The organism is Paraburkholderia sp. SECH2, from assembly GCF_030464795.1.
In the GTDB taxonomy this organism is placed as follows: domain Bacteria; phylum Pseudomonadota; class Gammaproteobacteria; order Burkholderiales; family Burkholderiaceae; genus Paraburkholderia; species Paraburkholderia aspalathi.
Map to the genome: position 1 here is coordinate 1 of NZ_JALPRH010000017.1, position 57,671 is coordinate 57,671.

Consider the following 57,671-nt stretch of genomic DNA (forward strand, 5'->3'; position numbering starts at 1 on the left):
CCCCCCGGGGCTCGCCGCGGCGGGGCGGGGGGGGGGGTTTGTTGGTTGTTTTGGGTTCTCGTCTCGCGCCCCCGCCCCCGGCGCGGGGCGCGCGCCCCCCCCCCCCCCCCCCCCCCCCCCCCACGTCTCGCATTGAGCGCTTGCCCAGCGGGCATTCAAAGCGCGTACTGCGCGATCCCATTACCGAACGACCAGTTCTCCTTCAGCACCTCGACGAGATTGATGAACACATCCTCTCGTCGCAGTCCCGGCGACTCCGCCAGTTCATCCGCCATGCGCTTGTACAGCGCCTTCTTTTGTTCGAGCGTGCGCGTATTGTTGAACGTGATCTGAATCACCACGAGATCGTCGCTGCGTTCGATGTTCAGATACTGCTTGTCGTACACAAAATTGCCGGCATCGTGCTCGGTGATCAGCATGAAGATGTCGTCTTTCGGCACATTGCACGTCTCCACCAGCGAACGCTGGATGCTTTCCGTCAGCGCCTTCCGATACTCCACCGGCTTGCCAGCGCGCAATGCGATTCGTGTGAGCGGCATGATGAAACTCCTTGGTTGCAGTGATTGGGTAAACACAGCTTAGGCGCGCTCAGTCATAATGAACAGCCATCTTTGGCTATTTCATCCATATTCAACTGAAATGAAAGTCCTCGATCTCGATGCGGTGCGCGCCTTCGTGCTGGTCGCCGATCTGCACAGCTTCACGCGGGCGGCGGACGCGCTCAATACCACGCAATCGGCCGTCAGCCTGAAGCTGAAACGGCTGGAGGCGCATCTCGGCAAGCAGTTATTGGAACGCACGCCCCGTGTCGTGCGCCTTTCCGCGGATGGCAACGCCTTCCTTGGCGCGGCCCGCGATCTGCTGGGCGCACATGAGCGGGCGCTGGGTTCGTTGTCCGTGGAGCGTCGGCGGCTCACGCTGGGGATGAGCGAGCACGTCGCGGGAACGAACTTGCCCCAGTTGCTCGCGCGGCTCAACGCGCACGATCCGGGTCTGGTGGTCGAATTGCATCTGGGCATGTCCGCGGCGCTGCTCGCGCAATTCGATGAACGGCGTCTCGACGCGGTGATCGTTCGTTACGGCGCCGATGAGCCGCCGCGTGAGGACGCACAGGTGCTGTTCAGCGAGCCGCTTGGCTGGCTCGCTACGCCGGAATGGCTGCCGCGCGTCGGCGAGCCGTTGGGGCTGGCGCTGTTGAGTCCGCCGTGCAATGTGCGCGACGTCGCGCTGCACACGCTGAATGAGGCGGGGCTTGCGTGGCAGGAAGTGTTCGTCGGTGGCGGAGTGGCTGCCGTCGGCGCCGCGGTCGCGGCTGGTCTGGCGGTATCGCCGCTGGCGCGCAGAGTGGCGCCGCGTGGATTGGTCGATGTCGGCGCACGGCTGGGCTTGCCACCGCTGCCGGAATCACGCGCGACGCTGCATTCGCGCGTGAGGGATGCGCGGTCGATGGAGACGTTGCGGTTGATGACGAATGGGTTGGCAACACAATGACAAAACGACTTCTCGCCCTGAACCATGAATAAAGTTCGCCGGCTTTCGCTTAAGCTGGAAAACTAACCATTTCATTTAAAAGTAGATCAGTGGACCTCGACCCCCGACAAACCGCCGCCGTTCGCGCGGTCATCGAAACCGGCAGCTTCGAACAGGCCGCCGTGCGCCTGAACGTCACATCGTCCGCAGTATCACAGCGTGTGCGGGCGCTCGAAACGCGCCTGGGTAATCCGCTGATCGTGCGCACGCGACCCTGTCGCGCGACGCAGATGGGCCAGCGTCTATTGCAATATATACGGCGTGCCGCCCTGCTCGAAGACGACTTCGCCAGCGATCTCGCGGGCGCCAACGAAGCGCTGCTGAACGTCGCAGCCGCCGTGAATGCGGACACGCTGTCCACGTGGTTTTTCCCCGCGCTCTCCGAGATCCTGCTGCAGGAAAACGTGCTGCTCGATCTGACCGTCGACGACCAGGATCACACTCACGCGCTGCTCGCCTCAGGCCTCGCAATCGGCTGCATCACCACCGAACCGGCGCCGATGCGCGGCTGCTTCGCGGAACGGCTCGGCGCGATGCGCTACCGGCTGGTGGCGTCGGCGGCGTTCGTCGAACGATGGTTTCCAAATGGCTTGACGCGTGAAAGCGCGCGGCGCGCGCCGGTCATCCTGTCCTCACGCAAAGACGCGTTGCAGGCGCGCTTTCTCGAGACGCGCTTCGGCCTGCCGCCGGAAGCTTATCCATGCCACTACGTGCCTGCGCCGGTGCCGCGCTACATGGCAATCCAGCGTGGGCTCGCTTATGGCATGGTGCCCGAACTGGAATTCGGCGATGCCGTCGAGCGCGGCGAACTGGTCGACCTTGCGCCGAAGCAGCCCACCGACGTCGAGTTGTATTGGCACGCCTGGAAGGTCCAGTCGCCACGCCTCGAAAAGCTCTCGGCGCGCATCGTCGAACTCGGCCGCACAGCCCTGGGCCCGCCGGGCGCCAAGGCCAAACGCAAACGCGCCGCCTGAACAGAACAGAGGGTTAGTGGAGGATCGGCGGCAACGACCCGCTGCTGGCAGTCGCCGGATTAGCGGGCGCGGCAGCCGCGGGACTCGCCGCTACGTTTGCAGCCTTGGCAGGCGCGTTCGTGTGGACCACGGCCGGTTTGGCCGCACTGGTTTTCGCCGCCACATTGACCACCTTGGCATGCGCTGCATGGCCTTGAACCAGGTCGGCGTGCATGATCCGGCCTTGAGCCGGCTTCGCTTGAGCAAGTTTTGCGTGCGGCTTCTTACCCTGCGCCACCACCGCTGCCTTTGACTTGGGCTTGCCCGCGCCCTTTACCACGCCACTGTGGCCAACATTCCCGGCCGCAACCTTCTTCACACTGCCATGCGCTGCCGGCTTGGCACCACTCTTCGACGCCGACGCGACCCGTTGCTCCCCATGTTGACCGTTCGCCGCCTGCTTGGAACCCGCCTTCGCGCTGGCGGTAGACTTGGCCTTGGCCGCACCCGTCGTTTTCTTCGCGTGCTTCGCCGTATGCCCGGCCGATTCGGGCGGATTCCACACTTCCGCATAACCCGCGGCCATTGCCGCACCCGACACACACCACACTGCAACTGCCGTTGCTACTGCTCGAACCCACATCTCCTGCTTCTCCTGATCTTCGACTTCATAACGAGCCGGGATTATATTCTCTTGCAAAAATCCATTTTTAGACTAATATCAACAACAAGTACAGATAAGGACTCACCCCATCATGGCTCACGCCGCCCGCGTCACCCAGCCCGAACCGCCCATCCGCCGGCCGGTTTCGGAACCCACGCTCACGGAAATGTCGGCGGCGGGCCTGCGCGCGTTCTTCAACATCGCGCGAGACTGGGATTTGAGCGCCGAGGAGCAGATCGTGTTGCTCGGCTCGCCGGGCCGTTCCACCTACTTCAAATGGAAATCCGCGCCGGGAACAGCGCGTCTGGGGCGCGACACGCTGGAACGCCTGTCGCTGCTGCTCGGCATCTATAAGGCGCTGCAAATCCTGCTGCCGCAGCCCAGCGCCGCCGACACCTGGATCAAGCGCCCCAACAGCGCGCCGCCGTTCGGCGGCCGCCGCGCGCTGGACCGCATGCTAGCCGGTAACATCAGCGATCTCGTGGCCGTGCGCCAGTATCTCGACGCGATGCGAGGCGGCTGGGCGTGACAGAACCGCATTGGCAGCACCGCTGGCGCAGCGCGCCGCTCGACTGGTCGCCCGCGTATCGCGTGATTCCAACGCGCTTTCCGGCCGTCAATCTGTTCGACCGGGTCGCATCGCCCGAAGATTTCGACGCCCTCTACGCGCTCGAAGCGATGACCAACGACCGCCTGCGCACCGAAGTCGGCGAACTCGATCTCGTGCCACGCGAGGAGCGCCGTTTCGGTCCGGGCTACGGGCCGATCATGGCCGCGCTGACACACCTGAATCCGCTCGGCAGCCGCTTCTCGGACGGCACGTACGGCGTGTTCTATTGCGCCCGTTCGCGTGCCACTGCGATCGCGGAGACGCGCTACCACACGGGGAAATTTCTGGAGGCGACCGCCGAGCCCCCCATGCGGCAGCAGATGCGGCTCTACACCGTCGTGGCGCAAGGCAACGTGGTCGACATCCGCGGAGATGCATCGCTCGATCTCGCGGTGCTGTCGCCCGACGACTATGTCGCCGGACAATCGCTCGGCCGTGCCGTGCGCGAGGGTGGTGCGCCAGGCATCGTGTATCCATCGGTGCGGGACGACGAAGGCGAGTGCCTCGCCGCGTTCAGAACCACGCTGCTACGCGACTGCCATCATGCGGCGTATCTGGAATACAACTGGAATGGCACGAGCATCGATATGGTGTTCGAGCTCAATCAGGTGGGCTAGGAGCCAGGAGACTCGAAACAATCAGGGCAGGGCCAACGCTGCCGCCCCACTCTCCTGCGCCGCCTCAACCGAGATCGACCAGCGCCGTAACGCCTGCGGCTCCACGATGGTCAGCTTGCCGCCGGGCCCAAATGCGCCGGTGTCGATGAAAATCTGCGAGCCGATCTGCTGGATGTCGCGCATCGGCGTATGACCGCAATAGGTCAGCGAAAGCCCATGCTGGCGCAGCGGATCGCCATTGCCCAAGGCCAGATCCCGCCCCCACAGCAATTGCTGGCGCGTTTCGGCGGAAAAATTCCCGGCGTCGAGTTCGGCGTCCGTGCCGAAGAATTCGGCATGCAAAATATTGAAGCGCTCCTTACCGCTGCCGACCACGCGTACGAGCGGCAGCGTCCGCAGACGTTCGGCGTAGTGCTGCAAACGTTCGTCGGACAAACTTGCCGCCCATATCCCGCCGATTCCGTACCACCACTGGCGCCGCAAGCGCCCATCGGCGACGCCGCACAAGGTGTCTTCATGATTGCCGAGCACCGCGTGAAACCACGGCTTGTCGAGCAGGGCCAAAGCCTCCTCGGAATGTTGACCGCGGTCTACCAGATCGCCGACCGAAAATAGCCGGTCACGCGCCGGATCGAACGCGATGTCGCGCAGCAGATAGCGCAGCGCATCGACACAGCCATGCAAATCGCCCACGACAAAGTCGCGGCCGCTCCGATTGGCCGGATGATGCTGAACGGTGTTGACGAGTACGGAATCCATTCGCTCATGATAGTGCGGCATCCGCAAGTGCGTATGCGCGTTCCCTATCTTATCCTGACGTCCCGCATCGCTCGAATGACGTAGAAACAACGCAAGAACGGTGCGTCTCCGGCAGGACTTACCGGGAAACGCGCCGTTCGCGCACTCATTATTGCTGGGTGCGCAGTTTGGCGACCTGATCCACCGTCACCGTGGACTGCGGATTGCCGAACTGTTTGGTCACGTAATTGGTGATAGCCGCCACCTGGTCGTCGGTAAGCTCGGTGCCGAACGCGGGCATCAATACGTCAGCCTGTTTCGTCGTACGACTGACGCCGTGCAGAATCACCATAGCCAGATTATTGGCATCGCTCGCGCCGACTGCCGAGTTGTGAATCAGCGACGGATACGCGCCCGGCGCGCTGGCGCCGACACCCTGACCGGTCCAGTTATGGCACGTCGCGCAATTGGCGATGAACAGTTGCGCGCCATTTACAGCATTGATCTTGGCGCCGCGCAACGCGGTAACGTCGTCGACGGCGGGATTGCCCCACTGGTCGCGCGGACGCGATTCGCCGCCGTTGATTGGCGGCACCGAGCGCAGATAGGTGACGATCGAGCGGATGTCCTCGTGTGTCAGATACTGCGTACTGTCGGTCACCACCTCGGCCATGGGGCCTGCGGCATTGGCGCGACCCGGCGCTGCGCCGGTCGACAGATACGCCGCCAGTTCGTCATCGCTCCAGTTGCCCACGCCGCTGGTCTTGTCCGACGTGATGTTGTACGCATGCCAGCCGGCCTGCACCGCGCCGGAGAGGCGCGAACTCGTCTTCAAACCCTGCGTGAAATTGCGTGGCGTGTGGCATTCCTCGCAATGCGCAAGACCCTGTACCAGATACGCACCACGATTCCATTCGGCGCTTTGCTTAGGATCGGGCACGAAGCGGCCTTCGTCGAAATTGAACAGATTCCAGAACACCATCAGCCAGCGCTGGTTGAACGGGAATTTCAGGCTGTTGCCCGGCGGCGCGTAGTGGATCGGCGCGAGCGTGTTCAGATACGCGCGAATCGCCAGCGCATCCTGATCGGTGACCTTGGTGTACTCCGCGTACGGGAAGGCCGGATAGAGCCGTTCGCCGCCCTTGCCGACGCCTTCATGCATCGCCCGCAGAAAATCGGCGTCGCTCCATTGGCCGATGCCGGTATCCGGGTCGGGCGTGATGTTCGGCGTCACGATCGTGCCGAACGGTGTATTGATCGGCAGGCCGCCCGCGAACGGGCGTGCTTTGTCAGCCGTGTGGCAGGCAACGCAATCGCCGGCGCGCGCAAGGTATTCACCGCGTTTCACGAGATCGCTGCTGGTCGCCGCCGTCGGTGTGGCCGCCGCATTGTCCGGTTGCGCGGCGTCGTCCGCGTGGGCCTGCGTGATCGGCAGCTCGTCGTTGTGTCGTGCGATCGGCCCATGCGCTTCGTGCCAGGCGACATACAGCGCAAACAGCGAAAAGACGGCCGCCAGCGTCGCCACCCGGAAGTGCCGACGACGCGCACGCTGAACAAGCGCATCGGCCGGCTGCACGCGAGAGGTGTTCTTCGTCATTGTGGCTCTCCGTTCAGGGCTCAGATTTCACGCTTGAGCTTGTCTGCCAGTTTCAGCGACAAAGCGGCGATCGTCAGCGTGCAATTCACGGAGGCGGCAGTCGGCATTACGCCGCTGCTGGCGATGAACAGATTCGAGTGATCGTGTGTGCGGCAATCGGCGTCGACAACCGAATCGCCCGGATCGCTGCCCATGATGGTGGTACCCATGATGTGATTGTTCGGCGCGAACGTATCGTCGAATGAGACTTCGGCGCCGCCGAACAGCGAGGCGATCTGCGCATACAGTTCATGCGTGTTCGCCGCGCTCTTCTTCACGTAATCGTTGATCGAGTAGTAGATCTCGGGCTGCGGAATGCCGAGCGCATCCTTGTGATCCGCCGAAGGCACCACGCGGTTCTGGGGCTCCGCCAGATGCTCGTGAAAACTGTTGATGTTCAGCGTGCGCGCGGCGCGGTCGCGAATCTGGCGGTCGAGCTCGGCGCCGGTGAGGCCTTTCTTCAGCAGATCGGCGGTCACGCTCATGGTCGGCACGCCATTCGACAGATGCAGTTTTTTCGCCGCGTAATCGGAGCGGAACGCGCCGTCGCGGAAATTGACGATCGAGGTCATCTCCATCGGCCCGCGTCCGGGCCATAGGGGTTCGTTGGCAAGGAAGGTGACGCCCGTACCCGGATGATCCATCAGGTTGCGGCCCACCTGGTCGGAGCTATTGCCAACGCCGTGCGGGAATTTGTCGGAGGTCGACATCAGCATCAGCTTGGGTGTTTCGATGCCGTTGGCGGCGAGCACGAACAGCTTGCCGGTCACGCGTGTGCTGTTGCCGTTCGCGTCCTTGTAGTGGACGGCCGTGACGAGCCCTTTGTTGTCTGCTTCGACGCGGTACACAACCGCCTCGGCAATCAGCTTCGCGCCGGCCTGCTCGGCCTTCTCCGCGTGCACTACACCGTTGTACATCGCGGCGATCGGGCAGATCGGCATGCAGTTGTTGTTGCCGCAGCAGGTAGGCCGCGCATCGTATGGACGGCTGTTACGCGCAACCGGCTCGGGCACCACCTTGAATCCCCGTGCATTGAGCACGTCGCTAAAGCGCTGATCCATGTACGAGAGCGGCAACGCACTCATCGGATAGGGCCTGGAGCGCGGCGAACCGAGATCGATCGTGCTGTCCGGACCGGAAACGCCCAATTGCACTTCAGCCGCGCCATACCACGGCTCCAGTGTTTCATACGGATAAGGCCAATCACGTCCCACGCCATACAGCTTGTGCAACTGGAAGTCCGACGGCAACAGCCGCCACGCAGCGGCCGCCCAGTGCCACGTCGTGCCGCCGACCAGCCGCACATACTGCGAGTTATACGGATAGTCGCCTTTCTGGATCAGATAATTGTTGGCGGGCGCGTACTCGGGATGCGGCGCGTAAGGCGTGGAGGGATAGGGCGTCGCGAAGTCGGACTTGGCCGGCGAATTGCGGAAGTTTTCGACGATCTGCCAGCGCGGAATACGCGGCCCGGCTTCGAGCAGAATCACCGACGCGCCGGCCAGCGCCATTTGATGCGCGACCAGCCCACCTGCCACGCCCGAACCGACTACGACGATGTCGGCGGAATTTGAGTTTGCCATTGTTGCCCTTTCCCTTCTGGCTTATCTTTGCTTGCTGACCTCGCGTGCGGCATTTCGTCGAACGGCTCAATCAGGCCATGTGACGACACAGCACGCGTGAGAGGAACATCGTTCAGGCGCTCACCGGCTTCTGCGTCCAGTAGAACGGCACGTCGCGGCAATAGGATGGGATCGTCAGCACGTCCTTGACCGGCTCGAACATCAGCGCTTTTTCATAAGCGACCACGTCCACATGCGGCATGTCGCCCACGAGACCGAGATACCACGCGCGCATGATCGCGCTCACGGATTTCGCGAGCGCCGGCTGGTCGACCTGCAAGGCCTGCGTGACGGTATCGGACGGCACGCCGCCATGGCCTTGCAGCCACGTGTTGAGCGCGGCGACGTTCTGGGAGAACTGGCCGTCTGATTTAACGAGAGCGTCGTAGACGCGTTTGCCGAGCACGGCGTCGAAGCCCGTGTGACCGGTGAGACGCTGCGAGAGCGCGAGGAAGGCATCGAGTCCGCCGCCGGCGGGTGCGGTGTCAGCGAACGCCGGTGCGATCCATGAGAGCGAGCGGCCTGCCCCGGCAAACGCGAGCGCCGCGGCCGTCGCGCATGCGCCTAGCACCCAGGCTCTGCGCGAGGCCGAAAACGATGCATGCAGTGAAGAGGATGTTGACGACGGAAACCTGGCCAGATGCGTCACGCCATGGCGCGCATCTTTATTCTCAGGAACATCTGTCATGGGGGCTCCAGATGGTGAGTTGATCGTGAGTTGTTCTCAACAGACAACGCCGCCGTGACGTGATGCCGTTGGCGCGCTGTGTCGATTTCTCTACCCCAAACCTGGTCTGGCGCCGCTTAAGCGGTCTTGTGTGGCTGCATGATGACGATGCGAGCCGCATTACGTTGTACCGATGACAGCCTTGTGAAAACAGCCTGACTGCGCGGCACGCACGGCGAAAAAACCCGCCGCCTGCCAATCGCCTTTCAACTGAAAGCGGCGCGCAAGGCTGTTGCGAAAGACTATAGCCTGTGATTCCCTCATTCGACAAATGGTGCCCGAAGCGCGAGTAGAATCCGCGGCACTAACGGCCCTTCACCCTTGATCTCATGCTCCTTAAATATTATCCGCAGGTGCTTCGCAATCGACCCCGCATGCTGATCGGCCTCGCCGTCGGCCTCGTGGCCGCGCTGGTGATTCCGGAACACACACGCCCCATGGTGCGTGTTCTGGCCGGCTGGGATGCCGCGGTGTGGATCTACCTCCTGCTCATGTGGGTACACATGGCCGCCGCCGACGAAGGCCGTGTCCGCGAATACGCGCAGCGCGACGATGAAAACGCGGGCGTAGTGCTGGTCGTGATCTGCGTCGCGACGGTCGCCAGCATTGCCGCGATCGTGCTCGAACTGGCCTCGGCGAAAGGCACGGCCGGCAGTTCGACTGCATGGCATTACCTGCTGACCGGCCTCACGATGTTCGGCGCCTGGTTCATGATCCCGACCATTTTCACGTCGCACTATGCGCGGCTGTACTACGACCCGGATGCACCGGAGACCCCCTTGCTGTTTCCCGACCGCAAGCTCCAGCCGAACTACTGGGATTTCCTGTACTTCTCGTTCACCATCGCGGTGGCCTCGCAAACCTCGGACGTGGTGCTGCGCTCGCGGTCGATTCGCCGCGCCGCGCTCGCGCAGTCGATCCTGGCGTTCTACTTCAACGTCGCCGTGCTCGGCTTGTGCGTGAACATCGCAGCGGGCTTACTCGGCTCCTGACCGGCCTTGCCTCCTTAAAAGTCCTATCCCTCAGGACGCTTACCCCGCCGGCTGCCACTTCGCCTTTTGCGGCCCCGGCGGCACCGGCAGCCCCAGCGCCCGCCTCATGCCACCCCGTGTAAAACCCGGGCGACGCCCGTCCGTTTTACACACGAGCCACCCGCCGCCGCTCTCCCACCGCGTCTGGCCGACCGTCGCGCGTCCCCTAGGGCGCGCGCTTCCCCGCCCTTCCGCTTCAATCCAGAACGCACTGGCACAACGTTTGCTGCGTCTTGCGAATAGTTCTGGCCGGCCTCGTGCTATCGACGCCTGGCGTCAAAGCACCCCTTACTGGCCAGCGGCGTGACGATCTTTGCACTACATTGACCAGTACGCGCCCTCGCTTCACGCATCGCGCGGTATCCGGCTCTGGAAGCCCAATGAGCGCTGTGATCGCATGTCAATTGCATCCACACCGCAGCAGGACGAATCTGGAAACGACCGATGGAATCCCCAAACGGGTACGCGCCGCGGATTTACTTTTTCCATTCACTTCTCGTTGGGCCGCTCGATGCATGGCCCACGCAGTTCGCTCACGCAGCCGGACTGGGCTTCGATCACGCGCTGATCGGCGGCCTTTTCGAACCGGGCCGCGCGGGTCACGCACAGGTGGTCGGCAACCACGGCCGACTGCATCCAGTGTTTGAGACTCAGCAGCCCGCCGCAGAGGCGATCCGTACGCTCGCGCAAGCCGCCCGTCAGAACGGTCTGGCCTTGTTGGTCGATCTGGTGATCGACCGGATGGCCGCCGATGGCGCGCTGTACGCCGAACATGCCGGCTGGTTCTACCCATTCGAGTCTGAAGAGGCGCGGCTCGATCCGCGCCATGTGCATCACGAGGACAATGTCGCGTATGCCAACTTCAACGACGCCGCCAGCAGCGCTGCGCTAGTCGACTGGTGGACGCAGAAACTGCTGGCGCTGGCCGACGCAGGTGTCGGCGGCTTCCGCTTCGACTCACCGCATCGCGTGCCGGCTGCGGTTTGGCGGCAGCTCGGCGACGCGGTTCGCGCGAAGCATCCTGAAGTGCGTTTCCTCGCCGCCACGCCGGGTCTCGCGCGTGGCGATCTGCTCGGCCTCGCAGGCGCGGGCTTCGACAGCGTGTTCTCGTCGGTGCGCTGGTGGGACTTCCGCGCCAGCTGGATGGTGGAAGAGCATGCCGCGCTCGCCCGCATCGCCGCCCCCATCGCGTTTCCCGAAGCGCCTTACGGCACCCGCCTCGCCGCCGATCTCAACGATGCGCACGACTCCGCCATCGTCGAGCGGGCCTACCGGCGCGCGCTGTTCGCGTCGGCCTCGACCGGCACCGGCTGGATGATGCCGATGGGCTTCGAGTACGGCATCACCGAGCCCATGTCGCAGACACGCGGCGACGCCGCGCAGTTTGCGCTGGCCTGTCGGTCGAAGCGATTCGATCTCTCGGAACAGATCAGCCATGTGAACGACGTGGTGCGCAATACGAAAACGCTGCACGCCAACGGCGAATTGCGTCCGCTAAGTGGGCCCGGCGCACCCGCGGCCGTCTTGCTGCGCGCCGACGCGCCCGATCTGCGCGACGCCGGTGAAGCGATCCTGATCGCCATCAATCCCGAACTCGGTGCGCCGGTGCGCGTCGATCCAGCCCGCTTCCTCACGGGTGTACCGGGCAACTTCACGCGCTTCGTCCCGCTTGACGCGCCCGGAAATGCCGCGTCCTCCGCATTGACGCCGTTCACGCTCGCACCCGGCGCAGTGCGCCTGTTCCGCGCGGCCGCCGATCAACCGATCCGTCTCGCGCCGCCGATCGACAAGGCGAACAGCAAGCGCAGCGGCCGCAAGACCGTGCTCGAAGCGATCAGCGCGCCGCGCGTGGCGATCGAGAGCGTCACACCCTCGGTCGATAACGGACGCTTCCCCGCCAAGCGCACGGTGGGCGAGCGCGCGGAAATCACCGCCGCGATCTTCGCGGAAGGGCACGACAAGATCGCTGCCGCCGTCGTGTGGCGCGCCGCCGACGAAACCGCCTGGCACGAAGTACCGATGAGCCCTGCACAGCCTGCCGGCCTCGATATCTGGAAAGCGCGCATTCCGCTGGAACGCATGGGCCGTCACGAGTTCACTGTGATCGCATGGCGCGACGACTTTGCCTCGCTGGTCGAGCATATTCAGAAGAAGCTAAAAGCAGGCCAAACGGTCGAGCTCGAACTCGACGAAGCCACGCATCTGTTCGCCCTGGTGCTCGCCGAAGTGGAAACCGTGGAAGGCGCGGTGACTGAGCCGCTCGAACACATCGTCAAGCTCTTCACGAAGGGGGACGCCGAAACGAAGCTCGCGCTGCTGCTCGCGCCGACCACCGCGAAGGCGATGACCGCCGCGCGCCACCGCCCGTTCCTGAGCCGCGATCCGATCGTCTACAAGATCGACGCCGAACGCACGGCGGCAGGCTTTGCAAGCTGGTACGAGATCTTCCCGCGTTCGATGAGCGACGACGAATCGCGTCACGGCACCTTCGCTGACGTCGTCACGAAACTGCCGCGCATCCGCGACATGGGTTTCGACGTGCTGTACTTCCCGCCGATCCACCCGATCGGCGTCGCCAATCGCAAGGGCCGCAACAATACGCTGACCGCTCAACCGGGCGATGTCGGCAGCCCGTACGCGATCGGCGGGGCCGAAGGCGGCCACACCGCCGTGCATCCCGAACTCGGCACGCTCGACGACTTCAAGCAAATGCTGGCCGCCGCGCACGCGCACGGCCTCGAAATCGCGCTCGACTTTGCGATCCAGTGCTCGCCGGATCACCCATGGTTGAAGGAGCATCCGACGTGGTTCGCCTGGCGCCCCGACGGCACGCTTCGTTACGCCGAAAATCCGCCGAAGAAGTACCAGGACATCGTCAATCCCGACTTCTATGCGCACGACGCCAAGCCCGATTTGTGGCTCGCGCTTCGCGACGTCTTCCTGTTCTGGATCCAGGCGGGTGTGCACATTTTCCGTGTGGACAATCCGCATACCAAGCCGCTGCCGTTCTGGGAATGGGTGATCGACGACGTGCGCTCGCGCTATCCCGACACGATCTTCCTCGCCGAAGCCTTCACGCGGCCACGCATGATGAACCGCCTCGGCAAGATCGGCTTCTCGCAGTCGTACACGTATTTCACGTGGCGCGAGTCGAAGCGCGACTTTATCGAGTACATGAGCGAACTCACGCAAACCGGCGCGCGTGATTTCTACCGGCCGAATTTCTTCGTCAATACGCCGGACATCAACCCGCGGCATTTGCAGTCGTCGGGGCGTTCGGGCTTTCTGATTCGAGCGGCTTTGGCCTCCACGCTCGCCGGTTTGTGGGGCGTGTATAGCGGTTTCGAATTGTGCGAGGCCGCCGCGCTGCCGAACAGCGAGGAATATCTCGACTCCGAGAAGTATCAACTGCGCGCGTGGGACTGGAACCGGCCCGGCAACATCGTCGGCGAGATCACTGCGTTGAACCGGATTCGCCGCGCGAACCCGGCGCTGCAAACGCATCTCGGCCTTACGTTCCTCACCGCGCACAACGACAACATCCTGTTCTTTGAAAAAGCGACCGAAGCACGCGACAACGTGATCCTGGTCGCGATCAATCTCGATCCGTTCAACGAACAGGGCGCGGATATCGAATTGTCGTGGGACACTTTCAACCACTGGAATCTGCACGACCATGGCGCACTGGAAGTGACCGATCAGATGACCGGTGCGCGGTTCGAATGGCACGGCCGCTGGCAGCACGTCCGCCTCGGTTCAGGCCAACCGTTTTCGATCTGGCGCATCGCGCCGCTCGGCGGCCTGCCCGCTGAACGCCCCGATGATGCCGACAGCGACTATCACGCAGACGACGCTGGCAACCCAACCCCTACGGAAGGTGCGACATGAAGCGTGAAGATCCAGCCCAGAGCAGCACGTCGCAGACCCATACGAGCGCTGCCACCGGCAGCGCCGCCAAAGCGCGCTCGCATCGACGCGGCAAGCCCGCGGCCTTGAGCGACGATCCGCTCTGGTACAAGGACGCGATCATTTATCAGGTGCACATCAAGTCGTTCTTCGACGCGAACAACGATGGCGTCGGCGACTTTCCGGGCCTGATCGCGAAGCTCGACTACATCGCCGAACTCGGCGTGAATGCGATCTGGCTGCTGCCGTTCTATCCGTCGCCGCGGCGCGACGACGGCTACGACATCGCCGATTACCGCAATGTGCATCCGGACTACGGCCAACTATCGGACGTGAAACGCTTCATTCAGGAAGCGCACGCGCGCGGCATCCGCGTGATTACGGAACTGGTGATCAACCATACGTCTGATCAACACCCGTGGTTTCAGCGCGCCCGTCGCGCGAAGCCGGGGTCGAATCATCGCAACTACTACGTATGGTCCGAGACCGATCAGAAGTACACGGAAACGCGGATCATCTTCATCGATTCTGAACCGTCGAACTGGACGCATGATCCGGTCGCGGGCGCTTACTATTGGCACCGTTTCTACTCGCACCAGCCCGATCTGAACTTCGACAATCCGGCCGTGCTGAAAGAAGTGCTGCAGGTGATGCGCTTCTGGCTCGATATGGGCATCGACGGGCTGCGGCTCGACGCAGTGCCGTACCTGGTCGAACGCGAAGGCACCAACAACGAGAACCTGCCGGAAACGCACGCGGTGCTGAAGAAGATCCGCGCGACGATCGACGCCGAGTATCCAAACCGGATGCTGCTCGCCGAAGCGAACCAGTGGCCGGAAGACGTGAAGGAATATTTCGGCGACGAAGACGAATGCCACATGGCGTTCCACTTCCCGCTGATGCCGCGCATCTATATGTCGATTGCAAGCGAAGACCGCTTCCCGATCACCGACATCATGCGGCAAACGCCGGACCTCGCGGAAACGAACCAGTGGGCGATTTTCCTGCGCAATCACGATGAACTGACGCTCGAAATGGTCACAGATTCCGAGCGCGATTACCTGTGGAATACCTACGCGAGCGATCGCCGGGCGCGCCTGAATCTCGGCATTCGCCGCCGACTCGCACCGCTGATGGAGCGCGACCGCCGCCGCATTGAGCTGATCAATTCGCTGCTGCTGTCGATGCCCGGCACGCCCGTGATCTATTACGGCGACGAGCTCGGCATGGGCGACAACATCCACCTCGGCGACCGCGACGGCGTGCGCACGCCGATGCAATGGTCGTCGGATCGCAACGGTGGGTTCTCGCGCGCCGATCCTGAACAACTCGTGCTGCCGCCGGTGATGGGTTCGTTGTACGGCTTCGACGCCGTCAACGTCGAAGCGCAAAGCCGCGATCCGCATTCGCTGTTGAACTGGACTCGGCGCATGCTCGCCACGCGCCGTGCGAAACAAACTTTCGGACGCGGCACGATCCGTTTCCTGAAGCCGGAAAACCGCAAGATCCTTGCGTATCTGCGCGAATTGCCAGGCGAGCCGCCAATATTATGCGTAGCCAACCTGTCGCGCGCACCGCAGGCGGTTGAACTCGATCTGTCCGAATTCAACGGCTCGGTGCCGATCGAAATGACTGCCGATTCCGTGTTCCCGGCAATCGGTCAGCTTACTTATCTGCTGACCTTCCCGCCGTACGGTTTCCTGTGGTTCATGCTTTGCTCCGGTGGCCAGCGTCCGACATGGGCGCAAGCGCATTCCGAACCGCTGCCCGAATTCGTCACGATCGTGATCCGCGAGGGTCAGGTCGGACCGACGCCGGAAAACGTCCGGCTGCTCGAGTCCGAAGTGCTGCCGTCCTGGCTGAGCCGGCGCCGCTGGTTTGCCTCGAAGGATCAGAAGATGCACGCGGTGCGCCTGGCTGCGCTGACCACGATCCCGAACGGCGGCTTCGCCTTCACCGAAATCGAAGCGGACGTGGGCGACCATACCGAACGCTACGTCGTGCCGATCGCAATCACGTGGGGCGGCGAAACCACCACGCCGCTGTTCATGCAACTGGCACTCGCGCGCGTACGCCGCGGCCGCAACGTCGGTCACCTGACGGACGCGTTCGCGCTGCCCATCTTCGCTCATGGCGTGATGCGTAAGCTGCGCGAACGCGCGGTCGTGCCAACCGTACAGAAGAGCGAGATCAAGTTCCTTCCCACCGAGCGTTTCTCCGAACTCGACGATCTCGGCGAACGGCCCGAGATCCGCTGGCTGGCGGCCGAGCAAAGCAACAGCTCGCTGATCATCGCCGATGCCGCAGTGTTGAAATTGGTGCGGCGTCTGGTGAGCGGCGTTCATCCGGAAGCGGAAATCAGCCGCTATTTGACCCAGCTCGGCTACGCGAACACCGCGCCGCTGTATGGTGAAGTGGTGCGCGTCGATCCCGAAGGCGTGCCGCATACACTGGCTATCTTGCAAGGCTATATCGACAATCAGGGCGACGCCTGGAACTGGTCGCTGGACTACCTGCGCCGCTCGGTGGACGAACTCGCGATCGCCGTCGATACGGACGGGCAATCGCCGGACCGCGACAACGAAACAATCCTCATGGAAGGCTATAGCGCGTTGGCCGGCACCATCGGCAAGCGGCTCGGTGAACTGCACATGGCGCTTGCGTCACCGTCCGACGACCCGGCATTCGCACCGGAACTCGCCAGCGCAGAACAGGTGAAGGCATGGGTCGCCGGCACGCAAGCCATGCTCGCCAGCGCGCTCGATCTGCTCGCACCGCGCATCGAGCAGATGAGCGATCCGGACACCCAGGCATTGGCGCAAAGCCTGATCGATCGCCGCGCCGCGTTGGTCGCCGCGGTCAGCAAGCTGGTGTCAGGCGATGCGGGCGCGCTGCGTACCCGCATTCACGGTGACTTCCATCTGGGTCAGGTGCTGGTCGCGCAGGGCGACGCGTATCTGATCGACTTCGAAGGCGAACCTGCGCGTACGCTCGAGGAACGACGTCAGAAGTCGAGTCCGTTACGCGACGTGGCCGGCTTGTTGCGCTCGCTGTCGTATGCAAGTGCCGCGGCGCAGTCCACGATGGAAAGCGCGCCACAGCAAACCGCCGATCGCAAGCGCGCGCTCTTCGACCGTTTCCGCGCGCATGCTACCGAAACGTTCCTGAAGGAATACCGCGCCGCCATCGCGGATTCGCCGACGCCGCTGGTGGCGCCCGAAGCCGAACAGGCGTTGCTCGATCTGTTCCTGATTGAGAAAGCCGCTTACGAAATCCGTTACGAAGCGGCTAACCGTCCAACGTGGCTCAGTTTGCCGGTACGCGGCCTCGCCTCGCTCACCAGCCGCCTGCTCGGTGACACCGGCAATCCGCACGATCCATCAACCCAGGCGCCAGACGCCGCCGCATCGCCTAATCCGGCCGAGGGCGACTATGAGTGAGCATGATCCGGCCGCAGGCCTCCAACCACTCGATATCGACGCGCTCGTTGAAGCGCGTCACCCCGATCCTTTTTCGCAGCTCGGCATGCATCAAACGGACGCGGGTCCGGTGGTGCGCGCGCTGTTGCCGAACGCAAAACACGTCACCGTGATTTCACGCGCCAACGGCGCAACGCTCGGCGAACTCGAGCAACTCAGGCCGGGGCTGTTTGCCGGCCGCATCACGTCTGCCACGCCCTATCGCCTGCGCATCGACTGGCATGGCACCGTCCAGGAAATCGAGGACACGTATTCGTTCGGCCCCGTTCTCGGCGACGAGCCGTTGGGCCGTCTCGCCGGCGGCGATCCGTACGCCGTGCTCGAATGCCTCGGCTCGCGCCCGATGGAAGTGGACGGCGTGCCGGGCGTGCGCTTCGCCGTCTGGGCGCCAAATGCGCGGCGCGTCTCGGTGGTCGGCGACTTCAACTCGTGGGACGGTCGCCGTCATCCGATGCGGCTGCGTCATCAGGCAGGCGTGTGGGAATTGTTTGTGCCGCGCGTCGGTCCGGGCACGCGCTACAAGTACGAATTGCTCGCTCGTGACGGCCATCCGTTGCCGCTCAAGGCCGACCCGTGTGCGATGCAGACGGAATTGCCGCCGGGCACTGCGTCGGTGGTCGCGCATGTCGACGAGATCGAGCAGTTTGAATGGACCGACCACGACTGGATTCAGTCGCGCGCCGCCAAACAGACTCCGCGCGCGCCGATCTCGATCTACGAAGTACACGCCGAATCGTGGCTGCGCGTCGCCGAAGAGGGCCAGCGCGGCCTCACGTGGGAAGAACTCGCTGAGCGGCTGATTCCGTACGTGAAAAGCATGGGCTTCACGCACGTGGAATTCATGCCGATTGCCGAGCATCCGTTCGGCGGTTCGTGGGGCTATCAGCCGCTCGGACAGTTTGCGCCGTCGGCACGCTTCGGCAAGCCCGAGCAGTTCGCCCTGTTCGTCGACAAGGCGCACGCGGCCGGCCTCGGCGTGCTTCTCGATTGGGTACCGGCGCACTTTCCGAACGACGCGCATGGCCTGATCGATTTCGACGGCACGCCTCTTTACGAGCACGCCGATCCGCGCGAAGGCTATCACCAGGACTGGAACACGATGATCTACAACCTCGGCCGCAACGAGGTGAGCGCGTTCCTGGTAGCTTCGGGCCTCGCATGGTTGAAGCGCTATCACGTGGACGGTCTGCGTGTGGATGCGGTCGCCTCGATGCTGTATCGCGACTATTCGCGAGCTGCCGACGAGTGGGTGCCGAACATCTACGGCGGGCGCGAAAATCTCGAATCGATCGCGTTTCTGAAGCGGCTGAATCATGAAGTCGGCTATGTGCCGGGCGTGCCGGGTGCGATCACGATCGCCGAGGAATCGACCGCGTGGCCGGGCGTGACCGCACGCCTCGAAGATGGCGGCCTCGGCTTCCTGTTCAAGTGGAACATGGGCTGGATGCACGACACGCTGCACTACATGGAAGAGGACCCGGTCTACCGCCAATACCATCACCACATGATGACCTTCGGGATGGTGTACGCGTATTCCGAGCGCTTCGTGCTGCCGCTTTCGCACGACGAGGTGGTGCACGGCAAAGGCTCGCTGCTCGGCAAGATGCCCGGCGACAGATGGCAGAAATTCGCCAACCTGCGCGCGTACTTCGGCTTCATGTGGACGCATCCGGGCAAAAAGCTGCTGTTCATGGGCGGCGAATTCGGCCAGCTGGCCGAATTCAACCACGACACGTCGCCACACTGGCATCTGCTCGACGATCCGAACCACCATGGCGTGCAGAAGCTCGTGCGCGACTTGAACCATCTTTATAGCGAGGAGCCGGCGCTGCATCGGCTCGACAGCGAGCCGGGCGGTTTCCAATGGCTGGTCGGCGACGACAACGGCAACAGCGTGTATGCCTACCGCCGCACCGATGGTGAAGGCCGCGAACTGGTGGTGGTCTGCAACATGACGCCGGTGCCGCGAGTCGGATACCGGATGGGGATGCCGCGCGGCGGCCGCTGGACAGAAGTGCTGAATACGGATGCCGGCGTGTATGGCGGCTCGAACATGGGCAATGGCGGGCTGATCCACACCGACAACGTCTCGAGCCACGGTTGGCCGCATTCCGCTGCGCTGACGCTGCCACCTTTGGCGACGATCGTTTTGCGCGCAGATTGATTGATGGAAAAGTTGTAAGACGGGCGCGCGGCGGCCAGGCCGCGCGCCCGTTGCATGAAGTCCCACGATAGCGTTCATAAAACAGAACAAGGAAGGGGAATCATGTCGCATGCAATGCCCGACCGGCTTCTGCCCGGCTCGCCCTATCCGCTCGGCGCCAGCTGGGATGGCCTCGGCGTCAACTTTGCAGTGTTCTCGGCAAATGCGCAGAAAATCGAGCTTTGCCTGTTCGATCCCACCGGTCGCAAGGAAATCAGGCGCTTCACGCTGCCCGAATGCACCGACGAAATCTGGCACGGCTATTTGCCCAATGCGCACCCCGGCACCGCGTACGGTTTTCGCGCACACGGGCCCTATCAGCCGCAGCACGGACATCGCTTCAATCCGCACAAACTGTTGCTCGATCCGTATGCGCGCAAACTGGTCGGGCAGTTTCGCTGGTCCGACGCGCTGTTCGGTTACCGCGTGCATTCGAATCGCGCCGACCTGTCCATCGACCGGCGCGATTCGGCGCCGGCCATGCCGAAGTGCGTCGTGATCGACGAAGCCTTCGACTGGTCGCACGACAAGCGCCCGAATGTGCCGTGGGGCGAAACCGTCGTCTACGAAGCGCATGTGCGCGGCGTGTCGATGCTGCGCCCCGATTTGCGTCAGCACGAGCGTGGCACGTTTGCCGCGCTGGCGTCGCCGGAATTCATCGAGCATTTGCTGAAGCTCGGCGTGACCGCCGTCGAATTGCTGCCCGTGCATGCGTTTCTGAACGATCGCTTTCTGGTGGAGCGCGGCCTGCGCAACTACTGGGGTTACAACACCGCGGCATTTTTTGCACCGGAGCCGTCGTATCTGAGTTCGCACCGGCTCGATGAAATGCGTATCGCCGTGCGTCAGTTGCACGCGGCCGGCATTGAAGTGATTCTCGACGTGGTCTACAACCACACCTGCGAAGGCAACGAGATGGGGCCGACCGTCTCATGGCGCGGCCTCGACAACGCGAGCTACTACCGCCTGATTCCAGGCGACGAACGCCACCATATCAACGACACCGGCTGCGGCAATACCCTGAACCTGCCGCATCCGCGCGTGCTGCAGATGGTGATGGATTCGCTGCGCTACTGGTCGACGAAGTTCAATATCGACGGCTTCCGTTTCGATCTCGGCGTGACGCTTGGCCGTGAGCAGCATGGTTTTGATCCCGGCTCCGGCTTCTTCGACGCATTACGCCAGGACCCGATCCTGTCGCAACGCAAGCTGATTTCCGAGCCATGGGACATCGGCCCGGGCGGTTATCAACTCGGCAACCATCCGCCGGGTTTCGCTGAATGGAACGATCGTTTCCGCGACACGGTGCGCCGCTTCTGGCGCGGTGACGCGGGCTTGCGCCCCGATCTTGCCGCGCGTCTCACTGGTTCCGCCGATCTGTTCAACCGGCGCTTCAGGAAACCGTGGGCATCGGTCAACTTTGTCACGTCGCATGACGGTTTTACGCTAGCCGATACCACCGCGTATGAGCACAAGCACAACGAGGCCAATCGCGAAGACAACAACGACGGCCACAACGAAAACTGCAGTCGCAATTGGGGCGTAGAGGGCCCGACCGACGATCCCGTCCTCCTCGAAACCCGCAAACGCGTGGCCCGCTCGCTGATCGCCACGCTGCTGATGGCGCTCGGCACACCCATGGTGCTGGCAGGCGACGAGTCGCTGCGTACGCAGAACGGCAACAACAATGCGTACTGCCAGGATAACGAACTATCATGGCTTGACTGGGAGCGTGCGGAGTCGCCCGACGGCCGTCAGATGACCGCGTTCGTCGCGCGCGTGATTGCGCTGCGCAAACAGCACCCCCTGCTGCGCGAAACGCGCTTTCTGTTCGGCGATCGCGAAGTGTTGCCGGGCCTATTCGATGTCGGCTGGTTCGATGAACACGGCGATCCGCTCACGATCGAAGCCTGGCAGGACCCCGAAGGCCGCACGTTCACACTGCGGCGCGCGGGTCCAGGCTTGAATGACGAAACGGAAGTATTGTTGATGATGCTCAATGCTGCGGACGAAACACGGCGTTTCACACCGCCCGCGCCACACCTGGAATGGCACGTGCTGCTAGATACAGCTGAGCCGGAAAGCACGCCGCATCGGTTGGCGGTGCCGGAGGTGGAAGTGGCCGCGCATAGCCTCGTGATGCTGGCAGCGCAGCCTATCGGCGAAGCGGATTGGCAGGCGGGCTGGAAGGCCGGCGCGCAGCATGGGCCGCGGCTGCTGACTGCGCTGCCACCCGATCCGGGTGCGCATCCGCCGAGCGGCGATACGTCGCCGACCACGTAGGCGAAAGCAATATCGAATGGTGATGAATCATGTCCGAAAGTCCGATTGATCCTCACGCGCATCATCACGCGCATTGCCTGCCGTTCAGCGCGCAGTTGCTGGGCGCAACGGGCGCGAAGCCGCGCACGCGATTCCGTTTCTGGGCGCCTTCGTGCAAGACGGTCCAGGTGGAGATCGAAAACGGACCGGCCCAGGGCGCGCACGACATGACACCTGCCGGCAACGGCTGGTTCGAAACGACGGTCGAGAGCGGCGCGGGCACGCTATATCGCTTCCGGCTCGATGGCGAGCACGCGGTGCCTGATCCTGCGTCACGCTTCCAGCCGCAAGACGTGCACGGCCCAAGCGAAGTGATCGACCCACGCGCGTACCACTGGGAACATACGAACTGGCACGGTCGTCCGTGGGAAGAAACGGTGTTGTACGAGTTGCACGTCGGCGCGATGGGCGGCTATGCGGGTGTACAGAAACGCCTACCCGCGCTTGTGGCGCTTGGCGTGACGGCCATCGAACTGATGCCGTTGAACGACTTTCCCGGCAAGCACAATTGGGGCTACGACGGCGTGCTACCGTATGCGCCCGATTCCGCGTACGGCCGCCCCGAAGAACTGAAAGCGCTGATCGACGCCGCGCACGGCCTCGGCCTGATGGTGTTTCTCGACGTGGTCTATAACCACTTCGGACCGGACGGCAATTATCTGCACCAATACGCCCGCTCGTTTTTCCGCGAAGGCACGCACACGCCGTGGGGTCCCGCGATCGATTTCGAACGCAGTGAAGTGAGCGACTTTTTCATCGATAACGCTGTCTACTGGATCAACGAATATCGTCTCGACGGCCTGCGTTTCGACGCGGTGCATGCGATCGACAATCACACGTGGCTGCGCGAATTGTCCGACCATATCCGCGCGAAAGTGCAGCACGGCCGGCATGTGCATCTGGTGCTGGAAAACGAGCACAACAGCGCGAGCCTGCTGGACACGCATTTCGACGCGCAGTGGAACGACGACGCGCACAACACGCTGCACGTTCTGCTGACGGGCGAAACGGAGGGCTATTACCACGCCTACGAGGATCAGCCGATCCGTCGCCTTGCGCGCGTGTTGTCGGAAGGTTTCGCATATCAAGGCGACCCGTCTCCGATTCACGACGGCGCGCCGCGTGGCGAAGCGAGCCGGCATCTGTCGCCCACCTCGTTCGTGATGTTCTTGCAGAATCACGATCAGATCGGCAATCGCGCATTCGGCGAGCGCCTGCGCAAGCTGACGTCGGACGATGCCTTGCGCGCCGCCACCGGTTTGCTGCTGCTGTCGCCGCATATCCCCATGCTGTTCATGGACGAGGAATACGGCTCGACCCAGCCGTTCCTGTTTTTCACCGACTACACCGGCGAGCTCGCCGACGCCGTGCGCGAAGGGCGGCGTCGTGAATTCGCACGCTTTTCGGCGTTCAGCGATGAAAAGCGTCGCGCGCAGATTCCCGATCCGAACGACGTGCGGACCTTTGCGGCCTCGTCACCGCCGGAGCCGGTTCAAAGCCCGGCCGCGGACGACAACACAAAAGACCGTCTCGAGTGGATGCACTTCTACAAATCCGCGCTCGCCGTGCGGGCGAAGCTGATCACGCCGCGCCTGAAACACGCCAAAGCGTGCGGCTCGACTGTGTTGACCGCTGCAAACGGTGGCGACGCCAATGCGCTGATCGCCCGCTGGAAACTCGCCGACGGCGAAACCTTGTCGATCGCGTTGAATCTCTCGAAGGAAAACGTGGCGTTCCCCGATCTGCCTAACGGCATAGTGATTTTCGAAACGCCGCCGCGCGTGCGCGAGCAGATCGACGCCAAGGTGTTGCCGTCATTCGCGTTCGTCGCGTGGGTGACCGGCGACGTCAGCGACTATGCCATCGGCCACGATGCCCGCATCGCAGGCCAACAGGAGCGCCACGCGTGAGTGCAACCCGCCGTCCAAACGATACGATCGTGACCCTTGCCACGCGCGCCGGCTTTGAAGTCGAGTGGCGCGACGCGCACCACACGACGCAACACGTACCCGAGAGCACGCTCGCCGTGCTGCTCGACCGGATGGGCTTGCCGTGCGGCAACGCCACGCAGATCCGGCACAGCGCGGCCGCGCTCGAAGCCGAACTATCCGGCCGCAAGCTGCCGCCGCTGATGACCGCGGAGGTTGAACGCGGCATTGCACTGCCGATCGCGGCGATCAAATCCGGCAGTCACTACCGGATCGAACTGGAAAGCGGCTCGATCATCGACGGCCGCTTCACGGCGCCCAAAGGCGAAGAAGCGTTGCTCGCGCCGATCGACGAGCCCGGCTATCACACGCTGGTCATCAACGAACAACGCGTGACGTTGGCCGTGGCGCCGTCACGCTGCTATACCGTCGCCGATGCCTGGCACACGCTGCACGACGGCGCCTCGACGCAAGCGCCGCCGTTGTGGGGTATCGCCGCGCAGTTATACGGCTTGCGCCGCACGGGCGATGGCGGCATCGGCGACTATACGGCCCTCGCGCAAATGGCGATTGAAAGCGCCAAGCGTGGCGCGCATGCGCTCGCCGTCAGTCCGACTCACGCGATGTTCAGCGCCGAGCCGAATCGCTTCAGTCCGTATTCGCCGTCGTCGCGTTTGTGGCTGAACGTCACGCATATCGACCCCGCCGCGGTGTTCGGCGCCGACGCCGCGCGCGCCGCGCTCGAGGCCGCGCAGGCCACCAAAGCATGGCCGGCACTCGAAGATTTGCCTCTGATCGATTGGCCGAACGCGGTCGTGTTAAAGCTGAAGGTTTTGCGCGCGCTGTACGAGAACTTCTGCATCCAGGAACGCGCGCACGACACGCCGCGTGCGCTCGAATTTCATGGCTTCTGCGAACGTGCCGGCCGTGCGCTCGAAGACCACGCGCGTTTCGAAGCATTGCAGGCGGTGCAGTTGGCTCAGGAAGGTGGCAATGGCCACTGGCGCAACTGGCCCGAGGCGTTGCGCGATCCGCGCAGTCCGGAAGTTGAAGCCTTTGCCGAAACGCATCGGCATGAAGTCGACTTTCATCTGTTTCTGCAATGGCTCGCCGCCAAGGGCTTGTCGCACGCGCAGCATGCAGCGAGCGACGCCGGGATGGCCGTCGGCCTGATCGCCGACCTCGCAGTCGGCTGCGATAGTGCCGGCAGCCATGCATGGTCGTACCGTGACGACATGCTGCAAGGCATTTCCGTGGGCGCGCCGCCCGATCTGTTCAACCAGGCCGGCCAGGCGTGGGGGCTCACCACCTTCTCGCCACGCGCGATGCGCACGCAGGGCTTCTCCGCATTCATCGACATGCTGCGTGCGGCGTTCGCGCATGCGGGCGGTATCCGCATCGACCACATTCTCGGTTTGCGGCGCCTGTGGCTCGTGCCCGAAGGCGAGAGCGCGCGTAACGGCGCCTATCTGCGCTATCCGCTCGAAGACCTGCTGCGGCTGATCGCGCTCGAATCGTGGCGGCATCGCGCGATCGTGATCGGCGAAGATCTCGGCACCGTGCCGCCCGGTTTTCGCGAGCGGCTCGACGAGCACGGTCTCTCCGGCATTCGCGTGCTGTGGTTCGAAGGCGCGGAAGGCGGCAAGGGTTTCAAGCCACCGCAGGCATGGGACCGCAACGCTGTCGGCACCACTACGACCCATGATCTGCCGACCGTGGCGGGCTGGTGGCGCGGCAGCGACATCACGTGGCGCAACCGGATCGGTCAGACGATGGCGCGCGCCGATGGCCGCGACGCGGAGGAAGTGGCACAGGAAGAACGCGCCGCCGATCGCGCGCTGTTATGGCGCGCGTTTCAGCAAGCCGGCGTCGCCGCGCCGCACGTGGATGCCCCACCGCCCAACAAGGCGCCCGTGGATGAAGCGCTCGCCTTCGTGGCCGCCACGCCTGGGCCGCTCGTCACTTTCCCGCTCGAAGATTTGCTCGCACTGGTCGAGCAGCCGAATCTGCCCGGCTCGATCGACGAGCATCCGAACTGGCGCCGCCGCGTGATCTTGCCCATCGACGCATTGTTCGAGGACGGCACCTTCAGCGATCGCCTGCTGGCGGTCGACCGCGCGCGCCGCGGCGCCACCGTTCCTGCTGCTTCCAACGTTTCTTCGGAGCCTGATACGCCATGACCGTCCCGCGCTCCACGCTTCGCCTCCAGTTCCATCGAGGCTTCACCTTCGACGATGCCGCCAAGCACGTCGACTACTTCGCCGCGCTCGGCATCAGCCACGTGTACGCGTCGCCCGTCACCACCGCGGAGCCGGGTTCGATGCACGGCTACGATACCGTCGACTACACCCAGGTCAACGCTGAATGCGGGGGCGAAGCGGGCTTGAAGCGCCTTGCCGATAAACTGCGCGCGCACAACATGGGCTTGATCGTCGACGTGGTGCCGAATCATATGGGCGTCGGCGGCTCGAGCAACGCGTGGTGGCTCGATATCCTCGAATGGGGCCGGCACAGCGCGTACGCACGTCATTTCGACGTCGACTGGCATTCGCCCGATCCGGCCTTGCGCGGCAAGGTGCTGGCGCCGACACTCGGTGCACCGTACGGCGAGGAACTCGCGGCCGGCCGGATTGCGTTGCATTTTGCGGCCGACAGTGGGCGCTTTTATATCGGCTACGGGCCACATGTGTTTCCGGTGTGCCCAATTGACTACGCCGCGATTCTGCAAAGCGCCGACCGTGCCGATCTCAACGCACTGGCCGAACGTTTCCATGGCCTGACGACGCAGCCTGCCGATCAGCCACGCGCCGCCGAAGGACGCGACATGCTGCGCGAGTTCGTCGCGCAAAACGGCGGGTCGGCGATCGAATTGGTGCTGGAATCGTATTCGCCCGCGGACCCGGTGACACGTGACCGTTTGCATCGGCTGATCGAACGGCAGCACTTCCGCCTTGCGTGGTGGCGTACCGCTTCGGATGAAGTGAACTGGCGGCGTTTCTTCGACATTTCGACGCTGGCCGGCGTACGCGTGGAGCGGCCCGAAGTGTTCGAGGCCGTGCACGCGCTGATTTTCCGTTTGTATCAGGAAGGCGTGGTGGATGGTTTGCGGATCGATCATGTGGATGGTCTCGCCGAACCGCGCGAGTACTGTCAGCGTCTGCGGCAGCGCCTCACCGAATTGCGCGACACTGCGCCGTATGTGGTCGTCGAAAAAATTCTCGGCCGTGGCGAGCCGCTGCGCGACGACTGGCCCGTGGACGGCACAACCGGCTACGATTTCATGAACGACGTGGGCGCGCTGCTGCACGATCCGGCCGGCGCCGAACCGCTCGCGCAGACGTGGGCCGAACTCACCGGCCGCAGCCCGCGCTTCACCGACGAAGCCCTGGCCGCACGCCGCAAGATTCTCGCGGAAAACCTCTCAGCGGAACTGGATCGCGCGGCGCGCGCGCTGCACCGCATTGCCCGCGATTCGCTGACCACGCGCGATTTCACCTTCACCGCACTGCGGCGCGTGCTGGCCGAACTGGTCGTGCATTTTCCGGTGTATCGGGTCTATCCACAGAACGGGCTGCGCAGCGCTGCGGATAACGTGTATTTCGAGCAGGCACTGGCAGGCGCGAGAGAGACGCTTTCGCGCGCGGACTACGTGGTGCTCGACCGCGTGAACGCGTGGCTTGGTGGCAGCGCCGAGGAAGTGCCGAATGCACGGGTCTCATCACAACAGCAAGGTCAGAATGGTGCCCCGCCAAGTCATGCAGGTTCCGCGCGGCGCACCGCGCAGACGCTGTTTTCGCAATTGACCGCACCGGTCGCCGCAAAGGCGATTGAAGATACAGCGTGCTATCGCTACGGACGTTTGCTATCGCGCAACGAAGTCGGCTCGGACCCCGGCGAGTTTGCTTTGTCGGTCGCGCAATTTCATGCGGCGAATCTCGAACGTTCGCAGCGCTTTCCTCACGCGATGCTCGCCACGGCCACGCACGACCATAAGCGTGGCGAAGACATGCGTGCGCGTCTTGCGGTGTTGAGCGAGATTTCTCATGACTGGAGCGCGACCTTGCGTGCGTGGTCGACCTTGAACGCGCCGCATCGACGTGCGCTCGACGGTAAGCCGATCAGCAGCGTGAGCCACGATACAAGCTACGATTGGGCGCCAGGCCCCGCCGCCGAGGCGATGCTGTACCAGACCCTGGTGGGAAGTTGGCCACCGGATTTAAACCCGGACGATGACGCGGGCGTCAAGGAACTAGCTGAGCGCGTCGCGCAATGGCAATTGAAGGCGCTACGGGAAGCGAAGCTGCAGACCAACTGGCTCGCACCCGATGAAGCCTATGAAGCCGGCTGCCGCGATTTCCTGTTCGATATCCTGGCGCCGCAGCGGCGCAATGGTTTCCTGCACGAGTTGTCCGCGTTCGTGGCGCGGATTGGACGCGCCGGTGCGCTCAACAGTTTGCAGCAGACCGTGTTGCGGTTGACGTCGCCTGGGATTCCCGATCTTTATCAGGGTACTGAGTTGTGGGACTTCAGTCTGGTCGATCCAGACAATCGCCGGCCCGTCGATTTTGCCAGGCGCGAGGCATGGCTCGCGCAAACACCGCCTTCGGAATTTCTGGCGAGCTGGCACGATGGCCGGGTAAAGCTCGCGGTAGTGCAGCGCGTGCTGGCGTTGCGCGCACATTTGCCGGAGTTGCTAAGTCAAGGTACATATCTGCCGCTTGCAGTGCGCGGTGCGCATGCGTCGAATGTGATCGCGTTTGCACGGCGGCATGGGAATGCGTGGGCTGTGGTGGTGGCAAGCCGGCTGGCTGCCGGGTTGCTCGGCGCAGAGGGCGATGGCGGCGATTTGCCGATGGTCGATCCGGCCAAGTGGGGCGATACGGCGATCGAAATGCCTGCGGATCTGGCCGCGCGGGCGTTGTTCGACTGGCTGAGTCCGGCGGCGCCCAAGGTCGACGAAAACGGTTTGCTTTATCTGCGCGATGCGTTGAGCGCGATGCCGATTGCGGTGTTAGTGGAGGACGGTGTGCCACGCAGTTAATCGGCGCGTTGTCGAAGGTTGAAAGGCGGCTAGAGCGCACATGCTTTAGCCGCCTTTTTTATCGACTCATTCAAGGTGGTCCATCATCCCGCTGAGCCGCCTTGCTGCGCGCGTTTGACCGCCTCGGCCACCTGTTCCGCCACTCGCCGCGTGTCCCAATACACCTGCCCTTTGTACATCCGGTCACCGCGCAGGTTGAAGCGGTCGACACCCAACCACTTCAACGGCTGCCCTGCTACGGTGGCCGATGCTTGCCATTCGATCATGACGGCGTCGCCCGTAGGTGCCCATTGAAGGACGTCGACTTTCAGATCCGGCAGTTGGGTAAGGACCTGCCGGAAATGTTCGATGACGCCTTTCCTGTCGGCCGGTTCGGTCATGGGTGGGATCAGGTTTCGTGTGTCCTCGTGCATGAGCGCTTCCAGGTTATCGGCGACGGGGTGTTGCCACTCCGAGGCGAAGCGTTGCACTGCTATCCGGGCATTGGCTAACTGCTCCGCAGTCGGGGGAAGGTATTTTTCTGCTGACGTCATGTGGGTTTGCTCCTGAATGGGTTGCTTACCGACGGTGTTGTTTGCCCGTGTATTCAGGCCGCAGCCGAAGTCCGATTTAACATACAACGAGATTTTCACATACACCATGTATGTATACTACAATTCGAATGTGAAAAATCAAGGGATAAAAACGCTGCCTATGCCGACCGCAGGTCCAACCCCCAAATCCCGTCGCGAGGAATATGCGGACGCAACCCGTCAGGCGCTCATCGCTGCTGCGGGCGAGTTGTTCACCTCAGAGGGCTACCAGCAAGTCGGGATAGAGGCCATCGCTCGCAGTGCGCGCGTGACCCGCGGCGCCTTCTATCATCACTTTGCCGACAAGGCCGAACTGTTCGATGCCCTGGTGGAGTCTCTCCAGGCGGACGCTGCGTCTAAAGTCAGATCCGCTGCCGCGGCCGCGCCGCCAGCCAAACGGATGAGCGCGGGCATTCGCGAATTTCTGGAGGTCTGCACCGAACCTGCCTATCGGCAACTCGTCATTGAAACTGCGCCGGCCGTGCTCGGTCAGGCACGCTGCCGCGAGATCGAAGAAGTGCACGTCTACGGTCTGCTCATTGATGCGCTGACGAACCAGACCACCGGCAAGGAAAAAACCAAGGCCTACCTCGCCGCGCGCATGATCGGCAGCATGGTGTGCGAAGCGGCACAATTGCTCGATGGCGCAGACGATCCCGTCGCCCTGAAAGCGGAGGCGTTGAAGCTCGTTGAAAGCATGGCCGGAACGCTGACGCCAGATAAAAGCCGGGTAACATCTACGCGCAAATAAACGCACCCGGGAGGAGCACCGATGCAGATCGACTGGTCGATTATCAGAACCGGGGATGCCGACAGGCTGCACGGCGCGACCATCGACATATCGGGCTGGATGATTCCGCTGGACCCGCAAGCCGACACGGTCGACTACTTCCTGCTGAGCGCCGACGAGCCGTGTTGTGGGGGCTGCGTGCCGCGCAATCCGTTGACGTCGATCGAGGTGCAAATGGCCGCGCCGCTCGCGCCACAGGTGGAGGCACTGGCTTTGCGCGGCCGGCTGGTTTGTCTTCTCGACGATCCCGCGGGCTGGCGGTATCGGTTAATCGATGCAGTGCCGCTGGGGCGTCCACGGGCTTCACAGCGGCGATTTAGCCGGCGTGCGTTTCTCGCCTCAGGCGCGGCGCTGGGCTTGACGGCTTGTGCGCCCGGGCACTTTGCCGGCTATACCGAGGCGCATGACGAAACGGCGCAAACAACGGCATCTGCGCCATCCGTGTCATCCACGCAATCCGAAACCGCGCCGAGATGGCAAGCGCCCGCCGGCACGTTCACCGTCGACATGCACAGTCACGGCGGCCGCGTGATCGTGTCGCGCGATCCGGCGATCGGTGCGCATCGTCCGTTTATCCCACTGTCCGCGCCAATGCGCGCTGGCGGCATGAATGTCATCTGCCTTGCGATCGTCACGGACACGACGGTCACGCGCGTGGCGGACAACCGCAAGCGTTTCGAGGCATGGCGCGAGCCACAGCCAGGCGAACTGTATGCGCTCGGCCAGACGGAATTCCTGCGCGCCCATCAGTTGATCGAACGCGAGCAGATTCGGGTGGTGACGAACACTACTTCGCTGACGGCATTGGGTCCACAGGGTCCGTGCGCGATCATCTCCGCCGAAGGCGCGGATTTTCTCGAAGGCCAGGTGGATCGTGTCGATGAGGCGTACACGAAGCATCAATTGCGACATCTGCAACTGACGCACTATCGCGTGAACGAGCTCGGTGATATCCAGACCGAACCACCGGTGCATGGCGGCCTCACGGACATCGGCGCGCAGGTAATACAGCGCTGTAACGCGTTGGGAATCGTCGTGGATGTGGCGCACGGCACCTACGATCTGGTGAAGCGCGCGGCAGATACGTCGACTAAACCGCTGGTGCTCTCGCATTCGGCATTGGCCACTCATCCGAGCGCGCGAAGCCGGCTCATCACGCCGGACCATGCGCGGGTGATCGCCGGCACGGGTGGCGTGATCGGCGTGTGGCCGAGCTCAGGAACGTTTCACGATTTGCACGCGATGGCTAACGGCGTCAAACGCATGGCGGATGTCGTGGGAGTGGAACATGTAGGCCTGGGGACGGATATGCTCGGGTTCATTTCGCCCCCGGTATTCAGAAGCTACGAACAGTTGCCCGATCTGGCCAGTGCGCTGTTGCAGGCCGGATTCTCACAACAGGAAGTTGGGGCGATTCTTGGGGGGAACTACCTGAGGGTGTTTCAGGCGTCGGTGGGATGATGCCCCGTGCGTTTTTGCAAAAAGGGCCCTACCGCCCCGCAGCCCACAGCAACGAAACGCCTGAAGACAACATCAACCCATCCACGACAAGTTTGAAAACCGCAGGACTCATCCGGACCACAATCAGCCGCGCGGAAAAGGATCCGATCATGAGTGCCGAGCCGGTGATCAAACCGTCGATCACCACATGCAGTGGTAATGCGCCGAAATGATTGAACACCGCGACTTTGGTGCCGTAGACAGCCAGTGATCCAGCGGCTTCGGTTGCGAGAAAAGCGCCTTTAACCAGGCCATACGACATAAACACGGGCACCGTGATCGGCCCGGTGGAAACGACGATGCCGGTGAGAAAACCCACCACGCCGCCGATCAGCGAAAGCTGCCACAGATTGAATTTGATAGCGCGTCGCGCAAGCCAGCGTCGCGTCGGCACCATGGCGATAAAGAACAAGCCCAACGCAAGTTCGACCGCATGTGGCGGCAACGCAAGAAGTGTCCGCACACCCAGCGCCGCGCCCGGAACCGCAGTCGCGCAATAAGCGCCGCAAGCCCGCCAGTCGATCTCACGCCACCACGCCAGGATCTTGCCGAAGTTGCCCATGATCGCGGCGATCGCCATGATCGGCACCGCCTGCTGCGGACCGAACAGCATCACGAGAACGGGCATCAGCATCATCGACGAGCCCGTGCCGATCACGCCGCTCAACGTGCCCGCAAGCAAACCGACGCACAGCACCAGCAAATATCCCATGTCGCCCCCGGGTGGTATGGGCGACGATTTTACTCGAACGATGCTTTAACGGACCTGGAGCGGATTCAGCGCAGACGCCGCTCAACCGCCTTCGTCGTCGTAGGTCTTCGGATAAACGCGCACGAGCACGATGCGCGGCCCCTTCATCTTCTTGACCACCACATCGAAGCGATCGAACTCGACGCGCTGCCCTTCGGTAGGCAGATCGTTGAGCGCCTGAATCACGAGGCCGCCGACCGATTCGGCCTTGCCTTCGTCGATGTCGATCCCGAGCGCGCGTTCCAACGACACCACCGGCAAGCTACCTTTGCCCATCAGCGTGCCGTCGTCCATGCGCGTCCAGTCGGCGTCGCCCTGGCGGAATTCGTCGTGGATCTGCCCAACCAGCGCACCGAGCAGATTGTCCAGCGTCAGAAAGCCGATCGGCTTCGAGTTCTTGTGACCAACCAGTGCGAAGTGCGGCGCGCCCTTGCGGAAGCGGCGAAATAGTTCGAGCGCCGGCATGTCCGGCTTCACGTACTGCACGGGTCGCGCATATTTGGAGAGGTCGTCGAGCGTGCTGCCCGCGTGCCGCGCCAGCAGCAAATCCTTCAAATGGATCATGCCGGCCACGCGCTCGCCGGACGCGTCTTCGAACAACGGATAGCGGCTAAAGCGGTGCCGCGCCACGACCTGCATGTTTTCGCGCAACGGCAGATCGCGCCGCAGGCCGACCATTTCATACGATGGGCGCATCAGATCCGAGACGGTCATGCGCGAAAAATCCAGCGAATGCGCAATCGTGTTCCATTCGTCCTGGCTGTATGCGCCATCCGGCGCACCGAGTTCAGTCGCAACGTTGGCGCGGCGGCCACGCAAGATCAGCTTGAGTTCGTCAGTCGAGTAATGCGAATCGTGGCCATGGTCCGCGTCGAGGCCCGCGAGTTTCAACACCGCGTTTGCACTCGTATTGAGCACCCAGATTGCCGGATACATCGCCCAGTAGAAACCGTACAGCGGCGTAGCGGCCCACAGCGAAACCTTTTCCGCCTCGCGAATCGCCAGCGACTTCGGCGCCAGTTCGCCCACTACGATGTGCAGGAACGAAATACACGAGAACGCGAAGAACAGCGAGATGCCGTGAATCAGCTTCTCCGACTCGACGCCGAGCAGACTGAAGACCGGCGTGAGCAGTTCGGCGAACGCCGGCTCACCGATCCAACCGAGCCCAAGCGACGCCAGCGTAATGCCCAGCTGACAGGCGGACAGATACGCGTCGAGCCGCCCGTGCACCTTCGCCAGCAAACGCCCACGCATACCGTGTTTGGCTGCGAGGCTTTGCACACGCGTTTGCCGCAGCTTCACCAGACCGAATTCGGCGGCGACGAAAAAACCGTTGAGGGCAACGAGAAACAATGCACCGATAAGGGCGACAACCTGGATCAAAGCGAAGGGCTCCGGCAACAAAAGTTGTCAGTATAGATGGCGCAAGCAAATTGAAAGTTAATCGCGTGCAGGAATGCGCGCCGACAGCCGCCGTTCACGTTGCTGTCGTTGCACTCAGCGGCACGTGCAGCGCGAGCGTCACCGCTTCGCTCTCAGCGGCATCGCTTTGTTCGAAGCTGCCGCCGTGCGCTTCCGCAACGCGCTTGCACAGCGCGAACACCCACGCGATCCGTTTGGCTTCGCGTGGTTCGCACGCCTGTTTGCGGGCAAAGGCTTCCAGCAAATGCGGCGCCGCCGGATCGTTCAATGCAGCGGCGCTTTGATTGAAGGTGACCGTGGCGTACCACCTGCTGGCGTCCGCGCGTGCGGCAAGCGTGACCGCCGCGCCCTTCGTGCTCGCCTCGACGGCAAATGTGAGCATCAGCCACAACGTGGCGGCCAGGCGCTCACGATCGCCGTTGAGCTGCTCGGTAGCGAGGTGCGATTCGACCGTAACCTCGACGCCGCGTGTGCGCGCCAGCCCGGAACGGACTTCGTCAACGGTTTCATCGAGTAACGGATGCAGCGAAAACGGCGCAAATGCCAGTTCCAGCGATTTGGTCTCCGCGCGCGTGGCGTCGACAATCGTCTCCAGCAGCTTCACCTGCTGTTCTACGCCGTTACGGATGCCGGTGACGGCGCGTTGCGAATTGGGGTCGTTGGCATCGAGCTTGCGCTCGAGCACGTACGCCCAGCTATGGATGGCGTTCAGCGGACCACGGAGGTCATGCGACACCAGCGACAGCACGTGATCGCGCATAAACAGCGCGGTCTCCGCGCGCAGGCGTGCGGTGCGTTCGGATACGGCGAAGCCGGAAGGAACCGGCGTTGCGCCGGCGGTCCCGGTGGAAGGCGTTGTCACGATCGAACCCTCTCAGGCGGTGCATCAAATTTCAAAAGAAACCCCATTATAGGCATGCCGTCCAGCGTAACCAGCCTGGCCGGATGGCTAACCTGAACGCAAACCACATGCCACACGGCAATCCTCGGCGATGCGAGCCCAACACGCCTACAATGTCGGTTTTTACATTTTTGATCTAAGGAGCGACACATGTCGACTGTGACTACCGAATCCGGCCTGAAATACGAAGACATCGTTGAAGGCACTGGCGCCGAAGCGGTGGCCGGCAAGACCGTCAGCGTGCACTACACGGGCTGGCTGACCGACGGCCAGAAGTTCGACTCGAGCAAGGACCGCAACGACCCGTTCGCGTTCGTGCTGGGCGGCGGCATGGTCATCAAGGGCTGGGACGAAGGCGTGCAAGGCATGAAGGTCGGCGGCACGCGCAAGCTGACGATTCCGCCGCAACTCGGCTATGGCGTGCGTGGCGCAGGCGGCGTGATTCCGCCGAATGCAACGCTCGTGTTTGAAGTCGAACTGCTCGGCGTCTAAGTTTTTCGCTGCGCTGTTTTGTATTTTGTAATTGGGTTTCACCGATGAGTCACGCCGCCATCACCGCTCCTAGCGTTTCGTTGCGCCGGTACGGCGCGATCGAAGCGTCGGACGTGCACGACTTTCACCAGGTCGTGCTCGGACTCGACGGCGCGATGGTGATGGCGGTAGACGGCGTCGCGCATCAGATCGACGCCGGCTCCGCCTGGCTCATCCCGGCGGGTGCACGGCACGACTATGCGGGCGTCGGCGAGAACCGGCAGTTAGTGCTGGATCTGCCGGCCACGTCGCTGGCCGTGCCGGAGCGTTTGTTCGACCGCGCGCGGGCCGTGACGGTGGATGCCTCGCTCACGCAGCTCGTGCATCGGATTGCCGCGCACGCCACAGGCGGTGCGCAAGGCGACGATCTGGATACCCGGCGTTTCCATTGGGACGCAGCCGCCCGACTGGGCGCTGCGTTGGTGGCCGATACCGGCACGGCGGCCGGGGCGCAGGCATCCGGCGCCGGCCTCGACTTCGCTCGCATCGACCGCTGGCTGCGCGCTCATCTGTCGGAACCGCTGCGTATCGCCGACCTGGCCTCCCATTGCGGCTTCGGCATGCGGCGCTTTCATCAGCTTTTTATCGACGCCTTCGGCGAAACGCCGCATCGCTATTTGCAGCGTCTGCGGCTCGATACCTCTCTTGGCTTGCTGTCCGATCCACGCCTGTCGCTCAGCGATATCGCGCTAGAAATCGGCTTCGGCGATCAGAGCGCTTACACGCACGCATTCACGCGGCGTTTCGGGCTGGCGCCCGGTCAATGGCGCGCGCTGCGCCATTGAGTTTGTGCGACATGCGAGCCGCCTGAAAAGGCGGCCCGCGTTCTCCTTCTCTGCTGCATGTGTCCGGCGTGATCAACCCGCCAGACCGCGCTCCAGATCGCCGCGAATATCGCCGGCGTTTTCCAGACCCACTGCGAGACGGATCAAGCCTTCGCTGATCCCCGCCGCCGCGCGCGCTTCCGGCGTCACGCGACCGTGCGTGGTCGTAGCCGGATGCGTGATGGTGGTGCGCGTATCGCCGAGGTTGCCGGTGATCGAGCAGATCTTCGTGCTGTCGATCACGCGCCAGGCATTCGCGCGCATCTGCTCAGGCGTATCGCCCTTCAGTTCGAACGACAGGATCGCACCGCCCGCCTTCTGCTGACGCATGGCCAGCGCGTGCTGCGGATGCGATTCGAGCCCCGGGTAAAACACGCGGTTCACGGCCGGATGCGTTTCCAGCCAGCGCGCGATTTCGAGCGCGTTCGCCGACTGCTTTTCGACGCGCAGCGACAGCGTTTCCATGCCCTTGAGCAGCACCCATGCATTGAACGCGGACAAGGTCGGCCCGGCACTGCGCACGAACGGGAACACCTTTTCCATGATGAACTGCTTCGAGCCGACCAGTGCGCCGCCGAGCACACGCCCTTGGCCGTCGAGGAACTTGGTGGCCGAATGCATCACGACATCAGCGCCGAGCTTCAACGGCTGTTGCAAAGCCGGGCTACAGAAGCAGTTGTCGACCACGAAGATCGCATTGGCCGCCTTCGCGATCTTGCTGATCGCTTCGATATCGGCGACTTCGGTGAGCGGGTTCGACGGCGTCTCGAGGAAGAACATCTTCGTTTCCGGACGCACGGCGTTTTTCCACGCGTCCAGATTGGTCGGATCGACGAACGTCGTCGTGATGCCGAACTTGCTGAAGATTTGCGAGAACATGCCGAGCGTCGAACCGAACAGCGCTTGCGAGCTCACCAGATGGTCGCCGGCCTGCAAGGTCGACATCACCACCGACATGATCGCGGCCATCCCCGAAGCCGTGGCCATGCACGCTTCGCCGCCTTCAAGCGCGGCCAGACGGTCCTGGAACATCGAGACGGTCGGATTCGTGAAGCGCGAGTAGGTGTAGTTGTCTTCGGAATTCTTGAATTTTTCGGCGGCGTCCGCGGCACTCGCGAAGACGAAGCTCGAGGTCAGGAAAATCGCTTCCGAATGTTCGTTGAAGTCGCTGCGCGCTGTGCCCGAGCGGACTGCCAGCGTGTCGAAGTTCAGGGAGTCGTCCATGTTGGTTCTGGTTTCCAATGTTCCATGGCTGGGTTCAGCGTCTGCGGCTCATGTTGAACGAGCCCAGCAACGCCAAACGGCAGCAACAAAAAAGCCCGCTTTTGCGTCGGCATAAGCGGGCTTCATGTGCGGGGGAAAGCTGGAGCGGAGGCGGATGACTGCGGCTTTTCCACCATTCGCTTTAGCTGTTTTGGGTTGCCCCGCGTCCGCAAGCTGAGATCAAATCGACGCAAGCCGTCATGCTAACACGCTCGCGGCGTGGCGTGCAGCGGGCCACGACGCGAGCGCCATCACTCAACCGCACTCAACCAACCGACAACTGCAGATGCAGTTGCGAACGCGACGGGCCGCCCTCGGCCGCTTCGCTCGCGGCGTCGCGATCCGATTGCGAGGACGGTGCGAGGCGCGCGGTTTCGATGCGGTCGAGGTACTCGGTGGTCACATCGCCCGTGACGTAGTTGCCGTCGAAGCACGAGGCTTCGAATTCCTTCAGCGCCGGGTTGATGTCGCGCACGGCTTGCTTGAGGGCGTCGACGTCCTGATAAACGAGATAATCCGCGCCGATCATGCGCGCGACTTCATCGTCCGTGCGGCCATGCGCGACGAGTTCGCCGCGCGTGGGCATATCGATACCGTAGACGTTCGGGTACTTCACCGGCGGTGCCGCCGAAGCGAAGATCACCTTGTTCGCGCCGGCGTCGCGTGCCATCTGCACGATTTCGTGCGAGGTCGTGCCGCGCACGATCGAGTCGTCGACGATCAGCACGTTCTTGCCCTTGAACTCGATGCCCATGGCGTTCAGCTTCTGACGCACCGACTTCTTGCGCATCGCCTGGCCCGGCATGATGAAGGTGCGGCCCACGTAGCGGTTCTTGAAGAAGCCTTCGCGATACTCCACACCCAGCTTCTTCGCGACCTGCATCGCAGCCGGACGGGACGAATCGGGAATCGGCATCACGACGTCGATCTCGACGTCGGGCAATTCACGCTTGATCTTCTCGGCGAGGTAATCGCCCATGCGCAGACGCACGTTGTAGACCGGCACGCCGTCGAGCACCGAGTCCGGACGCGCGAGGTACACGAGTTCGAAAATGCACGGGTTCAGGCTCGGATTCGTTGCGCATTGCTGCGAGTGCAAATTGCCTTCGAGGTCGATGAAAATTGCCTCACCCGGCGCGATGTCACGCACAAATTCGAAACCGATACCTTCGATCGCAACCGATTCCGACGCCAGGATCCACTCGACGCCTTCCGGCGTTTCCTGCTTGCCGAGGCACAGCGGGCGAATGCCGAACGGGTCGCGGAAGCCGAGCAAACCGTAGCCGGCAATCAGCGACACGATCGCGTACGAACCCCGCACCCGGCGATGCACGCCCGACACCGCCTTGAACAGCGCAGCCGGATCGAGTTGCAGGCTCGAACTGGAGAGCTGCAATTCGTGCGCGAGCACGTTGAGCATCACTTCAGTGTCGGAGTTGGTATTGATGTGGCGGCGATCGATGCGGAACATCTCATCTTTCAATTGCTGCCAGTTGGTCAGATTGCCGTTGTGCGCGAGTATGATGCCGAACGGCGCGTTCACGTAGAACGGCTGGGCTTCTTCTTCGCTCGATGCAGAACCGGCGGTCGGGTAGCGGACCTGGCCGATACCGGTGGTGCCGGGCAGGCTGCGCATGTTGCGCGTGCGGAACACGTCGCGCACCATGCCGTTAGCCTTGTGCATGTGGAAGTTGCTGCCGTTCGCTGTCGCGATGCCGGCGGCGTCCTGACCGCGGTGCTGCAGAAGCAGCAGGCTGTCATAGATCAGCTGATTGACCGGAGAATGGGAAACTACGCCTACGATGCCGCACATGGCATGTCCTTCAAAGGTACGAAATTCGTAACGGCGGCCGGTGCCTGCGATGCTGCGCGAGGGTACGCGACTACGTAGAGGCACCGGATTGCGCCGGAGTCCTGCTGCGCTCCTCTAACCGTTCACCTGATCGTCACACGCGGACGTAGGCAGCGAGCGTCTCGGGAAGCAGCGGTTTCATTACGTGCACGCCCTCGACCGCATAGGGCCGAAGCAAGGCGTTGCGCCAGAATTCCTGTTGGGGCAGTTCGGTCAAGCCTGCAAGGGCGACCAGAATCAGCACCAGAACGACCCCGCGCACGAGGCCGAACATCAAACCGAGCGAGCGGTCCACGCCGCTCAAGCCGCTCGCCTGCACGATGCGGCTCAGCAACGCGTTCAGCACGCTTGCGACCAGCACCACGCCGATCGCCACCAGCGCGAACGCCAGAAGCCACTGGGTCAGCGCGCCGCCCGGCCACGTGGCAGAGATAAACGGCACGACATAACCAACAAAGCGGCAAGCAATGAAAAACGCCGCGATCCAGCCGATCAGCCCGAATATCTCGGACAAAAAGCCGCGCCATGTGCCGCGCAAGGCCGACAAACCGATCACCGCCATTACAGCGTAGTCGAAGGCAGTGAACATCGCTCGCTTACTGTGCAGCGCCGCTGTTCGCGCCCGACGTCAAGCCGGCCTCACGAACCTTCGCAATCGCGGCGCTAGCCGCTGCACGGTCGGCAAACGGACCAGCGCGCAATAGCGTGAGCGTGGAGCCGTCGGCCTGCTTCCGATGTTCGGTATATGCGGGCACACCGGCCGCTTTCAACTTGGTGGCCCAGGTACGGGCATTGGCGTCGTTCGCAAATGCACCCAGCTGGACGGCGAAACGGCTGCCAGGCGGCGATGCCGGCGTACCGGAATTGGCGTCCGCGCTGGCGGCGGCCGTGTTCGCGCTGTCTTCGCTCGGGGCCGGCGTTTTCGCCGCGCTTTGCGTGGCGGGTGCTTTGGCCGGTTTGGCAGGCGTTTGCGCGACAGGCGCTGCAGGTGCCGTATTGGCGGCAACGGCGGCGGGCGCTTGCGGCTTCGCAGCCGGTTTGGCGGCGGCGGGCGCTGCGCTCGTTGCAGCGCTTTGCTGTTTCGCGGCGCCGGACTGGCCTTGCGTGGCTGCCGTTGTCGGCGCAAGGCCGGAAGCGGCGAGTGCCGCGTCAGGCGCTGGGTTATCCGGTGCTACGCCAGCCTGCGTGTCTTCGTCGGTCTTGGTGGCGACCTTCGGCGCAGGGCGGCTTGGAATGTCGATGGAGATGTCGTCTGTGACGGGCTTTGGATGCGAATCCAGCACCATCGGCAGGATCACCACCGCTGCGACGACCAGCGCGACCGCGCCGACGAGTCTGCGCCGCGCACGCTGCTTTTCAGGCAACGTAGGGTCGAGCAGCATCGCATCGGCATCCACGGTGCGCTCCGTGCGGCGGGTTCGCCGCTCCACGCGCTCGCCACGGGCGGCCCGGGTGGAACTGGTGTTTGCGCCGCGCCGGCTGGGCGCGTCGTCTTTCTTGCCGAACGAGAAAATTCCCATGAATCGCTTGGTTCGAGCCTGGCGCCCGTTCAGTGTTGCTGCGATTTACGGTAGGCCATTACGCCTGCTACCGTATAGAAACTGCCGAAAACTACGATTCTATCATTCTCTGACGCTCGTTTTAGCGCGTCTTGGAAAGCGTCTGCCGGTGTTGCGTAACGCGTCACGCTGCTGTCATTGCCGTCGCTCACGCCCTGCTCGCGCAAAGCCGCTTCGAGTTCTTCCGCCGAAGCCGCACGCGGGGTCGGCAAATCGGTCACGCACCAGTGGTCGATTTCGCCCTTCAGGTGCGTCAGTACACCAGCAATATCCTTGTCGCGCATCGCGCCGAATACCGCATACGTGTACGGGAAAAAGCCCATATTGCCGAGGTTTTGCGACAGCACTGCGGCGGCGTGCGGGTTATGGCCGACGTCGAGCACGATGGCGGGCTTGCCGGGCAGCACCTGGAAGCGCCCCGGCAATTCGACGTTAGCGAGGCCGAGCCTAATGTCCTGCGCCGAAACCGGCAATCGGTCGCGCAGCGCTTCAAGACCGGCTAGCGCCGCCGACGTGTTGATCAGCTGATTCGCGCCGCGCAATGCCGGATAGGCGAGCGCGGAACGGCGCATGGTCGGGCCCACGTAGCTCCATTGCTGGCGCTCGCTACCGGCCTGCCCTTCGTAGCGGAAGTCGCGGCCGAATAGCCACAGCTCGGCGCCGATCTTTTCGGCGTGATCGATCAGAGATTGCGGCGGCACCGGATCGGCGCAGATCGCCGGCTTACCGGGGCGGAAAATACCGGCTTTTTCGAAGCCGATTTTCTCGCGCGTGTCGCCGAGATATTCGGTGTGATCGATATCGATGCTGGTGATGATCGCGCAGTCCGCGTCGAGGATGTTGACCGCGTCGAGGCGGCCGCCCAGGCCGACTTCGAAGATCACCGCGTCCAATCCGCGCGAGGCGAACAGGCTCATGATCGCGAGCGTCGTGAATTCGAAGTAGGTCAGTGTCATCGGTTCGGCAAGGCTCAGGCGCGCGGCTTCGACGGCTTCGAAATGCGGCAGCAGGTCTGCGTCGCTCGCCATTTCGCCGTTCACGCGCGCCCGTTCGTTGAAAGTCAACAAGTGCGGCGACGTGTGGCAGCCAACCGTAAAGCCCGCGCGCAGCAAAATCGATTCGAGAATCGCGCAGGTCGAACCCTTGCCGTTCGTGCCGCCGACCGTGATGATCGGGCACGCGAACGACAACTCCATTGCGTCACGTACCTGCGAGATGCGTCCCAATCCCATGTCGATGCCGACAGGATGCGCGGATTCAAGGTGCGTGAGCCACGCGTCGAGGGTGGGGAATGTGGTCATCGAGCGAATCTTTGCTGCGTTGCGAGATCGTGATTATCCCGGAAATGACAGCGCGCCGCTTGATGACTCTCGCGGCGCGCTATTTTTTGACTGCTTTTCTTGTGGGCGCGGCGCCCTTTCAGGTGCGGCCCTATTGATGCGTAGGCTTATGCGACTGCGTCAGCTGGCTGATGGCTCAAGAGCGCCATCAATTGCGCGATTTCTTCACGCAGCTTGCGACGGTCGACGATCATGTCGACCGCGCCCTTCGTCAGCAGGAACTCAGCACGCTGGAAGCCTTCCGGCAGTTTTTCACGCACGGTTTGTTCGATCACGCGCGGGCCGGCAAAGCCGATCAGCGCCTTCGGCTCGGCGATCACCACGTCGCCGAGGAACGCGAAACTCGCCGACACGCCGCCCATGGTCGGATCGGTCAGCACGGAAATAAACGGCAGCTTGGCTTCGGCGAGCTTGGTCAGCATGGCCGTGGTTTTCGCCATTTGCATCAGCGAAAGCAGGCTTTCCTGCATCCGCGCGCCGCCCGAAGCGGTGAAACAGATAAACGGCACCTTCTGTTCGAGCGCGTTCTGCGCGCCGCGCACGAAGCGTTCGCCGACCACCGAACCCATCGAGCCGCCCATGAACGAGAACTCGAAGCACGCGACCACCACCGGCAGCGTGTGGATGGCGCCACCCATTACGACCATCGCATCGGTTTCGTCGGTGTCGTCCATCGCCTCTTTCAGGCGATCCGGGTACTTGCGGCTGTCTTTGAACTTGAGCGCGTCGACCGGGACGATTTCCTGGCCGATTTCGTAGCGACCTTCCGGATCGAGCAGGCCGTCGAGCCGCTCACGCGCGCCGATGCGCATGTGATGGTCGCACTTCGGGCAAACGTGCAGATTGGCCTCGACGTCATTGCGGTACAGCACGGCTTCGCACGACGGGCACTTGATCCACAGGCCTTCCGGAATCCCCTTGCGGTTCTTCGGGTCGGTTTGTTTGATTTTCGGCGGCAGCAGTTTATCGAGCCAGCTCATATTGAATCCCTCAGGGTCAACCGGTTGCGCAAACGGCGGGACGAACCCGCCGCTCACACTACAGGAGACAAAAAATAACTGTTATCGGGCAGTCGCGACGCTATCGAGCGCCTCGCGCACTTCAGCAATGAAGCGCGTAAGCGTCTCGGCGGCGGCTTCGGGCGCCGCTTGTTCGAGCAATTGCACGATACGGCTGCCGATCACGACGGCATCGGACACTTCGGCCACCGAACGCGCCGTTTGCGCGTCACGGATGCCAAAACCGACGCCCACCGGCAGGGGTACGCGCGACTTGATGGCCGGGATTTTACTCGCGATGCTGGAAACGTCCAGATTTGCCGCGCCGGTCACACCTTTCAGCGACACATAATAGACGTAACCGCTGGCGATTTTGCCGACTTCCGCGATGCGCTCATCCGTGGAGGTGGGCGCAAGCAAAAAGATCGGATCGATGCCGGAAGATCGCATCTGTTCAGCGAAGTTGACGCACTCTTCCGGCGGGTAGTCGACAACCAGCACGCCGTCCACACCAGCCTCTTTCGCCGCTTTGGCGAACGCTTCGGTGCCCATGCGTTCGATCGGATTGGCGTAGCCCATCAGCACCACCGGCGTCTTGTCGTCGGTTTCGCGGAAGCGCTTCACGTCGGCCAGCACGTGGCGCAGCGACACGCCATGCGCCAGCGCGCGTTCGGACGACTGCTGGATCACCGGGCCATCGGCCATCGGGTCGGAAAACGGTACGCCGAGTTCGATCACATCGGCGCCGCCGGCGGCAAGCGCGTGCATGAATTCGACCGTGCGCGCCGGATCCGGGTCACCGGCCGTCATGAACGGAATCAGGCCTTTCTTACCTTGGGCGGACAACGCAGCAAACGTGTTCTTGATACGGGACATGGAATATTCTCGGATTTTTAAGCTACTGCGCGCTTATTGCGCCTCGGTTTGCTGCTCGGCTTTGGCCGCATTCTTGCGGGTTTTGCGAGCGGCAGTGGGCGCCGACGCGGCCGCGCTAACGCGTTCGCGCGCTATCGCGCAGTAACTTTCATTGATCTCATAGCCGACGAATTCGCGCTGCTGCCGAGCGCAAGCGACTGCGGTGGTGCCGCTGCCCATGAACGGGTCGAGCACGCGCCCGCCCTTCGGACAACTTGCCAGCACCATCCGCTCGACAATTTCCAGAGGCTTCTGGGTCGGGTGATCGACGCGCTCGGCGTGTTGCCGATGCAGCCGCGATACCGACCAGACGTCCTTCGGATTATAGCCAAGCTCCAGCCACTTACTGCCTTCGAACAATTTACGCGAACGCGCCTTCTTCGTGACGGCATCGTACGGGATGCGGACGGGATCGAGATCGAAAAAATAATCTTTCGACACCGCGAAAAAGCCGATGTTGTCGTGCACCGAGGTGAATCGGCGAACCGTTCCCCCCATGCTCGGCACACGCCGGTCCCAGATGATTTCGTTGACCATCGTGAGTTTTGTCTTCAGGAAGCTGAAGATTTCCGGCGCGTACTGCCAGGTGCAGAAGATATACAGCGAACCCGACGGCTTGAGCTTTGGAATAGCCAGCTCGAGCCAGCCACGCGTCCAGGCGAGAAAATCCTCGCCGGAGCGCATGTCGGAATCGTTGCCATAATCCTTGCCGAGCCCATAAGGCGGATCGCACAGGATCAGGTCGATCGACCCGTCGGGGATGTTCGCTACATCGGTCAGAAAATCGCGGTTCAACAGCCGGATGCCGGCGGGCACCTGCGCCAACAAGGGTGCGGGCGCCTCGGCCGCCACTACTTCGGCGGCCGGGCTGGTTTCAAGCGCCGGTTGCGGCTCGTCGAACTCGTCGCGCATCGTCGCGGCGCTCAGAACTGAATGCCCGATCGCTCAGCGACCGTATGCATGTCCTTGTCGCCGCGGCCCGACAGATTGACCAGAAGGACCTTGTCCTTCGGCAGCGTCGGCGCGAGCTTCGCGGCGTAAGCCAGCGCATGGCTGGACTCCAGCGCCGGAATAATGCCTTCAATGCGGCAGCAATCGTGGAACGCCTTGAGCGCTTCTTCGTCGGTGATGCTGACATATTGCGCGCGATTGCTGTCTTTTAGCCACGCATGCTCGGGGCCGACACCCGGATAATCCAGGCCGGCCGAGATCGAATGGGTTTCGATAATCTGACCGTTCTCGTCTTGCAGGAGATACGTGCGGTTACCGTGCAGCACGCCCGGCGTACCGGCGATCAGCGAGGCTGCGTGCCGACCGGTTTCGATCCCGTCACCCGCCGGCTCGACGCCGATCAGTTGCACCGAAGTGTCTTCAATGTATGGGTAAAAGATACCCATTGCATTCGAACCGCCGCCAACGCACGCAATCACGGCGTCCGGCTGGCGACCGACCAGTTCGGGCATCTGCACCTTGCACTCGTCGCCGATCACGCGCTGGAAGTCGCGCACCATCATCGGATACGGATGCGGCCCCGCCACCGTGCCGATAATGTAGAACGTGTTTTCGACGTTAGTCACCCAGTCGCGCATCGCTTCGTTGAGCGCGTCTTTCAACGTGCGCGAGCCGGACGTCACGGGCACGACGGTCGCGCCGAGCAGCTTCATCCGGTAGACGTTGGCCGCCTGGCGGCGCACGTCTTCTTCGCCCATGTAGACCACGCATTCCATGCCGAAGCGCGCCGCGATGGTCGCGGCCGCCACGCCGTGCTGACCCGCGCCGGTTTCCGCGATCACGCGCGGCTTGCCCATGCGCTTTGCGAGCAGCGCCTGGCCGATCACGTTATTGATCTTGTGAGCGCCGGTGTGATTCAGGTCTTCACGCTTGAGAAAAACCTGCGCGCCGCCGAGCATTTCGCTCCAGCGTTGTGCGTGATAAATGGGGGACGGACGACCTACGAAATGCTTCAGTTCGCGCTCATATTCGGCGACGAATTCCGGGTCTTTTTGAAATTTCTCATACGCGGCACGCAGTTCGTCGAGTGCGTGAACCAGCGTTTCAGCGACGAACACGCCGCCATACTGGCCGAAATGGCCTCTTTCGTCAGGCAAGTTATACATGGTGATCACTCTTCTCAGTGTGGCGCACGGCTTTCATATGAGAAAACCGCGCCGCCTGAATCATTCAGCGTCCGCTGCGCGCACTGCGCGTACGAACGCCGCCATCCGGGCGTGATCTTTCACGCCCTTGGCGCCCGGCACTTCGATGCCGCTCGAGACATCGACCGCGTACGGGCGCACGCGATGGATCGCATCACTGACGTTTTGCGCGTTCAACCCACCACTCAAAACGGCCCGACGCGCGAGCTCTGCTGGAATAAGTGACCAATCGAAAACCTTCCCGCCGCCGCCATAGCCTTCGACATGGGTGTCGAACAGAAGGCCGCTGGCTGCTGAATAGTTAAGTGCTGATTTTACCAAATCTGCCGGTTGAGTATCCGCCGCGACTCGCAAAGCGCGCAACCAAGGCAAACCCGCAACGCTGGCGAGGGATTCGCACTGCTCCGCGGTTTCGTCGCCGTGGAACTGCAGCAGCGTAAGCCCGACATTGCTGGCAACTTCGCGGATCCAGTCCGGCGTTGCGTTCACGAACAAGCCGACTACCGATATGAACGGCGGCACATCATGCACCAGCTCGACGGCTTGCGCGACGCTCACCGAACGCGGGCTCGGCGGGTAGAACACGAGGCCGATCGCGTCAGCGCCGAGGTCGATCGCCAGCGACACGTCTTCCGGCTTCGACAGGCCGCACAGCTTGATGCGCGTGCGATGCGGCGCGGCATGCTGCTGCGCGCCGGCGTTTGCTTCGGCTGCCAGATTTTCAGTTGATTTCATGTTTGCGCTTGCTCGGTCCATACGGTACTCCACGGCACGCTGCCGGTCTGCGGCGCGGGCACGGCGAATTGCTCAGGATAGCCCACCTGCGCCAGGTACAGGCCGTCAGGCATGAAGGTCGGCGCGGCACAATCGCGATCGCGGCTGGCGAGAACCTCGACCATCCATTCGGCCGGATGGCGTCCCCGGCCGATATCGACGAGACAGCCCATCAGGTTACGCACCATGTGATGCAGGAATGCGTTCGCCCGAAAGCGGAAATGAATGAAGTCGCCCTGTTGCCGCGCGTCGATCTGGTACAGATGTTTGACCGGCGTTTTCGCCTGGCATTGTGACGAACGGAATGCCGAAAAATCGTGTTCGCCGATCAGATGGGCCGCGGCGGCCCGCATGGCCTCGACGTCGAGCGGCGTGTGTACCCAGCCGGCTCGCGTATCCTGCATTGGCGAGCGGAACGGATGGACGTACAGGACGTAGTAATAGGTCCGTTCGAACGCCGAAAAACGCGCGTGAAATTCGTCGGGCATCGGCTTGGCCCACTGCACGGCGATCGTCTTCGGCAGGAAGGCGTTGGTGCCGCGAATCCACGAAAAGTCCGTGCGATCGAGTTCGGTGTCGAAATGCACGACCTGACCAAGGCCGTGCACGCCGGTATCCGTACGACCAGCCACAACGGTTTGCACAGGCGTTTGCGCGAACTCGCGCAACGCCCGTTCGAGCTCGTCCTGCACAGTCTTGCCGTGCGGCTGCGACTGCCAGCCGCAGAATGCCGAGCCGTCGTACTGGACGCCTAACGCAATACGCTTCACGACAACGGCGCGAGCGTCGAGAGCAGCGCGCGAGCCTCGGTGCGCGTGGCCGGATCGTTCGCTTCGATCACTTCGTTGATGAGCGTGCGCGCGCCGGACAGATCGCCGAGGTCGATATATTCGGCGGCCAGATCGAGTTTGTTGCGGGCGATGCGGCTTAGGTCCGCTCGCGTGAAAACCGGCAACGGTTGAGCTGGGCTCGGCGGCAACTCCAGGTCGAAATCGAGCTTGAGCGCGCCGAAGCCGGCCGCGCCCAAGCCCGCGACGGCTGCATGGCCCGCGGTGCCGGCGGTGATTTCGTCAGCGACATGCGGGAAGTCGTCCGGATCGTGCGGCGCCACGGCTTGTTGCGCCGTGGTTTCCGGGGAGGCAACCGGCGGTGTCGCAAGCGATCCGGGTACGCTCACCGCTTCGTCGTCGGTCGATTCGACGCGCGGCGGCAATGGCATGTTGAGACTGCTGAATGCGTCGAGGGCATCGCGCGGGAACTCGGTTGGCACGGATAGCGCGGGCTGAACTGGCGTGATGGGTGCCGGTTCGAAATTTGGTGCGCCGTCGGGCGTCGCGGGTTCGGCGTGCTGATTTGACTGCGGTTGTGGTTCGACGTGGACTGCGTCCTGTTGGGCCGGGGGTACTGCCGACACCGCTGGCACCGGCGTATCGAACGCCGACGTCTCGCCGTGCGGCTGGCCGAACGGCGAAGTCGTGTGCGGTTCGGCATGCTGCCGCGTGAAGTCGATGACCGGCGGCGGGGTGTCCTGATGGCTCCACGACTCTGCAAGCGGCTCATGCGTCGGCTCTGCCAACGGCGTGGCCGGCGCGCTCGATGCCGGCTCGTCGTCCCATTGCAGACGGTGCGGAGGCACCTCTTGCTGGAAGCTCTCGTCGATCGGTTCAAGCGGCGTCAGCGGCAATGCTTCGGCACCGAGTTCCGCGGCCGCTGCGAGGCTCGCAGCCGTGGTCGCCCCGTCGAGGTTTTCGTGATGGGCCGAGGGAAGAGGTTCGGTGTCCGGGCTCGGTTGCGTAGCTTCGAACGGCGCGGGTGTCGGGTGGATTTCCTGCGATGCGTGTTGGAACGCGTCGTGGTCTTGTGCGGGCAAGCCTGTGAGCGGTTGGTGAGCACCGGCTTCGTGTTCTGCTGCGGCGCGTTGCGCCGCGTCATGATCTTCTGCCGCACGCGCAGCCGCGGCTTTGTCTGCCTCCGCGCGTTCAGCTTCGGCGCGCTCCGCCGCAGCCTGTGACGCAGCTGCGTGTTCGGCTTCTGCCTTCTCCACCGCAGCGCGTTCCGCTTCTGCACGTTCCGCCGCCTGGCGTTCGGTCGCCGCGCGCTCTGCATTTTCTCGCTCTGCTGCCTCGCGTACCGCGGCTTCACGCGCCGCCGCCGCGCGAATTTCCGCTTCACGCTCCGCTGCCACGCGTTCCGCCACTTCTCGCGCTGCCGCGTCATCCCCAGCGCTCTCGTGGTCAGTCGGCGCCGACGCCGCTGCATGCCCTGCTGCCGCTTCGCCGCTTACGTCCGACCCTTCGTGCGTCGAATCGACATCCTGCGACGCAGCCGCTCGCGCGGAAGCCGCCGCTGCGTCCTCCGCCAGCGAGGAGCCGCCTGTCGCGGCAGCAGCAACGCGCTTACGTCGACCCAGACGCAAAGCGGCCAGCAGCGCGACCAACGCCGCGCCGATCGCCGCCGCGATGCTCAAATTCGTCTGCGAGATGCCGGCGTCGGTCGACGTGGAAATCGGTGCGCTGCCATGACCGGAAGCGGCTGCCGCGGACGAAACGCCGACGGCCGGTTGCGCTCCGTTTGTAGCAGGCGGGACCGTCGCGGCCGGCGTACCGCCGATGCCATGTTTCTGCAGTTCCATCAGCACGCGGTTTTTCAGCGCAAGCAATTGCTGCAAGCTCGAAACCTGCGCGCGCGGTTGCGATGCCGGTTGTGCGCCGGCCGCCGCTGCGGCAACCGCCGACGCGCCTTCGGCAGCCTCACTGGCCGAAGGCTGGATCGCGCCCGACCAGACGTGTGCGCCGCTGGCCGGCACGGCCTGCGACCCTGCTACGGGGGCCACGCCGGCCGCTGCCGAGCTACCCGGCGTCGCCGAGCTGGCTTCAGCCGTCGAGCTGGCCGTCCCTGAAACCGCAGGCGTGGCAGCCTGAGCCGCAGCGCTTGCCGCGCTCGCCGCCGCGGCGTTGACCTGCGCCACGCCGCTCGCGGCGCCGACAGCAGCACCAACCGTCGCCGCGTTCGGCGCGGAAGCCGCCGCAGCCGTAGCGGCCGATGACGCCGCAGACGCAGACCCCGCAACCGGCGCAGAAGCCGCCGGAGCGCCGGTCGCATCCAGTGCCGGGATCGTCAATAGCGCGCCGACACGCATCCGGCTCGGATCATGACTCATGAAGGCGTTCGGATTCGCCTCGAACAGCGCGCGCGAAGCGCGTGCGAGCGTCCCCTTGTCGTGCGATTGCGTGACGGCAATCGCCACGTCATTCAACGACTGCCCGGGCCGCACCGTATATTGGCTCCCGGCGGCGTAAGAAACGGAAGCGCCCTCGGGCGCGCTCGCGGCGTCGCCCGGCGCTGCCACTGCGCTGCCCACACCGGCGCCCGCCAGCGCGAACGCAAAAGCGGTCATGGCCGTCAGCCGGCCTATACCTTGATGCATAGACATAGCCCGAAGGGAAGAGAGTCGAAGGTTCATCGGGACTCCAGGCGCGTCAGCGCGCAGCCCTTTTTTGCGGTTGAAAAGAGACAAGATAATCGGAGCACACAATGAAAAAAGCGCCGCGCAAGCGCGACGCTTTTTGAGTTTTCTACGCGTCGTGAGCGCGTAGTTTACTTTACTTGTCGAGCACAATGCGAAGCATGCGACGCAGCGGTTCTGCCGCGCCCCACAGCAGCTGATCGCCGACCGTGAAGGCCGACAGATATTCGCCGCCCATCGCCAGTTTGCGCACACGGCCAACCGGCACAGTCAGCGTGCCCGTGACCACGGCCGGGGACAGATCGCGCATGGATGCTTCGCGTTCGTTCGGCACCACCTTGACCCAGTCGTTACCCGACGCGAGGATGCTGTTCACTTCGTCCAGCGGCACGTCCTTGTTCAGCTTGATGGTCAATGCCTGCGAGTGGCAGCGCATTGCGCCGATCCGCACGCAGAGGCCATCTACAGGGATCGAACCCGGCGTGCCCATAGCCGGCTTGCCGAGGATCTTGTTGGTTTCCGCGCCGCCCTTCCATTCTTCCTTCGACATGCCGTTACCGAGATCCTTGTCGATCCACGGAATCAGCGAGCCGGCGAGCGGCACGCCAAAGTTGTCGGTCGGCATACGGTCGCTGTTCATGGCGCTCAGCACGCGACGGTCGATGTCGAGAATCGCCGACGACGGATCCGCCAAGTCTTCCTTGGCCGCGCCGTACAGCGTGCCCATTTGCTGCAGCAGTTCGCGCATGTTTTGCGCGCCCGCGCCCGAAGCGGCCTGGTACGTCATGGCCGTCATCCAGTCGACGAGGTTTTCGCGGAACAGGCCGCCCAGCGCCATCAGCATCAGGCTGACCGTGCAGTTGCCGCCGATGAAATTCTTCTGGCCCTTGACCAGCGCATTCTTGATCACGTCGAGGTTGACCGGATCGAGAATGATGACCGCGTCATCTTTCATGCGCAGCGACGAGGCCGCGTCGATCCAATAGCCGTTCCAGCCCGCTGCGCGCAGCTTCGGGAACACTTCATTCGTGTAATCGCCGCCCTGGCAGGAGATGATCGCTTCGCACTTCTTCAGGTCTTCGATGCTTGTCGCATCTTTGAGCTTGGTCTCGTTTTTGGCGAACGACGGCGCGTTGCCGCCCGCGTTGCTGGTGCTGAAAAACACCGGTTCGATCAAGTCGAAATCGCCTTCCTGTTGCATACGTTGCATCAGGACGCTGCCGACCATACCGCGCCAACCTACGAGACCTACGTTCATGACTTCATACCCTTCGAATGGAAACTTCCCCGCATCTTTGCCCGCAGTGACCGCGCGGGGAAGATGAGCGGGCACGACGGACGATCAGCGTTTCGTGATCGTTTTCGGGGTAATCGTTTTAATGAGCGCTTTGATGGTAATGGCGAGCTCAACCACACGGGCCGTTTTGCCGTGCAGTTTCGAAATCGAGGAGATTTGAGCCATGTGCGCCATCGCTACAATATACACGAAAACCGGAATCTGGCGACGTGATCGTCTGCCGTTATCGTCCGTATTACGCGCGAATCGGCCTGTTTCGAGGCCAATTCGCGTTTTAAAGGCCGCTTTGAAGACTGTTTCGCGGCCTAACTACCAAGTGCTTCAAAGCGCCTTAAAGCGCGGCGACCACTGCATCGCCCATCGCCGCGGTGCCGACCTGCTTGCAACCCGGGGTCAGAATGTCGCCCGTGCGGAGACCCTGTTCCAGCACCTTCTTCACCGCGTTTTCGATGCGATCCGCCTGTTCCGCCTTGTTCAGCGAATAGCGCAGCATCATTGCGGCCGACAGAATCGTTGCCAGCGGATTCGCCACGCCCTTGCCGGCGATATCCGGTGCCGAGCCGTGCGACGGCTCGTACAAGCCCTTGTTGTTCTTGTCGAGCGATGCCGACGGCAGCATGCCGATCGAGCCCGTCAGCATGGCAGCTTCGTCCGACAGAATGTCGCCGAACATGTTGCCGGTCACAACCACGTCGAACGCCTTCGGCGCCTTGACCAGTTGCATCGCCGCGTTGTCCACGTACATGTGCGACAGCTCGACGTCAGCGTATTCCTTCGACACGTCGATCATCACGTCGCGCCAGAACTGCGACGTTTCGAGCACATTGGCCTTATCCACGCTCGTCAGTTTCTTCTGACGTTTTTGCGCCGCTTGAAACGCGACATGCGCAATGCGGCGCACTTCGGGTTCCGAATAGCGCATCGTGTCGAAGCCTTCCTTCGCGCCTTCAAACAGCCCATCCGGCGACGAACGCACGCCGCGCGGCGCGCCGAAGTAGATGTCGCCGTTCAGTTCGCGCACGATCAGGATGTCGAGACCCGAAACGATCTCTTCCTTCAACGAGGAAGCGCCCGTGAGTTGCGGATAGCAGATTGCCGGACGGAAGTTCGCGAACAATTGCAGGTGCTTGCGCAGACCGAGAATCGCCTGCTCCGGACGCAGCGCACGTTCGAGCGAGTCGTATTTCCAGTCGCCAACGGCGCCGAACAGGATCGCATCGGCTTCTTTCGCCAGCGCCAGCGTCGAATCGGGCAGTGGATGGCCCTTGGCTTCGTAACCCGCGCCGCCAACCGGCGCTTCTTCGAGTTCGAACTTTTCGCCGAGTACGTTCAATACCTTGACGGCTTCCTTGACGATTTCGGGACCGATGCCGTCGCCCGGCAAGACTGCGATCTTCATGCGAGTTTCCTTGATGATTTTCTTCGAGACTTTTCTAAGCGTGAATCAGCGAGCCGCTGGGCCCTCAGGCCTGCAAGCCTTTACCCGACGATGCGGTGATTCAGCCACGGCTGCTTCGCAATCCGCTCGGCTTCGAACTGGCGAATCTTGTCAGCATGACGCAGCGTGAGGCCGATATCGTCAAAGCCATTCAGCAGACAGTACTTGCGGAACGCCGCCACTTCGAACGGATATTCGGCGCTACCGTCCGACGTGCGCACGACTTGCGCTTCCAGGTCGACGGTCAGCTTGAAGCCGTTGAACGCGTACGTTTCGTTGAACAGGTGATCGACTTGCTGTTCGGTCAGCACGATCGGCAGCACGCCGTTCTTGAAGCAGTTGTTGTAGAAAATATCGGCGAAGCTCGGCGCAATGATTGCGCGGAAACCATACTGCTCCAGCGCCCACGGTGCGTGCTCACGCGAGCTGCCGCAACCGAAGTTCTTGCGCGCCAACAGCACCGAAGCGCCCTGATAGCGCGGCTGATTCAACACGAAATCCGGGTTCAGCGGACGCTTCGAGTTGTCTTGACCCGGCTCGCCGTGGTCGAGGTAGCGCCATTCGTCGAACGCGTTCGGACCGAAACCCGTGCGCTTGATCGACTTCAGGAATTGCTTCGGAATGATCGCGTCCGTGTCGACGTTCTCACGATCGAGCGGCGCCACGACGCCGGTGTGTACGATGAATTTATCCATGACGCTTGCGCCTGTTTCGAGACCGGGCGATGCGCGTGACGGCCGGAAAGCCGCCCCGGCGCATCGCCGGCAAAAATCAAAAACCGCTTATTTGTCAGCGTGATTGCTGATCGAATTGCCGAGGTGCGACATGTCCTCGCCAAATCCGTGCACCGTGTTGCAGCCGGCCAGACCGAGCAATAGCCCGGCCAGGGTACCGAGTGCGAAACGCCGCAAAAGAGTGGTGCGATTCATGTTCTTCATCATGCGTGTTTATCCAAGCTTGCGAATATCGACGAAATGCCCTTCGATAGCCGCTGCAGCAGCCATCGCGGGGCTCACGAGGTGGGTACGGCCACCGGCGCCCTGACGACCTTCGAAATTACGATTCGACGTGGATGCGCAACGCTCGCCCGGATCCAACCGGTCGGCGTTCATTGCGAGACACATCGAGCAACCGGGCTCACGCCATTCGAAACCGGCATCCGTAAAGACCTTATCGAGGCCTTCACGTTCCGCTTGCGCCTTCACCAGACCCGAACCCGGCACGACCATGGCCAGACGGATGTTCGGTGCGACGCGGCGGCCGAGCTTCTTCACGACGTATGCCGCAGCGCGAATGTCTTCAATGCGCGCGTTGGTGCACGACCCGATGAAGATTTTATCCGGCTTGATGGATTCGATCGGCGCATTCGGTTCGAGCGCCATGTACTTCAGCGCGCGCTCCATTGCATCGCGCTTGACCGGGTCTTTTTCGCGCTCCGGATCCGGCACGCGGCCGTCCACGGCCGTGACCATTTCCGGCGACGTGCCCCACGTGACTTGCGGCACGATTTCCGCAGCGTTCAGCTCGACCACGCGGTCGAATTGCGCGCCTTCGTCTGACTTGAACTGCTTCCAGTACTCGACCGCGTGATCCCACTCGACGCCTGCCGGCGAAAAGGGACGGCCCTTCAGGTATTCGATCGTGGTGTCGTCTACAGCGACCATGCCGGCGCGCGCGCCTGCTTCGATTGCCATGTTGCAGACCGTCATGCGGCCTTCCATGGACAGCGCGCGAATCGTCGAACCGCCGAATTCGATCGCATAGCCCGTGCCGCCTGCCGTGCCGATCTTGCCGATGATCGCGAGCACGATGTCTTTCGCGGTACAGCCGCGCGGCAACGGGCCTTCGACCTTCACCAGCATGTTCTTGCTCTTCTTCTGCAAGAGCGTTTGCGTGGCCAGCACGTGCTCGACTTCCGAGGTGCCGATGCCGTGCGCCAGCGCGCCGAACGCGCCGTGCGTGGACGTGTGCGAGTCGCCGCAGACAATGGTCATGCCCGGCAGCGTTGCGCCCTGCTCCGGCCCGATGATGTGCACGATGCCCTGACGCAGGTCGTTCATCTTGAACTGCGTGATGCCATAGGCGTCGCAGTTCGTGTCGAGCGTATCGACTTGCAGCTTGGAGACCGGATCGGCAATGCCGTGGCTGCGATCCGTGGTGGGGACGTTGTGGTCCGACACCGCCAGATTCGCGCTGATACGCCACACCGGACGCTCAGCCAGCTTCAGGCCTTCAAACGCCTGAGGGCTGGTGACTTCGTGCAGCAGGTGACGGTCGATATAGAGAATCGTCGTACCGTCTTCTTCCGTGTGGACCACGTGTGTGTTCCACAATTTGTCGTAGAGAGTCTGTGCCATGGTATGCGGGGTAGTAATGACTGCGGGCTGACTGTGTCGGTCGATTATGCCACGCAGAACCCCGCTTAGGGCCCATGAATCATGCAAAAAACCGATAAAAAACAGGGAGTTGGGTGGTAGTGACGATACCTGTATGGATGTTACCCGGACCCCATTTGCCACCCGCAGTTTCGCGTATCCAAAACAAAACGCCCCAACGGTCAACCCGTTGGGGCGTTTTTCATTCATCCGGCCGCACGCATTTCACCGCCCTTTGGCGATAAAACGCGCCGCAAAGACTACCGCTTAGCGTTGCGCAATCGGCTTCGCTTCGCGTTGCGTGTCGCCGATGAACAGTTGACGCGGACGGCCAATCTTCTGTTCCGGATCAGCGATCATTTCGTTCCACTGTGCAATCCAGCCGACAGTACGTGCCATCGCGAAGATACACGTGAACATCGACGTCGGGATGCCCAGCGCGCGCTGCACGATACCCGAGTAGAAGTCGACGTTCGGGTACAGCTTGCGCGACACGAAGTATTCGTCTTCCAGTGCGATCTTTTCCAGTGCCATAGCCAGCTTGAACAGCGGGTCGTCGTGCAGGCCCAGCTCTTCCAGCACTTCGTGGCAGGTTTCGCGCATCAGCTTCGCACGCGGATCGTAGTTCTTGTAGACGCGGTGACCGAAGCCCATCAGCTTCACGCCCGAGTTCTTGTCCTTCACCTGCTTGATGAACTCAGGAATATTGTCGACCGAACCAATCTCTTCCAGCATGTTCAGTGCGGCTTCGTTCGCACCACCGTGCGCCGGGCCCCACAGGCAAGCGATACCGGCCGCGATACACGCGAACGGGTTAGCGCCCGACGAACCCGCCAGACGAACCGTCGAGGTCGACGCATTCTGTTCGTGGTCTGCGTGCAGGATCAGGATACGGTCCAGCGCGCGCACCAGCACGTCGTTGACCTTGTACTCTTCGCACGGGTTCGAGAACATCATGTGCATGAAGTTCGCGCTGTACGACAGGTCGTTCTTCGGGTACGCAAACGGCTGGCCGATGCTGTACTTGTACGCCATCGCGACGAGCGTAGGCAGCTTCGCGATCATGCGAATGGCCGACACTTCACGGTGACGCGGATTGTTGATGTCGAGCGAGTCGTGATAGAACGCCGACAGCGCGCCGACTGCAGCGACCAGAATCGCCATCGGGTGTGCGTCGCGACGGAAGCCACGGAAGAAGAAGTGCATTTGCTCATGCACCATCGTGTGCTTCGTGACGGTGTTCACGAACTCGTCTTTCTGCTGCGCGTTCGGCAGTTCGCCCTTCAGCAGCAGATAGCAGGTTTCGAGGAAGTCGGCGTTTTGCGCGAGGTTGTCGATCGGGTAGCCGCGATACAGCAGCTCGCCCTTGTCACCGTCGATGTACGTGATCGCCGAATTGCACGCCGCCGTCGACATAAAGCCCGGGTCGTACGTGAACTTGCCGGTCTGGCCGTACAGTTTGCGGATGTCGATCACGTCCGGGCCGAGAGTGCCCTTGTAAATCGGCATTTCAACGCTCGGCGAATTGTCGCTGAACGATAGCGTGGCTTTAACATCTGACGGGGTCATAGCACATCCTCAATCGAAGTATGGAAACAGGGTTTCGATAATTTGCACGCCTGGGAACAACGGACAAGCGGCGCTCAAGACGTTAGCGGTGCTCAAGCATTCCGCAACAGCTCCAGCACCCGGATCACATCCGGGTCGGCAAGTTCGCCTTCCGGTTCCTTGCGAACGAGCAGCAAGTCCATCAGGTCGTTATCGCTCAGCTCGAGCAGGCGCGTGAGAGCGCCTACATCGGCATCGCTGAGGTCATGCTCATATCGGCTGAAAAAACGCTCAAAGATCAGATCGTTTTCCAGCAGGCCCCGCCGCGCACGCCAGCGAAGGCGCGCGCGGCGGAGAGGGTCGGACTGATGCGATGTTTCGTTCATCCT

At 62.7% G+C, this 57,671-nt stretch carries 46 protein-coding genes (1 of these 46 running past the window's edge); 16 read left to right on the forward strand and 30 right to left on the reverse strand.

Features of this window, described 5'->3' with window-relative positions:
• Positions 1 to 155: 155 nt before the first annotated feature.
• Complete coding sequence (locus M0D66_RS24670; protein ID WP_093634972.1) at positions 156 to 539, reverse strand: tautomerase family protein; 384 nt, start codon at positions 537 to 539, stop codon at positions 156 to 158.
• 100 nt (positions 540 to 639) lie between these two features.
• Here M0D66_RS24670 and M0D66_RS24675 point away from each other — a divergent pair, with 100 nt between their 5' ends.
• A complete protein-coding gene (locus M0D66_RS24675; protein WP_266211797.1) occupies positions 640 to 1,491 on the forward strand; it encodes a LysR substrate-binding domain-containing protein in 852 nt (283 codons plus the stop codon).
• Between the two features lie 89 nt (positions 1,492 to 1,580).
• Positions 1,581 to 2,504 carry an HTH-type transcriptional regulator ArgP gene (locus tag M0D66_RS24680; RefSeq protein ID WP_211705658.1) on the forward strand — a complete coding sequence of 308 codons (924 nt, stop codon included), beginning with the start codon at positions 1,581 to 1,583 and terminating at the stop codon, positions 2,502 to 2,504.
• A gap of 13 nt (positions 2,505 to 2,517) precedes the next feature.
• Here M0D66_RS24680 and M0D66_RS24685 read toward each other — a convergent pair whose 3' ends face one another.
• A complete protein-coding gene (locus M0D66_RS24685; RefSeq protein WP_266211798.1) occupies positions 2,518 to 3,126 on the reverse strand; it encodes a hypothetical protein in 609 nt (202 codons plus the stop codon).
• A gap of 112 nt (positions 3,127 to 3,238) precedes the next feature.
• Here M0D66_RS24685 and M0D66_RS24690 point away from each other — a divergent pair, with 112 nt between their 5' ends.
• The gene (locus tag M0D66_RS24690) at positions 3,239 to 3,676 is read left to right on the forward strand and encodes an MbcA/ParS/Xre antitoxin family protein (protein ID WP_054034811.1); all 438 of its coding nucleotides are present in this window, start codon (positions 3,239 to 3,241) and stop codon (positions 3,674 to 3,676) included.
• Entirely contained in the window at positions 3,673 to 4,374 is a 702-nt protein-coding gene (locus M0D66_RS24695) for an RES family NAD+ phosphorylase (protein ID WP_093634968.1), read from the forward strand. Before M0D66_RS24690 ends, M0D66_RS24695 begins: the two co-directional genes overlap by 4 nt.
• 21 nt (positions 4,375 to 4,395) lie before the next feature.
• Here M0D66_RS24695 and M0D66_RS24700 read toward each other — a convergent pair whose 3' ends face one another.
• From M0D66_RS24700 to M0D66_RS24715, 4 genes are all read right to left on the reverse strand, one after another.
• The gene (locus M0D66_RS24700; RefSeq protein WP_266211799.1) at positions 4,396 to 5,133 is read right to left on the reverse strand and encodes a metallophosphoesterase; all 738 of its coding nucleotides are present in this window, start codon (positions 5,131 to 5,133) and stop codon (positions 4,396 to 4,398) included.
• 148 nt (positions 5,134 to 5,281) lie between these two features.
• Positions 5,282 to 6,709, reverse strand: coding sequence for a cytochrome c (locus M0D66_RS24705; protein WP_266211800.1), 1,428 nt, complete (start codon positions 6,707 to 6,709; stop codon positions 5,282 to 5,284).
• A 20-nt stretch (positions 6,710 to 6,729) separates the two neighbouring features.
• Positions 6,730 to 8,331, reverse strand: coding sequence for a GMC family oxidoreductase (locus M0D66_RS24710; RefSeq protein ID WP_266211801.1), 1,602 nt, complete (start codon positions 8,329 to 8,331; stop codon positions 6,730 to 6,732).
• Positions 8,332 to 8,443: 112 nt separating this feature from the next.
• Positions 8,444 to 9,058, reverse strand: coding sequence for a sugar dehydrogenase complex small subunit (locus M0D66_RS24715; RefSeq protein ID WP_200650908.1), 615 nt, complete (start codon positions 9,056 to 9,058; stop codon positions 8,444 to 8,446).
• A gap of 368 nt (positions 9,059 to 9,426) precedes the next feature.
• On the opposite strand from M0D66_RS24715, the gene M0D66_RS24720 reads away from it, so the two are divergent.
• The 8 genes from M0D66_RS24720 (at position 9,427) to treY (ending at position 29,007) form a co-directional block, all read left to right on the forward strand.
• Positions 9,427 to 10,089 carry a DUF1345 domain-containing protein gene (locus tag M0D66_RS24720; RefSeq protein ID WP_200650909.1) on the forward strand — a complete coding sequence of 221 codons (663 nt, stop codon included), beginning with the start codon at positions 9,427 to 9,429 and terminating at the stop codon, positions 10,087 to 10,089.
• 483 nt (positions 10,090 to 10,572) lie between these two features.
• Positions 10,573 to 14,016, forward strand: coding sequence for a maltotransferase domain-containing protein (locus tag M0D66_RS24725; RefSeq protein ID WP_266211802.1), 3,444 nt, complete (start codon positions 10,573 to 10,575; stop codon positions 14,014 to 14,016).
• Entirely contained in the window at positions 14,013 to 17,474 is a 3,462-nt protein-coding gene (gene treS, locus M0D66_RS24730) for a maltose alpha-D-glucosyltransferase (protein ID WP_256457321.1), read from the forward strand. The genes M0D66_RS24725 and treS overlap by 4 nt, the downstream gene beginning before the upstream one ends.
• On the forward strand, positions 17,467 to 19,677 hold the full coding sequence (glgB, locus tag M0D66_RS24735) for a 1,4-alpha-glucan branching protein GlgB (protein ID WP_266211803.1): 2,211 nt from the start codon (positions 17,467 to 17,469) through the stop codon (positions 19,675 to 19,677). The genes treS and glgB overlap by 8 nt, the downstream gene beginning before the upstream one ends.
• Before the next feature lie 102 nt (positions 19,678 to 19,779).
• Positions 19,780 to 21,999 carry a glycogen debranching protein GlgX gene (gene glgX / locus M0D66_RS24740; RefSeq protein WP_093634959.1) on the forward strand — a complete coding sequence of 740 codons (2,220 nt, stop codon included), beginning with the start codon at positions 19,780 to 19,782 and terminating at the stop codon, positions 21,997 to 21,999.
• A 29-nt stretch (positions 22,000 to 22,028) separates the two neighbouring features.
• On the forward strand, positions 22,029 to 23,948 hold the full coding sequence (gene treZ, locus M0D66_RS24745) for a malto-oligosyltrehalose trehalohydrolase (protein ID WP_266211804.1): 1,920 nt from the start codon (positions 22,029 to 22,031) through the stop codon (positions 23,946 to 23,948).
• A complete protein-coding gene (gene malQ / locus M0D66_RS24750) occupies positions 23,945 to 26,146 on the forward strand; it encodes a 4-alpha-glucanotransferase (RefSeq protein ID WP_093634957.1) in 2,202 nt (733 codons plus the stop codon). The genes treZ and malQ overlap by 4 nt, the downstream gene beginning before the upstream one ends.
• Entirely contained in the window at positions 26,143 to 29,007 is a 2,865-nt protein-coding gene (gene treY, locus M0D66_RS24755; protein ID WP_266211806.1) for a malto-oligosyltrehalose synthase, read from the forward strand. Before malQ ends, treY begins: the two co-directional genes overlap by 4 nt.
• Before the next feature lie 83 nt (positions 29,008 to 29,090).
• Here treY and M0D66_RS24760 read toward each other — a convergent pair whose 3' ends face one another.
• Positions 29,091 to 29,540 (reverse strand): nuclear transport factor 2 family protein, encoded by a 450-nt coding sequence (locus tag M0D66_RS24760; protein WP_093634955.1) that lies wholly within the window; start codon positions 29,538 to 29,540, stop codon positions 29,091 to 29,093.
• 106 nt (positions 29,541 to 29,646) lie between these two features.
• Between M0D66_RS24760 and M0D66_RS24765 the strand changes: the two genes are divergently transcribed.
• The gene (locus tag M0D66_RS24765) at positions 29,647 to 30,330 is read left to right on the forward strand and encodes a TetR/AcrR family transcriptional regulator (RefSeq protein WP_266211807.1); all 684 of its coding nucleotides are present in this window, start codon (positions 29,647 to 29,649) and stop codon (positions 30,328 to 30,330) included.
• 21 nt (positions 30,331 to 30,351) lie between these two features.
• Positions 30,352 to 31,830: a dipeptidase gene (locus tag M0D66_RS24770; protein ID WP_093634953.1), complete on the forward strand. Its 1,479-nt coding sequence runs from the start codon at positions 30,352 to 30,354 to the stop codon at positions 31,828 to 31,830.
• A 28-nt stretch (positions 31,831 to 31,858) separates the two neighbouring features.
• Here M0D66_RS24770 and M0D66_RS24775 read toward each other — a convergent pair whose 3' ends face one another.
• The 3 genes from M0D66_RS24775 to M0D66_RS24785 all read right to left on the reverse strand — a co-directional run bounded on the left by M0D66_RS24775 (position 31,859) and on the right by M0D66_RS24785 (position 34,907).
• Entirely contained in the window at positions 31,859 to 32,581 is a 723-nt protein-coding gene (locus tag M0D66_RS24775; RefSeq protein WP_093634952.1) for a sulfite exporter TauE/SafE family protein, read from the reverse strand.
• An 81-nt stretch (positions 32,582 to 32,662) separates the two neighbouring features.
• Complete coding sequence (locus M0D66_RS24780; protein ID WP_054034925.1) at positions 32,663 to 34,006, reverse strand: hemolysin family protein; 1,344 nt, start codon at positions 34,004 to 34,006, stop codon at positions 32,663 to 32,665.
• Positions 34,007 to 34,100: 94 nt separating this feature from the next.
• Positions 34,101 to 34,907, reverse strand: a complete 807-nt coding sequence (locus tag M0D66_RS24785; protein ID WP_093634951.1) for a sensor histidine kinase KdpD — start codon at positions 34,905 to 34,907, stop codon at positions 34,101 to 34,103.
• A gap of 189 nt (positions 34,908 to 35,096) precedes the next feature.
• On the opposite strand from M0D66_RS24785, the gene M0D66_RS24790 reads away from it, so the two are divergent.
• Both M0D66_RS24790 and M0D66_RS24795 read left to right on the forward strand, forming a co-directional pair.
• A complete protein-coding gene (locus tag M0D66_RS24790) occupies positions 35,097 to 35,438 on the forward strand; it encodes an FKBP-type peptidyl-prolyl cis-trans isomerase (RefSeq protein ID WP_027803023.1) in 342 nt (113 codons plus the stop codon).
• A gap of 44 nt (positions 35,439 to 35,482) precedes the next feature.
• Positions 35,483 to 36,262 carry an AraC family transcriptional regulator gene (locus M0D66_RS24795; protein ID WP_211705670.1) on the forward strand — a complete coding sequence of 260 codons (780 nt, stop codon included), beginning with the start codon at positions 35,483 to 35,485 and terminating at the stop codon, positions 36,260 to 36,262.
• A 72-nt stretch (positions 36,263 to 36,334) separates the two neighbouring features.
• Here the strand turns inward: M0D66_RS24795 and M0D66_RS24800 are convergent, their stop codons facing one another.
• The 20 genes from M0D66_RS24800 to M0D66_RS24895 all read right to left on the reverse strand — a co-directional run.
• Positions 36,335 to 37,525, reverse strand: coding sequence for an O-succinylhomoserine sulfhydrylase (locus tag M0D66_RS24800; RefSeq protein WP_093634949.1), 1,191 nt, complete (start codon positions 37,523 to 37,525; stop codon positions 36,335 to 36,337).
• Between the two features lie 304 nt (positions 37,526 to 37,829).
• Positions 37,830 to 39,377 carry an amidophosphoribosyltransferase gene (gene purF / locus M0D66_RS24805; protein ID WP_093634948.1) on the reverse strand — a complete coding sequence of 516 codons (1,548 nt, stop codon included), beginning with the start codon at positions 39,375 to 39,377 and terminating at the stop codon, positions 37,830 to 37,832.
• A 133-nt stretch (positions 39,378 to 39,510) separates the two neighbouring features.
• Entirely contained in the window at positions 39,511 to 40,005 is a 495-nt protein-coding gene (locus M0D66_RS24810; protein ID WP_266211810.1) for a CvpA family protein, read from the reverse strand.
• 7 nt (positions 40,006 to 40,012) lie between these two features.
• Complete coding sequence (locus M0D66_RS24815; protein WP_200650921.1) at positions 40,013 to 40,936, reverse strand: SPOR domain-containing protein; 924 nt, start codon at positions 40,934 to 40,936, stop codon at positions 40,013 to 40,015.
• Between the two features lie 29 nt (positions 40,937 to 40,965).
• The gene (folC, locus tag M0D66_RS24820; RefSeq protein WP_266211812.1) at positions 40,966 to 42,276 is read right to left on the reverse strand and encodes a bifunctional tetrahydrofolate synthase/dihydrofolate synthase; all 1,311 of its coding nucleotides are present in this window, start codon (positions 42,274 to 42,276) and stop codon (positions 40,966 to 40,968) included.
• Between the two features lie 146 nt (positions 42,277 to 42,422).
• Positions 42,423 to 43,295: an acetyl-CoA carboxylase, carboxyltransferase subunit beta gene (gene accD / locus M0D66_RS24825; RefSeq protein ID WP_093634944.1), complete on the reverse strand. Its 873-nt coding sequence runs from the start codon at positions 43,293 to 43,295 to the stop codon at positions 42,423 to 42,425.
• Between the two features lie 81 nt (positions 43,296 to 43,376).
• Entirely contained in the window at positions 43,377 to 44,189 is an 813-nt protein-coding gene (trpA, locus tag M0D66_RS24830) for a tryptophan synthase subunit alpha (protein ID WP_211705672.1), read from the reverse strand.
• Between the two features lie 33 nt (positions 44,190 to 44,222).
• Complete coding sequence (locus tag M0D66_RS24835) at positions 44,223 to 45,140, reverse strand: site-specific DNA-methyltransferase (RefSeq protein WP_093634942.1); 918 nt, start codon at positions 45,138 to 45,140, stop codon at positions 44,223 to 44,225.
• An 11-nt stretch (positions 45,141 to 45,151) separates the two neighbouring features.
• The gene (gene trpB / locus M0D66_RS24840; protein WP_054034924.1) at positions 45,152 to 46,345 is read right to left on the reverse strand and encodes a tryptophan synthase subunit beta; all 1,194 of its coding nucleotides are present in this window, start codon (positions 46,343 to 46,345) and stop codon (positions 45,152 to 45,154) included.
• Between the two features lie 60 nt (positions 46,346 to 46,405).
• Positions 46,406 to 47,119: a phosphoribosylanthranilate isomerase gene (locus M0D66_RS24845; protein ID WP_054034795.1), complete on the reverse strand. Its 714-nt coding sequence runs from the start codon at positions 47,117 to 47,119 to the stop codon at positions 46,406 to 46,408.
• On the reverse strand, positions 47,116 to 47,928 hold the full coding sequence (gene truA / locus M0D66_RS24850) for a tRNA pseudouridine(38-40) synthase TruA (RefSeq protein WP_211699794.1): 813 nt from the start codon (positions 47,926 to 47,928) through the stop codon (positions 47,116 to 47,118). Before truA ends, M0D66_RS24845 begins: the two co-directional genes overlap by 4 nt.
• The gene (locus M0D66_RS24855) at positions 47,925 to 50,621 is read right to left on the reverse strand and encodes a FimV/HubP family polar landmark protein (RefSeq protein ID WP_211705673.1); all 2,697 of its coding nucleotides are present in this window, start codon (positions 50,619 to 50,621) and stop codon (positions 47,925 to 47,927) included. The genes truA and M0D66_RS24855 overlap by 4 nt, the downstream gene beginning before the upstream one ends.
• A gap of 139 nt (positions 50,622 to 50,760) precedes the next feature.
• Positions 50,761 to 51,882, reverse strand: a complete 1,122-nt coding sequence (gene asd / locus M0D66_RS24860) for an aspartate-semialdehyde dehydrogenase (RefSeq protein ID WP_027805102.1) — start codon at positions 51,880 to 51,882, stop codon at positions 50,761 to 50,763.
• 370 nt (positions 51,883 to 52,252) lie between these two features.
• Positions 52,253 to 53,320, reverse strand: a complete 1,068-nt coding sequence (gene leuB, locus M0D66_RS24865; protein ID WP_200617441.1) for a 3-isopropylmalate dehydrogenase — start codon at positions 53,318 to 53,320, stop codon at positions 52,253 to 52,255.
• Between the two features lie 80 nt (positions 53,321 to 53,400).
• The gene (gene leuD, locus M0D66_RS24870) at positions 53,401 to 54,054 is read right to left on the reverse strand and encodes a 3-isopropylmalate dehydratase small subunit (protein WP_154557949.1); all 654 of its coding nucleotides are present in this window, start codon (positions 54,052 to 54,054) and stop codon (positions 53,401 to 53,403) included.
• An 87-nt stretch (positions 54,055 to 54,141) separates the two neighbouring features.
• Positions 54,142 to 54,300: an entericidin A/B family lipoprotein gene (locus tag M0D66_RS24875; protein WP_028196115.1), complete on the reverse strand. Its 159-nt coding sequence runs from the start codon at positions 54,298 to 54,300 to the stop codon at positions 54,142 to 54,144.
• A 6-nt stretch (positions 54,301 to 54,306) separates the two neighbouring features.
• A complete protein-coding gene (gene leuC / locus M0D66_RS24880) occupies positions 54,307 to 55,716 on the reverse strand; it encodes a 3-isopropylmalate dehydratase large subunit (RefSeq protein ID WP_154557951.1) in 1,410 nt (469 codons plus the stop codon).
• Positions 55,717 to 56,001: 285 nt separating this feature from the next.
• Positions 56,002 to 57,303: a citrate synthase gene (gene gltA / locus M0D66_RS24885; RefSeq protein WP_028196113.1), complete on the reverse strand. Its 1,302-nt coding sequence runs from the start codon at positions 57,301 to 57,303 to the stop codon at positions 56,002 to 56,004.
• A 92-nt stretch (positions 57,304 to 57,395) separates the two neighbouring features.
• A complete protein-coding gene (locus M0D66_RS24890; RefSeq protein ID WP_097397112.1) occupies positions 57,396 to 57,668 on the reverse strand; it encodes a succinate dehydrogenase assembly factor 2 in 273 nt (90 codons plus the stop codon).
• 1 nt (position 57,669) lies between these two features.
• Positions 57,670 to 57,671: a 2-nt sliver of a succinate dehydrogenase iron-sulfur subunit gene (locus tag M0D66_RS24895; protein ID WP_054034792.1), read on the reverse strand. It continues 703 nt past the right edge of the window; just 2 of its 705 coding nucleotides fall inside the window; its start codon lies beyond the right edge, outside the window — the gene reads right to left on this strand; the stop codon is cut by the window's right edge — 2 of its three bases fall inside, at positions 57,670 to 57,671.

Coding starts and splice junctions, on each gene's coding strand:
- M0D66_RS24685 (WP_266211798.1), bottom strand. CDS start 3,126: ATGTGGGTTCGAGCAGTAGCAACGGCAGTTGCAGTGTGGTGTGTGTCG.
- asd (WP_027805102.1), bottom strand. CDS start 51,882: ATGAACGTAGGTCTCGTAGGTTGGCGCGGTATGGTCGGCAGCGTCCTG.
- M0D66_RS24725 (WP_266211802.1), top strand. CDS start 10,573: ATGGAATCCCCAAACGGGTACGCGCCGCGGATTTACTTTTTCCATTCA.
- M0D66_RS24855 (WP_211705673.1), bottom strand. CDS start 50,621: ATGAACCTTCGACTCTCTTCCCTTCGGGCTATGTCTATGCATCAAGGT.
- leuB (WP_200617441.1), bottom strand. CDS start 53,320: ATGAAGATCGCAGTCTTGCCGGGCGACGGCATCGGTCCCGAAATCGTC.
- M0D66_RS24845 (WP_054034795.1), bottom strand. CDS start 47,119: ATGAAATCAACTGAAAATCTGGCAGCCGAAGCAAACGCCGGCGCGCAG.
- glgB (WP_266211803.1), top strand. CDS start 17,467: ATGAGTGAGCATGATCCGGCCGCAGGCCTCCAACCACTCGATATCGAC.
- M0D66_RS24790 (WP_027803023.1), top strand. CDS start 35,097: ATGTCGACTGTGACTACCGAATCCGGCCTGAAATACGAAGACATCGTT.
- M0D66_RS24720 (WP_200650909.1), top strand. CDS start 9,427: ATGCTCCTTAAATATTATCCGCAGGTGCTTCGCAATCGACCCCGCATG.
- M0D66_RS24760 (WP_093634955.1), bottom strand. CDS start 29,540: ATGACGTCAGCAGAAAAATACCTTCCCCCGACTGCGGAGCAGTTAGCC.
- trpB (WP_054034924.1), bottom strand. CDS start 46,345: ATGTATAACTTGCCTGACGAAAGAGGCCATTTCGGCCAGTATGGCGGC.
- M0D66_RS24670 (WP_093634972.1), bottom strand. CDS start 539: ATGCCGCTCACACGAATCGCATTGCGCGCTGGCAAGCCGGTGGAGTAT.
- treZ (WP_266211804.1), top strand. CDS start 22,029: ATGTCCGAAAGTCCGATTGATCCTCACGCGCATCATCACGCGCATTGC.
- M0D66_RS24835 (WP_093634942.1), bottom strand. CDS start 45,140: ATGCGCGACGAGTTCGACGAGCCGCAACCGGCGCTTGAAACCAGCCCG.
- M0D66_RS24800 (WP_093634949.1), bottom strand. CDS start 37,525: ATGGACGACTCCCTGAACTTCGACACGCTGGCAGTCCGCTCGGGCACA.
- M0D66_RS24710 (WP_266211801.1), bottom strand. CDS start 8,331: ATGGCAAACTCAAATTCCGCCGACATCGTCGTAGTCGGTTCGGGCGTG.
- treS (WP_256457321.1), top strand. CDS start 14,013: ATGAAGCGTGAAGATCCAGCCCAGAGCAGCACGTCGCAGACCCATACG.
- M0D66_RS24795 (WP_211705670.1), top strand. CDS start 35,483: ATGAGTCACGCCGCCATCACCGCTCCTAGCGTTTCGTTGCGCCGGTAC.
- M0D66_RS24690 (WP_054034811.1), top strand. CDS start 3,239: ATGGCTCACGCCGCCCGCGTCACCCAGCCCGAACCGCCCATCCGCCGG.
- M0D66_RS24815 (WP_200650921.1), bottom strand. CDS start 40,936: ATGGGAATTTTCTCGTTCGGCAAGAAAGACGACGCGCCCAGCCGGCGC.
- M0D66_RS24765 (WP_266211807.1), top strand. CDS start 29,647: ATGTATGTATACTACAATTCGAATGTGAAAAATCAAGGGATAAAAACG.
- purF (WP_093634948.1), bottom strand. CDS start 39,377: ATGTGCGGCATCGTAGGCGTAGTTTCCCATTCTCCGGTCAATCAGCTG.
- trpA (WP_211705672.1), bottom strand. CDS start 44,189: ATGTCCCGTATCAAGAACACGTTTGCTGCGTTGTCCGCCCAAGGTAAG.
- accD (WP_093634944.1), bottom strand. CDS start 43,295: ATGAGCTGGCTCGATAAACTGCTGCCGCCGAAAATCAAACAAACCGAC.
- leuD (WP_154557949.1), bottom strand. CDS start 54,054: ATGGATAAATTCATCGTACACACCGGCGTCGTGGCGCCGCTCGATCGT.
- M0D66_RS24810 (WP_266211810.1), bottom strand. CDS start 40,005: ATGTTCACTGCCTTCGACTACGCTGTAATGGCGGTGATCGGTTTGTCG.
- gltA (WP_028196113.1), bottom strand. CDS start 57,303: ATGACCCCGTCAGATGTTAAAGCCACGCTATCGTTCAGCGACAATTCG.
- M0D66_RS24775 (WP_093634952.1), bottom strand. CDS start 32,581: ATGGGATATTTGCTGGTGCTGTGCGTCGGTTTGCTTGCGGGCACGTTG.
- M0D66_RS24875 (WP_028196115.1), bottom strand. CDS start 54,300: ATGATGAAGAACATGAATCGCACCACTCTTTTGCGGCGTTTCGCACTC.
- M0D66_RS24705 (WP_266211800.1), bottom strand. CDS start 6,709: ATGACGAAGAACACCTCTCGCGTGCAGCCGGCCGATGCGCTTGTTCAG.
- M0D66_RS24890 (WP_097397112.1), bottom strand. CDS start 57,668: ATGAACGAAACATCGCATCAGTCCGACCCTCTCCGCCGCGCGCGCCTT.
- M0D66_RS24700 (WP_266211799.1), bottom strand. CDS start 5,133: ATGGATTCCGTACTCGTCAACACCGTTCAGCATCATCCGGCCAATCGG.
- M0D66_RS24675 (WP_266211797.1), top strand. CDS start 640: ATGAAAGTCCTCGATCTCGATGCGGTGCGCGCCTTCGTGCTGGTCGCC.
- leuC (WP_154557951.1), bottom strand. CDS start 55,716: ATGGCACAGACTCTCTACGACAAATTGTGGAACACACACGTGGTCCAC.
- glgX (WP_093634959.1), top strand. CDS start 19,780: ATGTCGCATGCAATGCCCGACCGGCTTCTGCCCGGCTCGCCCTATCCG.
- folC (WP_266211812.1), bottom strand. CDS start 42,276: ATGACCACATTCCCCACCCTCGACGCGTGGCTCACGCACCTTGAATCC.
- M0D66_RS24715 (WP_200650908.1), bottom strand. CDS start 9,058: ATGACAGATGTTCCTGAGAATAAAGATGCGCGCCATGGCGTGACGCAT.
- M0D66_RS24770 (WP_093634953.1), top strand. CDS start 30,352: ATGCAGATCGACTGGTCGATTATCAGAACCGGGGATGCCGACAGGCTG.
- treY (WP_266211806.1), top strand. CDS start 26,143: ATGACCGTCCCGCGCTCCACGCTTCGCCTCCAGTTCCATCGAGGCTTC.